The following is a 56,747-nucleotide window of genomic DNA, read 5'->3' as shown; positions in this document are numbered from 1 at the left end:
GGAATTGACCAATTATATCCATACAAAGGGACTCCTATGATAAGTTTTCTTCGCGGAACACTTTTTATCGCAAATTCTATTGTTCTCTGTACTTCAGTAATAGGTGCAACAGGCCCGGGATCGCTGCCTGCATGATGCCAATCATATGCCATAATGAACATATAGTTAACAACCGCCCCTATTCCCCCGTAATCATATCCTTTTAACCAAGGGATATCTTCGCTTGTCTTGGCTGGAACCGCTATGGTCAGCACGTACCCTGCAGGTTTTAAACGTTCACCCAGCTGACGTAAAAATCCTGTAAAAAGATCTCTATCCTCGGCCTTTACACGTTCAAAATCAATATTCACCCCGCCGTATCCTTTTCTAGATACTAAATAAAAAATATTATTAACAAGATTGTTTCTGGCCTGAGGATTATTTAAAACTTGATGGGCAAGATCAGAACTAAATCCTTCAGAAGTTAGATTAGTAATCGTAACTAACGGTGTAACTCGGTTTTTCCAAGTCGTTTCAATCGCTACTAAATCGTTTAAATCATTCATAATATCTCCATTGCTGCCAAAATGATATTCAAAGATAGAAATGGACGAGGAATAAGTTGCAAAATCAGTAATTAAATCGCGATCTAATTCTGGATTTCGAACGGCATAATACTCCAGTGTACCTGCAATATAGTCTGATATATTAGGAATTTTTATTTTCATTCCCACCTGCAAATAATTATAATGGACTGAAGGATTAGCTCTTTTTAATTGTTCTAAGGATACATAAGCTTTTTTAGCAATACTCCTCATCGTATCACCAGGTTGAACTGTGTATACATAAGAAGCTATAAGTAAGGCTTGACCTGGAACAATATTTGTTTCTTCTAACCCATTCACGCTCCTAAGCTGCGCAATGGAATAATCATATCTCCTGCTTATTGAAGACAACGTATCCCCAGGTTGAACTATATGAACAAACATGTTTTCTCCTCCTATGTACTCTTTATCGAATTATGTTTTATTTCGTGACAAGTTTAAAGAAGCCATTCAATAAATGTATATGAGTATTGTTTGTTTATATAACTGAGTTAAGTGAAGGAGAACCTCTTTACACACGCCCCTCCTCTATTGCTCCTCTAATACGGGTAGAAATGTTCCAGAGATTATACCAAAATCTATGTATCATAATTGTATGTTTTTGGTGTACTTGAAAAAGGCTGTTTTTTTGTCAGATAGGATTATGTTAAGAAATAAAAAGAGCAAGCTCTCTAGCGTGAGAGTTTGCTCCTTCCATTTAACGATTAAATGGAATCGCTCATGATTTCCTACACCTTTTTCTCATGTTTCTAAGCCTCTTGTGATTACTGCGGAGAAAAATTTTTGTCCTACTGCTAAGAGTTAATAGAGGAGAAGCACATACTGAAGGTATCAACTCAAGCCTGTGAAATATCTTAACCGTATCCTAGAGAAGGATCATCAGGGGATGATATTTTTAGAAGCTATCTCCTATTCAATCAAGGAGTCTTTTGTAAAGAGGAAGTCAGTTCTTTCTTAACCTTTTAACTTGTGCTCCTTTTACTTATTTCTTTTTTTCCATTTTATAACCTCGATGTTAACGCCATGGTCTTCTTGAGATGATATGGTGAATTCGTCCATTAATTTTTTTACACCTGATAAACCAACACCTAACCCTCCTGATGTTGTGTAGCCACTCTCCATCGCTTTTTGGACATTTTTAATGCCTGGTCCTTTATCTATGGCTATTATTTTGAGACCTATTTCAAGTTGATTCTCTATTATTTCCATTATAATTTTTCCCGTAGTGGCATATTTATATATATTTCTGGACAATTCTGAAATAGTCGTAATAATTCGGGCTTGATCAAGTGTGCTGAAGCCTAAGCAGTTAGAGAACATCCGCCCTTTCTGACGCGCTTCTACTATATCCACTTCAGTGTGTATCTCAACAGTTAAAGGTTCCTTTCCTTCATCCGATTGAAATAGCATAATTATCACTACTTTCTTTATTTTAATAGTAGTAAAAAAACAATAGGCCAAAAAGAAAGGTTATATGACCTTTCTTTTTGGCCTACATCTAGTTCAGTGCCTAGCTTATCAGTGCCGTTATGAAGTTGGGTTTAAAATCAGAAGAATCGTACTTTTATCTTTATGAAAGTCCCACGCGACTAGTACATCTGTTACCTTTGAATCTAAAATCACTTCTAATGATTGACTATGTTCATGAAGCAGCCTTTTTTCAAGATTTCTTTTAGCCAATGTAAGGTTTTCTTCAAACCCTAACTGCACTAATTCTTTCTCTACATTTACCATAATACCTTCCCTGATTATGAGGAGTGTTCTCTCATCTAATAAATAAGAAGAAACATCTTGAGGGAGTTTTTCTGCTTTTCGAGTCACTTCCTCGACTTCTTTATGCAGCAATTTCTGATTTTTATAGGAATGATTGATTATATTTTCTTTATCAGAATGGAGCATGATAAACATGCCAGACTGCAGCTCTAAATTCCAATCATAATAAAATTCCTCAATATCTACATGTATATTCAATTTTATATATCCTTTTATCTCTTCAATTAAAGTCTCCATTAACAAATCACGCGTTTTTTGAACATAGATAACTTGTCCCTTGTCTAACAAAGCCTTTTCTAAAGGTAATAAAAAGGCTTTAAAATAAACGGTTATAAAAGGAGGAGAAATGACGGTGAATACACCTCCAGGACCTCTTCCAAAGTTCTCACGAAGTAACCTTCCCATATAACTACTTAATTCTTTTTCCAGTTTCGTTTTATCCATAGATGGTGCACCTAGTTTCTAGTTTCATAAGGTATACTATTCGTGATGTTTTATGAAAACTCCTTCTTCATCATAAGATCATTTTCGGTAATAAGAATTCACTTTTTACAAAGTGTAAACGAGGCATACTAGTATATTTTTAATAGATTGGTTTCTGTTTACCTTTGTATTTTCTGTGTTTAAAGATTCTTCTTTTATTTGAAATGCCAATTTTATTTCCATAGATAATGGTACTTAAAAGTATTATATCCTTGCTAATTTCTTCTTTGTATAATTCATTGTCATACTTTTGGTAATCCTGCAACAATCGACGAAGCTCTTTTATAAACAATACAATCTCATGATTATCAGCCATACCGATCAAATCCTTTCTGTTGGCACATCCTATTTTCAGATGTTATTTTAGGGAATTATTCCGTTACAAAAGGACTTCCTCTTTTTAAACAACAAAAATAAGCCGAAAAAGAAAAGGTATGAGCTTTTCTTCCTCGGCTTATGTTTGGCACAATGTGTCCAATTCATTACTGCCTCATTAATTTTTTGGTTTTAGGATAAGCGTAATAATACTATTATCCTTTTCAAAATCCCAATCCACAAAAATATCAAGAATGTCTGCATTTAATATCTCATCATAGTCATCGTTTTGTCGTAAGATTCCTTTTTCCAAAGGGCGTTTAGAGATGCGTAAGGTGTCATCAAAACCCAACGAAATTAGCTGCTTTTCAATAGCCACCAGTATTCCTTCTCTTACGATGACCAATGTACGATCACTTAATTTATATGAAGAGATTTTCTCAGGCCCTTTTTGTGCAATTTCACTCATCTTTATAATTCGATCATGAATTGCTTGTTTTCCTGGGTAAGGGTCACCCTCAGTCAAATCGGCTTTCAAATCGTCCAGACAAACTCCCACAAAAATTCCGGAGTGGTGATCTAAATTCCAATCATAATATAAGTGCTGGATGTCAAGGTCTGTAATCCCTTTGATTTGCCCAGTGATTTGAGGTTCAAGAGTCTTTACTAAAAGCTCTCTTGTAGTCATAACCTGAAGTTCTTCATTCTGGTTTAACAGTACTTGTTCCATCGGCGATACAAAGCCACTGACATAAATAACAACATAAGGTTCATAAATCGTAACATGAACAGCCTCGGGGCCTTTTCCAAAGTTATCTCGTAACAATTTGCCCAAGTTATTCGCCAATTTTGTTTGCTGAGCCTTAATATCCATATTTCTTCATCCTTTATTAAGAAAGAAGCATCATATCCTCTTTCCATCATTTTATTGTACCATTACGAACGAATAATTTAAATATACAGAATAAATAAAAATAATTTGTTACTTCATGTTTAACCGAATTATAAACGTTCAAAACCTCTTCTTTCTATTGCTTGGGACGTATTTTAAGTGTCACCGAAAAATACGAATCCGTTGGATTCGTATTGCTGTTTTCATTGAACTACCCTCACTTAGCAAGCTTGAAGTAGGGAATTCCTAAAATCTATTATTGTTGAGGAAATATAGCTTTATCTTTTAATTGATGCATCGCAGGGACATACTAAAAATAAAAAGAGGTGCAGCATGAAAGAGAAAAAAGAACCACAACTCAGAAGTGGCGAGCTAGAAAATGCGGAACTAAAAGGCTGTTATGGAATGGATCCTGAAACTAGCCTTCAATCCGTTAATTTTGCTACGACAGAGAACCCATACTTAAATGAGCATTATCAGGAAGATTCTAAAGAAAATGAATAAAGAGTGAAGAAAATAACCGATCTTTGTGTCTTTTCTGTAGTTATACAATTTTATTAAGTTGTCAATAAAAGGGGTTACAGATAACATATTTCGATTTCGGCTTATTCTTACTTCTGCAACGATATTACCTGACACATAACCATTACAAAGAGCCACTTGTTTTACGCAAGTGGCTCTTTGCTATGTTGATTGAATACACTTGAACCACTAACAAATAATGAAAAAAAGCAATCTATAATCGATTTAGATTATTCTTTGACTAATTTAACAAGCATATGAGCAAGATGATGTTGTTCTTCCTCGTTTCCAACTTTCCATAACTCATGTAACAAGTATTGCTCTTCATTTTGTGGCTCTTCATGGGTTGCAAGATAGTCAGCTATTTTTTTAGCTGCTAGAGCTAATTGATTATCATTTAACCCTAGTTTCTCACCTTTTGTGACTTTATCTCCTAAGTAACTTTTAAATTCGTTAAAACTAGAAAGGATGTTGTCTTTCTTCTCTTGACTCATTTCATTTAGTTTATCCTCTACTTTATTTTCAACGGTTTCAGTATTATTGTTCATTTTTCATTCTCCTTCCAATTAAGTATCAATGTTCTTATATGGTAAATCCCCCATTTACAGGTATATAAACATTTCGCAGCCTACTCATATATTAAGTAGAATAATAGTAAACCTTGAATAAAACTCGAGTATTTGTAATAAAGTTTAGTAAAAAACCTTTTTGATAACAGGATGTATTTCTTAGGATGTTAACAACCTAGGTTAGTTCCACAAAACTTAATGGGTTATTTAGATGAGGAACGGAGTGAATACGAATGAGTTTAGCTACTTATATAGGTTCGAACGTAGAATTACCTATTAATAAAGAAATAGATGATTTAGTTACTATTGGGAGTTGCTTTTCAGATGAAAGAAATCGATTGAACATAAAGAAACACCAATTTACTACCCTCTATGTTTATGAAGTTGCAAGTGACTGGGGAATTGAAATTACAGAATATATGAATAAGAGCAGGCGCAAAGAATCAAAAGAGAAACTAATTGCACTATGCAAATTGATGGACCGCTATCTTAAGTCAGGAGACTTTTTTGAATTGTATAGTTGTTGGGTAGGAGAAGAAGCTGAAGAGCAAAAGAGGAAATTAACGTTAAACATCCATTACTTTGACATTGACGATATTGACATGCCGGAAAAAACATTAGTTAGAATTGAAAAGTGAGTTCGCCCTATTATTATGGTAAAATTACCCTTATATAGTATACATAAAAACAGAAAAACTCCCTTAAGGCCTTAAGGGAGTTTTTCTGTTTAGTTAAATATTAAGGGTGTAATTGCTTGCTACTTACATATCATTTAATATTTTTGTAGATATTTATTATAACCTATCAAATGATCTCGGGAAAGCAAAAAATGAAAGCGATTACTTTGGATTTAAAATAATAAAAAAAACTTTTATTATTTATCGTTTCCTGGCACAGCATTAGAAACCATAGAAGTGTCTCCAGTATAATACTTATGCGGATAAGGATCAGAAGGCTTAGCAGGCTTTGTTACAAACTCTTTCTCAAGATCAGCTAATTCCTCTGATACCTGTTCTAAATCATTTGATTGATTATCACTCATATAAAATTCCTCCTTTTAATTAAACAAAGCCCATTGCGCATTAAGGATACGTTTTTTAATAATGTGGATATAAATGCTGTTTTTATTCTATACTTTTCTGTGCCTTTTCTTCACTTAGTATATATTTCAAATTAATATTTATTACTTTTTTGAACTTGTGAATGATTTATTTGTACCTTTAAAATCCATTATGTTAACTAAGAAAGTATGCTATATTCACTTCAAAAAGCAGAGACCGATGGGCCCTGCTTGTTATTTGACTATCACTTTCCCTACCATTCCACTATTAAAATGGTACCTACATATCAGTTCATATGTACCGGGATTTTGTGGTTTCACGGTAATGGTTTTTTCTTTTCCAGGCTGGACTTCAGCGTCAATTCCGAGTTTTTCTACTGTGAAGGTATGCTCTTTCTGACCTTTATTTTTCAATATCAATGTTATCGTTTTTCCACTTGGGATAGTGATGGTTTCTGGATTAAAGTAATCATCGTTCAATTGAACCTCCATGGCTTTCTGTCTTACCACGTCCGATTCGGCCAAAACGCCGAGTGCCCCTGAAGTTATCACACCGATAACCATCGCAAACAAAATGACCCATCCCGTTAACCACTTTTTCATAGACATTTGCAATCACTCCTTTCCTAAGCCATATTCTTTTCCAATTTATAAAATAATATTAATATTTTTTGTGAATTAAGTATTATGTTTCCTTAGTCACAATTTCCGGAAAGTACAAATAGTTAGGAAAGTTGAGAGAATCGTGAGTGCTAAGAGAAGAAAATTGCAGACTTAATCAGGAATAAATAAGTTTTATGAAAGAAGCTTCTCGATTAGGTCTCTCAATTAAATTGCAGCACTTTATAAAATAGTATTGATACTAATAGAACAGTTTCAATCATATTCTTATAAGAGAAAACATTAAAAAGGAGTGTCAAGTTAGTTGATAAAAGCTAAGGTTAGTTTACGGCCTATTATTAGTAAGATAAATTTACCTACCGTTTTGAAAACAGCTATACTTCCCGGTGACTCACTTGAAAGCTTATTTATTGCAACCCAAGTAGGAGAGATCTTTTACATAAGAGACGGCGCTATACGGACTTTTTTAGATATTGGCTCACAAATCATAAAATTGGGTACGTCTGAACCAGGTGTTTCTCGTGGGGGATATGATGAACGAGGATTGCTGGGGCTAGCGTTTCATCCAGAATTTTATTATAACGGTCTGTTTTATCTTCATTACTCAGTAGCTGGAACACAAGGACCAGGTGCACTTTCTGAACACTTTAAGCCTAACCCATGTGATCCTAAAACTTCAAACCTAAAGTGGATAAATAGAGAAACTAAATATGATCATATTGATACAGTGGAAGAATGGATTTTCCAGGAAAATGGGCAACCTCAAAAAAGACGGACGTTACTTAACTTAAGAAGACCATTTTTTAATCATAATGGTGTCAACAGCTTAAGCTTTTCACCTGAAACTGGAAAACTTATCTTAACAATCGGAGATGGCGGATCAGGATATGACCCCTTTAATTTAAGTCAGGATGATATGGAGATTTTCGGAAAAATAATTGAAATTGATGTAAGTAAAAATACATTCATCCATAATCCACCCGCAGTCACACGTTTTAATGAACTTCCTTCACCTATTCAGGAAACCCTTACGCTCATTGCCAAAGGAGTTCGCAATATAACGGGCATTTCATTTCAAAGATTTTATAATCAGTACATCAAATATGTGGGAAATGTTGGACAGGATGTGGTAGAGTCGATTTTTTCATTCGTTCATTATAAACCAATACCTGTTCCTCAACTTATTCAGGCTTCTTTAATGAGAGCTAAACTCAGCCAAGAAGGGTTTATTAACCTTGGCTGGCGGGGATGGGAAGGAACTTTCCCTACTTCGTTTATAAGGAGGTGTTCTGAAAATCCGGCCTTGGATGAGAAAATAATTGCTTATTACGATGAAGCAGTAAAAACTTCAGCGAGACGTCTTCAGCCTTTAACTAGTTATTTTCATAAAGATCCCCGTCCCAATAAATTTGGAGGAACCTCCCTTACTGGAGTTCAGCCATATATGGGAAGTAAAATCCCTAGCTTAACAGGAAGCGTTATGTTTACCGATATTGCCCAGGTTAAAGAATCTCAATCTCCAGTTAGAGGAGTTTTAGCTTATACCAAGGCAAGTACAGATTGTAAGCTAAATGATTTTAGTGTTGTGGAAATTGATTATAATTTTGGTTCTCAATCAGCTTACTACGTTAGTTTGGGAACGAACCTGAATCAAACCAGGCTTTATTTAGGAGTTTATGGCTCTATGAAAGTGTCTGACTTTAATCAAGGTACTGTTTTTGAAATTGTTCCATGATTTACATTTATAAAATTCGACTGGACATTGTTTTTCTCCTAAAAATTGTAACTTAATTTTTTCAGCAGCTATTTTATAGGAATGAGCAAATGAACTTTCTAGAAAATAAGAAAGCCTTTAATCAATAAAGCCCATAAAAGATTCATTTTATGGGCTACAGTACATACCTTTAAAAAGATAAAGAAATTTATCTTAACGGATACGACCTATTTCTGTAAAAATAAATGCGACTTATTAGTGCTCCCTCTTAATTTCTTTATATATTACATGTAAGAGTTGATATATCGGGCAGTGGTCTAAATCGACCTTTACTCCCTTATAATGTAAAAACAGTTAACAGAGGTGAAATTCATGTACTTTTTAAAATCTCTTTCAAATGAAGTAAAATCTACGCGGCTTCTTTTTAATAGACTATCTAAAACTAAGCAGCTTGTATCAGGCGCTCTTTTCGCCAGCTTAGCAGCCCTTTTTCAATCAGCAGGAGGTTTCTTACCGGGAATAGGAGTTTTCATTAGTCCATTATCTACTGCACCCATTCTTTTTTGTTTTATACTTTCGCTCCCTCTAGGGTTTCTTACCTATATACTAACAAATCTGCTTCTTCTGATTATCCAGCCAAGTGAACTTATTATTTTTCCTTTTACAACAGGAATATTGGGAGTGGGCATAGGAACTGCTTTTTACTTTTTTAAAAAGAGATTGTACATTATTATAAGTGGGCCCACCCTATTAACTGTTGGGATTATTACTTTATTGTACGGTTTCAAATTCCCAGTACTAGGTCCTGTGATTTCCAATAATTTTTCTCTTTCTACTACTGGTTTAATTTTTGTATTTACTTTCCTTTATAGTTGGATTTGGGTTGAGCTCAGCTTAGCTTATTTAAAAAAATTAAAAACATTTATTTTCTTTTAAAATAATGGAGAAATCGCAATTAGCTTTTTAGAAGAACGTCAATTAGGACAATCTCATCTGAATTTTTTAAGGCTCTTTTCATTATATTTTCAAATTCAACTAAACTATTTGCATGTTCTCCTTTAATTCCAAAGCTGGTTGCCAGTTGAACAAAATCTGGGTTTGTAAAAGTTACTCCATAGCTCTTACCAAACTTTTTGTTCATCATTTCCTGCTCTATTTTTAATGTGGAGTCGTTTAAAACAATAATGATGAACGAAAGCCCTAAGCGCTTTGCCGTCTCTACTTCTGCAAAATTCATTAAAGCTCCTCCATCTCCAGTAATACAAATAACTGGATCATTAGGACAGGCTAGTTTAGCCCCAATTGAGCCTGGTAAAGCAATACCCATGGAAGCTAGACCATTTGATATAATGAACTTGTTAGCGTTTTTGGGTTGGTAAGTTCGAGCTATAGATACTTTATGAGCTCCCACATCTGAAATCACAATTGTTTCCTCTGAAGAGAGCTTGTCAATGCTATGCAAGATATTCTCGATTGTCAAAGGCAGTAACTTGGTATCTATCTCTTTCTTTTCAATATGATAGGATTGCTTAATTTGTTTCTGGAGATTGCCAGAGGGTATCCAGGGTTTAGAAGGTATATCCAGCTGATTGAATACTCGTAAAGTCTGCTTTATATCTCCAACCAATTCCACTTTTACAGGATAATATTCATCTATTTCTGCCGGCAAAGTATCTATGTGTAAAATTGGTGTTTTTTCCGTGTTCCATTTTTTGGGTAACTTCTCGACGAAATCAAACCCAATTACAATAAGTAGATCAGCTTCCTTTAAGCCTGCTAACACTTCATCTTTCTCATTAAATCCAAACGTAAAGAAATTTTGTGGATGATTTTTAGACAATACACCTTTGGCCATATAACTATGGGTAACCGGTGATTGAAGGCGTTCAATAAATAGTTGAAGCTCATCCACGGCTTCCTGTCTAACAACGCCGTTACCGATAATAACAAAAGGTCTCTTATACTGCTTAATAAGAGTATTGGCAGCCTGAATGGACTCCATGATAGGTATACTTACGGGTATAGATGTAGGTGAAATAGGTTTAATGGGAACGATTTGAGTTGCTAAGTCTTCTGGCAATTCTACTACTACAGGTCCTGGCTTTTCCATTTGTGCAACTTTAAATGCTTTTCGAATAATCTCAGGAAGCGTTTGTGCATCTTTTATTTGAACACGCCACTTCGTTGCTGGTTCTACCATTTTAATAATGTCCATATATTGATGTGACTCTTTATGTTGTCTCCCTAAAGCAGCCTGTCCCGTTAATGCTACAACAGGGGAATGGTCTAGCTTTGCACTAGATATACCTGTCAATAAATTAGTAGCTCCAGGTCCTAATGTTGATAAACATACTCCTACTTTGTTTGTTAACCTTCCGTATACATCTGCCATAAAAGCGGCTCCTTGCTCATGCCGCACATTCACGAATTGAATCTGTTTAGAGTTGGATAAAGAATCAATAAAATCCAATGTCTCTTTACCAGGTATTCCGAAAATATATTCAACTCCCTCATTTTCTAAACATTGAACAAGTGTGTCCGTCACTTTCATATTGTTCGACCTCTCTTTAGATAGTATTCTGACAAGCTTATGTGAAAGAAATAGCTCATTAATTCTTATCTCGTTTTTTCTATTTTTAACTAACCGAAATCGTAAATATATGGAATAAAATCATACTCACTAACTATTGTTTATAGTGTTACCATTAGGTCCTTATGTTAAATATATTTTTTAGATAATATATAAATAACTGGATGAGTCAACCTTTCATCCGTGTGAGCTGGTTGGCAGCGTGACAATAGTCTATAAAGAATTATTATTAGAAAGTAACATTTTAAGGAATGTAAAAAATCCCATATACAAATAATAAGCCGAATACTCGTATAAATTGGAAGGAGCGGCTTTTATGAAAAGATTATTATGGATGGGATTTATGTTGTTATTTTCGCTAAATATGCTGGTTGAACCAAGTAGTGCTCGTGCTGAAGCACAAGAACATCGTGTTAGTCAACCTCAGGTAACGTTTGAAAATGAATTCAGAAGACTTTGGATGGATCATGTATTGTGGACAAGCAATTATATTACAAGTGCAACAACAGCAGCATCAGAAGACCAAAAACAGGTGTTAGCAAGGTTATTAAAAAATCAGGAAGATATCGGGAATGCTGTGAAGCCGATATACGGGGAGAAAGCTGGGAACAAACTTACGGCTTTGCTTAAGGAACATATTGTGATTGCTGGCAAGATTGTAGATGCGGCTAAAACGGACAAGAAAGCCTTGGTGAATCAATTAAACAAAGAATGGTATCGAAATGCTGATGATATAGCAGCGTTCCTTAGCCAGGCTAACCCTTATTTAAAAAATGAAGATTTGAAAAAATTACTGTATATGCATCTAAAATTAGTGACAAATGATTTATCTGCAAGCTTAGAAAAAGATTGGGAAGCAAGAATCGTTGCAATTGATGAAGGAGTATCACATATTATCTTAATGGCAGATACTATATCTGCGGGAGTTGTGAAGCAGTTTCCAAAGAAATTTAATAAATAATTTTAACAATATCCAGTATTATTTGAAATTTCTTCATAAAACACTGTACCTGTAAGGGCTCTTTTGCTTGATGACTCTAAGAAACCTTATGCTCACTAAACAGGTACACGTAGATATTCTGCATAAAGCGTTATAACCAAACGTTTATTAAATTTAAACACTGGGTATTATCAAATCAAGACGATGTGTTTAGAGTACCGCCCGTGCATAGGGTGTGTCTTTCTCTATTCTATAAAAAATGGCGCCTCCAACGGCGTCATTTTTTATTTGTAAACAAGTTTACGGATGCTAGTGCGAAGGTTGTATTTATATGAAAATGACATATAGATTCCTATCTAACAGAATCTATTTTTACACCACTATTTTTTAAAAATTTTGAGTGAACTTCCCTTTCTTTTGGACAGACCGGTCCCCGTGTGCTCTCTCATCTAATTTAGTTCATATTTATGAATATATTTATGAATACAATGCCTATAACGATTGCATGGGCATTGGCTAAATTTCGACTTCTATCATTTCCATGTTTAAAAGATCACTTATAAATATTTTGAAGTTTTTGCATGAGAACCTCATTATGATGTAGATCGTCATACCCTAATCACCTTTTTAGTGAAGTGAATAATGATAAAGAAAGTTAGAAAGATCACATTAATTTAAGTTTAAGATGTCTCTATTGGGATAATATAATAAATAAGCTAGATCTAATGATAATCTGGTTTATTTTCTATATTCTAGGAGGCAACAAAAAATGGAACACGGTAAAGTGAAATGGTTTAATGCTGACAAAGGTTTTGGATTTATCGAGCGTGAAGGTGGAGAAGATGTATTTGTTCACTTCTCAGCTATTCAAGGTGAAGGCTTTAAATCCTTGGATGAAGGTCAAGAAGTGACTTTTGATATCGAACAGGGACAACGCGGACCACAAGCGACAAACGTAAATAAAGCATAAAAAAACATAAGAAAAAACAGACTCTATTTTCAGAGTCTGTTTTTTCTTAAAAAGATTTTTATATCAAAACTTATTCATCAATCATTATACTTCATGTTTTTTACATAATGACTTTTTAAAATTGTCAGTAATTCATTCGATATTCTTCTATTTACTATTTATCCATTACTGGATATTCTCTCACTCATAGCACTTATCCTTTTTTGCACCTCTGTAGATTACATTCAAAATAATCAGCGTATTAATAAATCTGCTGTTTTTGCATATATTAAATTTTCATAAAATTGATATCTTGGGCATAATACAGGATAGATACGTGGTAGAGGGGGGATTTTTTGAGACTGAAGGATGGAAACTTTTATACAGATAGTAGAACTAATAAGGTATATAGATTAAATGAAGATGACAAGGGAAGCTGGTACCTGAGTACGCGTGATGATGAAGATCATCATCAATTGTCAAAAACTTCGGGCCGTAACATGATGAAATTGTTAAAGAGTTTTTATAACAAAGTGAACGACAGTTGAAAATTAACCGCTCTGCAAAACAGCATAAAAAATATAAAGCTAGCTTAACACAGCTAGCTTTGTTTCTAATTTATAGAACTAGCTATCATGATGTTTTTTAGGGCTTAAGCAACGATACTAACAAAAAATTTTTAGCCTGGCCCTTGGCATGACCTATTATTTAATTTCGATTGCAGAAGCCTTGTTATCCCAATCCGACGCCATAATACCATTTCTATATTGTTTTTTGAAAAATCATCTATAATTGATATTGTTTTAATCTCATATTGAGATATATAATAAAAATAAGAAAAAAAGAAAACGCTTTCTAAATTTAAATACATTGTTACTTTTCAAACTATAAGGAGGATTTAAAATGAGCCAAGTGGAAAGAAATTCTAAAGTACAGAAATTAGTTGAGTATAAAAAATTCAATGAAGAAGAAGTTTTAAAAATGACAGATCCGCAGGTTGAATATTATCACTGGCTCTATTTTGATGATTCCGCTTATGATTATATGTAACTCTAAAATAAGAAAAAGCACAAAAACGTTTGGTTTCAACGGGTTTGTGCTTTTTTCTTTTTTTTAATTATAGGATTACTCGTTTTTAATACCATTTCCTGTGACAACAAAGTGAGGGCTGGCTTCCTTTCGATTGAAAAGTCTCCAGAACTCACTATACTCATCGTCTTCTGAAGTATCCGGAAATACCTCCACTAAATAACCTTGAGATAAAAAGATCTTTAGCCCTCCTACTTCATCCGAGTCAACTCTTTCAACAATCGTGTGTTCGTTTATACCTTCTATAAAAGATTCAATTCGTTCATCGAATCGATTATTTCCTTGGACATCCCATTCAAAGTCCTCATTTTCATCCTCCAATCCTGTTCTTGGAGAATAGAAATCCCGTGAGGCTACTACAATTTTATTACCTTTGGCAATACGCCAAGAACATTGAATATGTAAAGCGTATTCAGCTACCTCTTCCGTTTTACCCCTTCTGGTTACTAAAATCTTTTCTCCAAATCCTAGCCAAAACAAATTTGAGGCTCTCCCCGCGCATCTTAAATTTAAGCCCACTAATTTGTCTAATTTTGATATAGTTGCTTTTCTCATGCTTTTCTCCTTTTATTTGCAGCTAAAGCTTTCTTTGTAAGCAACTAAACAATTAGAATGTATTAATCTATTTTGTTTATGGCATTAAGGTTATAGCGACCTATTTCTTCTTTATTTTTAATGACTACTAAAACACCTTTTAAAGCATTTTCTTTAAGCATTTTTATTTTTTCTTTATTAGGAGCCACTGGCAGCCCTCCGGACTTAGTGGTGAATCCTAAGTCATAACTTACATTTATTTTTCCATTTCTATTCCTATCAAAATCCCCATATCCTGATCCTCTTCCTAATCCATCAAGACCTTTCTTGTCATCAAAAATATTAACCCCTACAGCGTCCTTAGAGGCCTTTATTAACTCTTTATCGGGTAAAATTTTAAAATCTAAATCGTCTTTATCAAAATTAATCAGGCTTTTATCACTATAATGCTTAATTCTCATATCGTAGTAAAGAGCAAGAGGCACAATTTCTTTCTCTTTTCCGTTTTTTTCTATTATTGTAGATCCTACCAAACCTTTGTCATTAACTACTTTTACTTTAACATTAGTAATTTTAAAAGGTTTTTTCTGATTATCTTGCTGATATTCTTTTGACACTTTTTTATTTTTTTCTACATCTGAGCTTCCTTGGTTTGAACAGGCTCCGCTCATTAACAACGAAACAGCCATAATAGTTACACCAATTAATTTTTTCATTATTCTATTCTCCCCTGTCTTAAACGACCCATGCCTTGTGGTTGTGGTAAATTTGTGAAGCTTAAATCCTTGTACAACGCAATTCTATCGCTTTCAATTGTTATTATGTTTTATTTATATTGGATAATTCTTTTTAGTATGTAATTGTACAGGCTTTAAATCATATAAATACTTTTAAAACAAATGAGTTAAGTTTATCAAAATAGAAATAGAGAAAAAATATGAACATGGAGATTTAGACTAACCTTCTGCTAAAGGATCCTTGTTATCAGGTATTTTCTTAGTCAGTTTATAAGAACGGAATTAGGAAACATATTGTATCAATAAGTGTTTTTAATTTATTTTGTAATTGTACCTATTATTTTTTCTTTACTAAATGTATTAAGTAATACATTTGTGCAATTAAAAACGAAAGAAATATAATGATGATGAATCCAAAGGTATTAATGGCCTCCTCTGCCGCATTATCACCAGTCATTAAAAGAGAAGCTAATACGAAATATAGTATAATCCCTATAAAAAGGTTCAAGAAGAAAATACTTATATATTTAGACAATAAAAAATCTCCTTTCTTTAAATAATTTCGTATAAAAAATTATTTCCGATAAGTTTTTTCTATTTATTTCCTATTAGTCTACCAAATACGTCTGTAAAAGTGTATGATTTTTAGAAGACAAATGTTATAAGAGGTATATAAAACATTTCTAGTTTATAAATAGATAGCTAATTAAAGTATGTTATCATGGATAAATAAGGAAGTAATGTTGAGCACTACTTTGAAGGAGATATTAATGAGACAGTTAAAAAGAAATTATTTTTGGGTTCTAACTATACTAATATTATCCAGTACAGTCTTCAATCTGATTTGGAGAGATAAAAGTTGGCCAGGGTATTACACTTTGTCCGTATTTTTAGTTTTGATTGTACTAAATATTATTTGGAATAGATATGGAAAGAATGAAAGTGCAAAAAAGTAATGCACCACACCACAGGTTTGCTGCATTACTTTTTATTTTTGCAACTTCTGGTTAAAAGTCTCAGCGACAAATTCAAATTCTACATCGTCTTTATGAATAAAAAATGTAGTACACCCGTCAATACCAATACGTTTATTAGACTGAGCACATACTACATCTACCTCAACCAGATTAAAATGAACAGCATGAGCATCCTCACTATCTAGACCCATTGTTAAACAATTAATACTATCGCCAAAAGACTTAAAAATAAGCCTTTTCCCTTCCAAGTTCTCTTTACTAACACCAAATTTCTCATTATTCAATATCCCTTGAAACGATGACGCTTTGGGGAGACACTGGATATGATGAATGCCTTCGTAGCACCTTAAAGTAAACAAAAAAGGGTGTGCTTCAGCTGCCATAATCTCAACACCATATTTAAACGAAAAAGTTTTATAAACCATTTCATAAAATAAAGGGATGACAATATCATCCCATGATTCATAAGCATGAGCATGTATGCGTATTAGATGGGGATATAAGCTGGTAATGGCACGCTGAAAATTTAATAAAACTTCCGTATCAGTAAGTTCAGATAAAGAATCATCGATTTCATGATTCTTTATCTTTCGTAGCCTATTATCAATCATCAACTTTCCCCTCCTACCTCTAGTTAGTTAATCCTCCGATAGTACATGTACGTCATGAAGCTATTCGTTATTATACTTGTCTAGGTCTTTCCATTTTGCAAACTTGTTTCTAAAATTCCTAGATATTTCTTCGTCCTTGCTCAAAAGTAAAATTAAAGATGAGTCCCAAAAAACTAATTCTATAATTGCTTTAGGGTGCTGAATTGTTGGTGTTTCAATCCAAAAACCCGGATTACCATCAGCATAAGGCTCTTCTTTAAGCATATCTAAATTTATAGTTTCTTTCTTATTAAAGGCAGAAAAAACTCCCCATATAAAATAGATGTCCTCTTTATTAGCAAGCTTCGTTAGATTTTCACCTGTAATCCAATATGTATTGCCGCTCGTTCCATTGTTGTAAATTCTGTAATCAGTAAAGTAATCAAGGTACTTATCTGGAAAAGATCCATCTAAATCAGTCAACAGCCAATTGTACTTTTCATGAAGGGTATTAAAAGAACTCAGTATTTCCTTTAAGTCATAAAAGCTCTCTAAGATCGTATTCATGCATTTTCCTCCATATTTTATTTTAACATTTCCCTTAGTAATTTTTCTGTATACAACATGCAAGAATAGTTAACATAACGCTTATTCAAACTCCTCAGGACACCAAACAGCTATGTCATCACCCGGAGTTGCAACTAAAAGCCAATCACTTCCTGCAAAAGGGTCTCCTAATTGCCAGCATTCATAGTTAGGATCATGACCGTTCACAAATAATACTCTTCCCGATTCTAGAGAAATGATAAGATGAGGCGATACGGCATCCAGCTGCACGTTTACTACTTTTTGTCTCCTGATATCCCAAATATGCTTAAAACATTGCTCTTCTGTATGGAAAGGCACTTCATCTTCTGATGATGGGTATGTATCGCGGGCTTCAGGATATACAGTCCAAGTTGTTTCGATATTCAATACAAAATCACTATCATCTTTTTTATTATAGTTAGTAAAATACAATAGAGTTACAGAGCTGTTAAGCCCAAATTTCACGCCATCTATTTGACTGCTAATAAGTAAGTGCTTCAGTACTCGTTCCGCAAATTTTTTGTCCTCTATCTTCACTGCAGCTGCTCCTTTACACGTGTCTTAGATGTATACCATATAAAAAGTTAAGCAGCGTAATCCTCTTTAGATATTAAAAAGCTCACTTTTACTGCTCAAATTAACACTTGGTATATTCATCCTAAACATAGGCTAAATAAAAAAGATCTTTACGAAAAACAGTCTGATTATTTCTGATTTTTCCTTTCTCTTACTTCGCTGATTGTCTTTATAAATTCACGCTCAGTTACGCCTAGATAGGAGTCAGAACGACGAACATATACAATCCTGAGGTCTCTGTAAGGCTCAGGTATTGAAAAGAGTTGTACTACCCCTTCTCTCTCATATCTCTCCGCTAATGACCGGCCTATAAGTGTCACACCAAGGCCCGAAATCACTGCTCCCATAATCGTTTCGAGTGTAGCGAATTCCATAATTTTCGGGGATACGATCTGTTCTTCTTTTAACCATTGCTGTAGCCTTTCTCTATATTGGCAGCCTTCATTAAATAAGATGAATGGTAAGTGTAGTAACTCTCTAGCAGACTGAAGCTGTTGAGTACCTTTTTCATTTGCACTGCATACAAGTACAATTTCTTCATCAAAAGCCGGAATTTGATCAAGCATTGACACATTTACTGGTTCTGCTACAAATGCCCCGTCTAGCTGAAACTTAAGAACTTTCTCTATTAATTGTGTACTTACTCCTGATTCTAGAGAAATATCTACATTTTTGTACTTATTATGATAGGAAGAAATAATTTCAGGAAACCCTACTACAGTTTCAACTAATCCAATACATAATGATCCGACAAGATTACGCTCATCTTGAAACGCTTTCTCTATTTCATCCATTAGCCTCATCATTTGTTCTCCATACGTTAGAAGTTTTCTACCTTCTACATTTAATGTCATTCCACGTCTGTGACGATGAAACAAGGGGTGTCCAATTTTCCGTTCAAGAGATCGAATACGTGCTGTTACATTTGGTTGGACATAACCTAGCTTATCAGCGGCAAGGCTTACACTGCCGTATTCTGCTACAGCCATAAATATGCGTATATCTTCTACTTCCATAAACATCCTCCGTTCGACTTACATTCATTCATTTAGGTATTAACAATAGTGATATCTACAATCATTTATCATTATTTTACAAGATATCAACCTCTAGATAAAATAATGACATCTGAGTGCGACTGCAACTATTTAGTAGCAATTACATAAAGTTCTTAAAATGAGGTGACTGAAAGGAGGAGATCTGATTGTTTTATTTACTATTGGTTCTTGCCATCATCTTGGAGGTAATCGCAGTATCTTTTCTTAATCTTACAAATGGATTCACAAACTTTGTTCCGACTGTTTTTGCCATACTATTTTATTGTTCTTCAATTGCTGCTTATATGCTCCTTAACGCCAAAGGTGAAGTAGGAGTAGCAAGTGCTTTGTATGCAGGAGGAGCAACCGTACTTGTTGTGGTCACAGGTATTATTTTTTTTGATGAAACTATTTCCTTATCTAAAATCTTAGGAGTTTCTCTTATTATAATTGGTGCAGTTTCTCTTAACATTAAAGGGCGCTCTAAAGAAAGAAGGACAGCGTAATGGGATACGTATTTTTAACGATTGGCTTAGTTTTAGGCATTGCAGGCCAAATGTGTGTAAAACTATCTAAAGGCTTTAGACAAACTGTTCCCACGATAGGCGCATTTCTACTCTTCATTGCTTGTATTTATTTTATTTCTCTAACGACACACTATTTTGAAATGGGAATCATCTTTGCTATATGGGCAGGGCTGACGATTGCTAGTACAACGCTGTTAGGTATTTATATATTTAAGGAATCAAAAAACAAAAGAAAAATTATCTCGGTTACTCTTATTATTACAGGTGTTATCATACTGAAAGTTTTCTAATAGAAATAAGATAAATAAGGCCCTTACTTAACTTATAAGTAAGGGCACCATAGAAGGAGTTAAAAACAAGGAGGTATTGGTCATCGACCGTCCATTGCTATAGTTGGTTATTGGTAAGTTGTAACAGTGTAATGGGTCATTGGATTATTGGTTTTATCACTTGCCATCACAATAGTACTTTGAGTACACTAAACATTCTCCTTCTATGCCTTGAAGGGAGTCTCACCTCTTCAAGGATTAAAAATATTTATCTCCATCAAACTCTAACTCTATTTGATAGTTTTTAGCGTTAATTAAATTCGATAATCTATTTGCTTTCTTTTCAACCTCTAGACCTCTTAGACGATATTCTTCAGGATCAAATGTAGCCACTTTAATAATGGATACCCCTTCTCCATAGTAAGGATATTCTTCTTTAGATGATGAACCAAACTCTTTGTATTTTCTTGCTTTAGCACGTAATTGAGTGGCATATTCAATTGCTTCTACAATTGTTAGTTTGTGTTCATTATAAGTAATATTATTTTGGATATTGGCTTGATACATTAATTTATCAAGTAGACGCAAATCCTTTCGAATGTCCTCTAAATCCTGTTCAACATGAGATAGTGATCGAGCTTGAGTAGGAATCTTCTCCCCTTTTTCAATCTCTACAAATGCAACTCGGTCCATCTCTTCTTCTAATTCATGTATTCGTTTTGATAATACACTTTTCAATTTCACAGCCTCTGCTAGAGAAATTTTAGACATAGATCAAAGCTCCTTTATTCATAAACTTACTTTTTACTATTTTATTGTTCTAATACCTTCTTATAATAAGGAAGTATTGTGCCACTTCCGCCATACACTGAGACAAAATTCCCGTAAACAGCAATGATTGCACCTATATAAAAAAGATACAAAAGGAACCACCCTGCCATGTCGTTTCCGGTATGATACGACATTCTTCTTCATCAGTGAGCTGTAAAACGAGACCTGTTATTGCCAAAAGGTAAGCTAAAATAAAGCTTGTAGAAAGAGTGATTATCGTCTTGCTCAAAATCACATAATCTTTTTCGCTTTCCATAAAGAGTACCTTTTTCTATATATTTTATATTAAACCATATTTCGTCATATAAAGGTGATTTACAAACAAAAAATTGTGATGGATACTATTTATTTTCGTTGCATTGTTATAGTAAATCGTTAATCACAGAAGTACATATCTTAAACTGATTTGTGTTAGACTGTTACAAGCTTAATACTTTGAAAAAGAAAGGTCTGAAAAAACATGACACAAACGAATACAGCATTTCGCGATGCACTTATCAAATCACTGCGAGGTGAAAGAGGTCATCTTCCAACAATTAATGCAATAACCGATATTAATATGGAACTTGCTTCACATAAACAAAAGGAATTACCTTACTCTATTTATCAATTAGTGAAGCATATGAGCTATTGGCAAGACTTTTTACTTGCTCTTGCTAAAGGAGAAAACCCTGAGAGACCGAAAAGTGTGAGTGAAAGCTGGCCCGAACATCCAGCTCCATCTGATGAGGAAGAATGGAAAAAGACGATCCAGCATTTTTGTGATGGAATTGACGAAGCCTGTCACTTAGCTGAGACATTAGCAATCGAAGAACCTCTGGATGCTTGGCCAAGTGAAACCCCAGGGGGATTACTGCGTAACATTGCTTCTCACAACAGCTATCATCTAGGTGAAATTGTTATAATGAGAAGGTTAAACGGAGCATGGCCACCGCCAACAGGAGGCTTTCCTGCTTAGATTGAGACATAATGCAGAAATAAAGCTCTAAAAAGCGTCCATTAAACACTTTTAGAGCTTTATTCTAGTTGTGTACTATTCCTTTATGAATAATGTGTGGGATGAAACAAGTCTTCCTCTGCATTTCTGACAATCGAAAAGTTTTCAACGTTGTAATGACCATGTAAAGTTTCCTTATAATGCTTTATGATTTGTTCAGCACTTAAACCATCACTGTCCGTTGTTGAATGTCCATCACCCACTAATGTCACATCCATTCCATTGATTGTAGCTGTTCTGACTGCACTATCTATACAGTATTGTGTCTAAATTTATGAGAAATTTAATGAGCAACTTAGCGGATTTTCTTGCCCCCTTGGTCTCTTGACTAGTTCCCCTTCACAGTTAGGACAAATATACATCGCACTTTCACTACATTTATCACAGAATGTACATTCATGAGTACAGATATAAGCGACAGAGCTATTATGGAGTTTCTTATTGCACTTTTCGCATGTATTTCTCATTTCTAAAGCCATTAAATCCCTCCTTTTGATATAATTAAATTGTATTGTATAAATTTCTATTTTCACATATCTATTTTATTGTATTATTGATTAATAGCTTTAATTTTGACGGAAAATTCATTATTTTAATTTATAATTTGAAGCGGGGTATGTTTTATGGATGAAATTGATCGAAATATATTACTACATCTACAAGAAAATGCTCGTTTGTCTTTTACACAGCTGGGAAAGCTGGTTGGTTTATCTACCCCTGCTGTTAATGAAAGAGTAAAAAAACTTGAAGAAAAAAACATAATAGATGGATATAGAGCAATAATTAACCCTGAAAATTTCAACAAACCTGTAACTGCTTTTATTTTATACAGCAATACAAAATGCAAGCAATTCGTAGAACATTGTAAAGAACACCCTGAGGTTATCGAATGTCATCGTTTGGCGGGTCAATACAACTATCTAGTAAAAGTTTTAACTAATTCCGTTCAATCTCTTGAAACATTTATTGATGAATCTATGGCTTTTGGAGAGCCATCTACATTGATTAAACTTTCCTCACCAGTTGTCTATAAAGCAATAAAATAGAAAGGGAGAAATATCCAATATGAAAAAGCGGATTTTGAGTTGGAGCATTCTTGTTGGGGTTATTATTATTGTAGCTATTGGCATACCAAGGATAACAGCCAATGAAGCAAGCCCTTTAGGTTCATCAGAAGAAAAAAAGAAAGTAGAAGAACTCGAAGAAAATTTCCGAAAGTGGTCACTTGAACCACTGGATAAGTTTATGGTGCAAAGTTACCAAGCAAAGCCGAATGGACATCAGTGGAATAGTGTGAAACAAAAATCAATTAAAAATTACCGTGTCACATATTACACGTTTTTTGGATTTCGTTACATGGAAGCAGAAGTTAGTTGAATCTAACATGGAAAGATAAGATTTGCGCAGAATATTATGCCACATGCCCGTTTTTTTCTTAATCATGATCTATTCGATGTTACATAGATATAAAAAAGGAACGTACAAAAAAAGGTAATGCAACATGCACTACCTTTTTTGTATTGTAATTGTTCTCTAAAACATCTGAAATTATTTTAAAATTATCAATATTATAAATTAAAAGGATTTTATTACCTTTTATGGTGTGCTCAAACCTAAACTATTTAAGGAGTGAACGAATTGGAAGTGAATAACCAAACTCAAATGAATACAAAATCGATTCACTAGTCATATGGAATAATACGCTGTCTGTAGAATAACGAATGGTGGAGTTTTATCAATTAGAGAGGAGCATGAAATTGCAATCAACTTTTCAAATAAGATTTAAAGACATACTACTCATTATTCTAACCTTATTACTTGTCATCTCCGTATTAGTAAATTGCGCTAGTTATTTTAATAGCAAGCAAATCGAAAGCATCAGCTCACAATGTTACGATAAAGGCGGAGAAGTCATACTCGAGATACATAACCTTTTTACCAATGATTATTCTTTTATGTGTAGATAGACATTATCTACTCCACTGTTTTCTGCATGAATACTGGGGCATCTTTATTTTGCACTCTATCTAACAAACGTTTCTCAACAAGAAATAAATAAGCGCAGCTGAAGCAAGCAGCTGTGCTTATTTATTTAAACCTTTAAATGTTGATAGTGACTTATAAACCACTCAATTCTCTCCCTATACCTTATCGAGGTGAAAATCTCTTAATTATGGTCTGTACATGTCCTAACTTTTTATAATAAATTTATTATAAAAAGCTATAGCTCTAATGTTTAGTTTCAAATTAACTCCAACGTTTTTTGAGACGCAATATGATGGTAAACTGCACCAATCATACCTGATTGATTTCCAAAACTAGTAGACCTGATAACAGCAGAGAATGCTGGATCAATTTCTAAGATTCTCTGTTTTAATTCGTTTATGAATGTTTTTCTTGAAGTAATCCCTCCCCCAATATAAAAAGTAGGAAGAGCAAACACATAATATAAGTTTAAGATGTTCATTGCCAATCCACTATATAAGTCACTAACCAGAAGCGATGCCACTTCTTCCCCTTGGTCGTAAGCTTCAAAGATTTGTTCACCTGAGACATTTTGAAAAGGTATGTTCATACACGTTGCATATTTTTCACGAATGACTGCCAGCGTAGCTGTTTTGTTAAATTTATGATTTTCTGCAATATCACTCGTAACGTGTTCACTGAACATATGTCCAAACTCACCAGATCGGTTACGTCTCCCTCTATAAAGAGCGTCGTTCAAATAAATTGCGCCTCCAATTCCTGTTCCAATAGTTAGACAAAGAAAGTCAGTCTCTTCTTTTGCACTTCCTTTCCATTTTTCTGCTAGAGCTACACAATTCGCATCGTTTTCTGCACTTATTGCCAAATCAGGAAATTGTTCTTTAAAATATGCAAAGATATTGAACCCATTAAAATCTTCAATAGCACCGCCCATTTCAATAAAACCTGTATTAGGATTAATAAAACCAGGTATGCTTAGAGCTAGCCCTACTACATCAGAATCAATTCGGCTTTCAATTTGAGTAAGAATAGTCTGCCCTTTCCTATTGGCTAGAGGTATTTTTACGGATTCAACAAGATCACCGGAAAGAGAAAATTTCCCCATTTTTAAATCGGTACCACCAATATCACAAGCTAATACAAATTTCATTGTATATCCTACTTTCTTCTTCAAAATATTGACTATAACTTCATTATAAGTGCATAAATAAAGAATTACCCCCTATAAAAGTATACCGGGGGTAATTCTTTATTTAGTTGTTTCAAGCAATATTACTTTCTGATTGTTTTTTTGCTTCGAGCTCTTCATTATAAGAAATACTATCTTGCATTCTGACAAAAGGAAGATAAATCATCACTGACATCGCAATGGTTACTATTTGCAATAAAGCCCCTCTCCAGCCGCCAATCAAGAAGCCAGAAACAACCGGCGGTGTGGTCCAAGGAACCTGAAGTGCATTGAAAGGCTCTACCCATCCCCAAATGATAGAGAAGTAGACCATAAATGATGCGATTGCAGGAACAACAATAAAAGGAACAAACATTATTGGGTTAAATACAATTGGCATACCAAAAATGATTGGCTCGTTTATATTGAATAATCCAGGAGCTAAAGATAATCGACCGAGCTGCTTTAAGTGCGATGACCGTGCCACTATAAGAGCTGCAATAATAAAACCAATGGTAATACCTGATCCTCCCAGTTTCGTAAATACATCCAAGAATTGAATGGTTACAACTTTAGCATTTTCACCTACAACAAGTTCTTTACCAGAATCCAATATAGCTTGGTTTTGTAAAGCATTAGCTGTTAGGAGTGGTCCCATTACTCCCATAATAATGGCAGCACCATGAATTCCACACCACCAAAGAAGTGACATTAAGACCATGATAAGAACTGCACCAGTAAGCGTGTCCGTCAAATTTTGTACGGGTACTTGCAGCAGTTTATAAACAATTTCAGTGAATGTCTTATTTGCAAAAGCTTGGCATAATCCAAAGACAATGGCAGCTACTGTAATAATGGCAAACCCAGGAATTAGTGCAGAGAACGAGTTCGCAACGCCTGGCGGAACACCTTCTGGCATTTTAATACGAATATCACGCTTAATAAACTGCGAATACACAAAGCCAACAAATAGACCAACTACAATCGAGGCTAGTACACCCTGCCCGCCGGTCCAAACTTTGGGAATAACACCTGTGACGGTTTCTCCGCTTTTTGTCAAGACAGAGGCCTGAGTGATAATAAGGAAGGCAACTACACCTAGAATACCAGCTGGCGTACCTTCAATTTTTTCGTTCCGGACGTACGAATAAGCGATTCCAAACACACCAATAAGAGCCAGAATATCAAATGTAGAACCGACAACCTGGGTAAGTGGAAGGTTCCACTGTTCTCCAAAGAATTTCACCATAGCCTCTTCCCAGCCTGGAATCGGGGCAGCGAGAATTAATAGAAAGAGAGAGCCGATAATTGTCATCGGCATTGTTAAAATAAACCCATCCTTAATTGCAAGTGTTGGTTTTGCATTTGCAAATCGAAGGAAGAACGGGGTGAACTTTTCAAATACACTTTCTAAGCGACCCATAGGGGTACCTCCTTAAAGTTCTTCTGCGCGTGTAGCGATAATATCCTTGTACCAAAAGAATGACTGCTTTCGTTTTCTTGCAAGATTATTTTTGTGATCGACATAAATGAATCCGTATTGTTTTTTATAACCATTTAACCAGCTAAGCAAATCAATGACAGACCATGCAAAGTATCCTGAGACGTTAATTCCTTCCATGACAGCTTTTTTGACAGCGCTTAAATGATTTTCAATATAGTCGATTCGAGGTTGATCATGAATCTCTTCACCAACGATAGGATCTTCATCTCCTAAACCGTTTTCCGTGATATACATTTTGATGTCCCCGTAGCGTTCTTTAAGCATACGCATCCCTTCTAGAAAAGCATCAGGAGCAATTTCCCATCCCCATTTGGTATATACTTTTTCTTCCATCATGACTGTTTTGTATACACCGTCAAATGAAGGGTTTCCAGGTTTACCTGTTGAGTTCTCACGTCCACCAGACAATACGAGGGCTGAATCGTTTTTCATTACGCGCTGTGGGCAGTAATAGTTTAATCCGATGAAATCATTCATAGGTGCCGTTCTATGAAGCAAATCCAGTTCTTCTTCTGTCATTTGCGGGAGTAGCCCTTTAGCTTCGAGCTCTTTTATTACATATTGTGGGTAAGCTCCTTTCAAAATTGGATCATAATACCAATGTGTCGAATATGCATTCGCATGTCTTTCTGCAAATTTGTTCTCTTCGTCCTCATCAATGCTAAACGCCGGGTTAAAAACATGAGTAATGCCAATTTCCCCCTCATAGCTTGACTGTTTGAAAAGTTCAACCGCACGGGCATGAGCCACAAACACATTATGTGTCGCCTGAAAGTATGCTTTCGCATCCCCTTCAATTCCTGGTGGGTGAGCACCGGTTAAATAGCCTAACGAACAAAAGATAACCGTTTCGTTAAAGGTAATCCAATTCCGTACTCGATCGCCGAATGCTCTAAAACAAACATCAGCAAACGTGACAAATGCATCGGCTGTTTTAGGATTTAGCCAGCCGCCTTCTTCTTCAAGCGTTTGAGGAAGGTCCCAGTGATACAATGTGACGAACGGAACAATTCCGTGTTTTAAACATTCATCAATGACATTATTATAGAATTCCAATCCTTTTTGATTTACTTCACCTGTACCGTTGGGAAGAATACGTGTCCAGGCAATGGAAAACCGATACGATTCCAATCCCATCTCTGCCATAAGTGCGATGTCTTCTTTATATCGGTGATAATGATCAATGGCCACATCACCGTTTGTTCCTTCAAATGTTTTACCGGGAATCTTTGAGAAGACGTCCCAGTTCGAAACCCCTTTACCGTCCTTGTTCCATGCCCCTTCTACTTGATAAGAAGCTGAAGCTGCGCCGAACAAGAAATCTTTTGGCATTTTCAAATCATTCACCCCGTTTATTTATTCGCTAATTTAATCGCGTGTTCAAGTACTTTTGCACCATTCATCATGCCGTAATCCACCGTGTTAATAACATCAATAGCGACACCTTTTGGTTCACAAACAGCTTTTCCTTTGTTTAACAAATACTTCACCTGAGGACCTAATAAAGCAACATCGATATTATCAACATACTTTTCCATCTCTGACTCAGGGTAAGCTGCAATCTCAGCTTCTACACCACGCTCACCAGCAAACGCTTTCATCTTCTCCACTAACATACTTGTAGACATACCTGCTGCACAGAATAATCCAATCTTCACCATATCAATTCATCCCTTTCAATAAGTTAATTTCTTTTTGCATGGTCATCATATGATCCAATAGCTCTTTTACTAAGATCGTGTTCATCAAATGGTCTTGGGCATGAACCATCAATACACCAACCCGTGCCGATTTCCCTTGGGCTTCTAGTGTGACAAATTTTGTTTGAATAGCATGTGCTTCGTTTAAAATTGAATTCGCTTTTGCTACTTCTGCTTCTGCCTCTTCTACTTTGTTTTCTCTGAGCAGATGTAAAGCAGCGTGATAGCTCGCTTTAGCATCACCTGAAAATGCAATTAATCCAAAGATATCTTCAGAGCTAATCTCAATCGATTCTTCAACCATATATGTACACCCTTTCATAAGTACAAATCTAATTTGTTGGTACAAATTTTATAAATTTATAATAACTCACTCAGATTCATATGTAAACTATTTTTTTTATTTTCAGACAAAAAAAAAGAGCCCTGAGCTCTCTTTGCACCTTAACTACCTTTCATATTTGATACTTTTAGCAATTTTACATGTTTGAAGTGATGCACTGACTGCGAGTAATCAAAAATTGCACCGTTTATTAAATAAACAGTATTATCTACCACCAAAGCCGGATCATTCTCTTTTAATCCCAATAAATCAGCTTGCTCACACATAAGATAATCGGCACGAATAACACGATCTGCAAAACCAATTGCTAGTTGCTGGTCATTGCGTAAATATGTATAAATCGATTTTTTTACAATATTTTCATCAAGGTATTTAACAAGATTTTTGTTAAAATACGAAGTTTCAATTGAAAATGGATCACTATCAACATATCTTAGCCTTTTTACATAATAAATAGGTGTTCCAATCTTACATCCCATATTTTGGGCTAGTTCCTCATCCGCATTAATTAATTTAAAATCTAGGAGCTTGTTTTCTACAAGGCGGTCACTAAAATCATTGGTAACTCCTTGTAGCTTTTCAAGATTAACGTATCCATTGTTGTGATGATTACGAATAAATGCACCGCTGCCCTGAACTTGATATACATATCCTTTATTTACGAGAATTTCAATTGCTTTTCGTACTGTATTACGGCTCACCTGATACTTTGCTGCATATTCATCTTCAGTCAAAAGTTTATTTGTTTTTTGATAAACATGCTCAGTAATATCAGATTCAATTTGGCCAGCTACTTGCAGATATTTTGGCATCATTCTGTTTTACACCTCTCTATACAAACTAAAAAACTAGGGATTATTATAGCATAAAATACGGAAAGAAGTGCTTTTATGAATATACTTGAAAGAAAAAAACTTTATACCCTTGTTCAATATGAGGATAGCTATTACTTATACCATTCCTGAAGTACTGGAATTGACATATTGTAAAACATCTAATTTTTTTAAAAACACTGCACTTACGAATCAAAAATGAAGTTCGACGTCTTTGTCTAATTGCTTTTTTCATACAAGCTAAAGTTAACTTTAATAAAAATTGAGACCTAAACTTATTACAAAGAGCACACAATATATATTCCTTTGAGAAATCCAGGGTGTATGTCTTTATCTCTAAACTTTTTTAATAGTTTAAAAGCGGGTAATACATTTCATAAAAAGGTATGATTTTATTAACTTTTTACGCATTACGCTCACGGCTGTTGCTTTCTCTTTCATCGGTGTTATATTCAGGGTAATTTACGTTCAAATAATTGGAGAGAAAGATGTCCAAATCGAAAGTCTTATCGGTCTCTTTATTGGTTTTTTTATTGGGATTTTCTTAATTTCCTGCTTTACTGATTATCGTAAAGAGAACAAAAATAATAAATAAAATGACCAAGTTCGTTTGCATAACCGTTTCAATTAAAAAGTGCGTTAGCCCTGCTTGGGTTAACGCACATGATCATTCGCTTGAATCAACAAAACTCACGCTTTTATAAGATCTAAACATCCTTTTAAATGCCAAAATAAGGGCTGTTCGGATAGAAAAATCAAGGTTAATTAGTAAATTCGGGGTGCATCGTACATTCACACTCAATTGCCTTTTAGACCGATGATTTTTCTGATGACTTATTGCCCGGTGCAAACCAACCTAATAGCGCGATACCAACTAATACTCCATAGAAAATCAGGGTCCAAGCGGTGCTATGAGGGAAATGAGAATCTAAGACGCCGATATCTTTATGCGCAAAAGTAATAACCGCAAGTTTAACACCGACCCAGGCAACAATTGCATATGCTGTCGTTTCTAAGGCAGGTCGCTTTTCAAGGAGTTTTACAAACCAGGTTGCTGCAAACTTGATTAAGATAAGACCTGCAATCCCTCCAAGAACTACAACTGCAAACTGCCCTCCGTCCATACCACCGATTTCTCCAAACTGTGAATCCGGAAGCCCAAGAGCTATAGCGACCGCAGCTAAAATAGAATCAATGGCAAAAGCAAGGTCAGCTAACGCAATTTTCCCCACTGTCGGCCAGAACCCCTTTCCAGCAGACTCCTTCTCATCATCATCATGAATATTCTCATTATGTTTCCCAAATCGCGCCTGAATGACATGCTTCAAACCTAGATACAGAAGATAAACGGCGCCTATGGCCTGTATCCACCAGACGTTAGCGATAAATGAAATGGCAAAAAGAGCTCCAAATCGAAAAATAAATGCCATAAGAATTCCGTAATTAATCGCTCTTTTTTTCTGATCCTCGGGTAAATGTTTAGCTATAACTGCTAGTACAAGAGCATTATCAGCTGATAATAATCCTTCTAACCCGATTAGAATCAATAATGCCCATACGTATTCGAGCCAAATAGATTCCATCCATTTTTCTCCCTTCCAAAATGTAATCTGTTATGCTAAAGGTTTTGTTTACAATAGAATAACCATATATCTTAAAGGCAACCCTAAAAGATAGGATTTTCATTATTTTAACACTAACCTTCTATAAAATACTGCTTTAAATACAAATAAAAACCAAATTATTAAATTTTTACGTTTTTTATCATATAACTTCGCTTTTTTACATGATTAATGAAAACTTTGAGCCAAAATCTCTATAAGTTGGATGGTTAATAGGTAATGGCTATTATTTCAGACTTGTTTTACAAAGTGCTTGCGACCAATGAAAAGAACGGCTGAAAAATATTGATGAATATTTTTCAGCCGTTCTTTATTTCTTCTTTGTACCATGCAATAAAAAAGGTTAATTAGGACTAATCCCTACCCAAAACAGGTCCACTAGAGCCTGAGCCGTTTTTTCAGGGCCTCCTAATTCTGTAATTAATTCTTTTTTGTTCCGAATCATTGTGACCGTTGAAAATGTATGCGCAAGCAATCTGGGACTTGCTACGACGATTTCTCCGTTGTTTGCGGCCTGTTTGAATACGTTCTCTAATGCCTCATGTATCGCTTTCTCTGCTTCACGAATTTCACGAATATGATCTTCTGTAAGCGACGAAGTCGCTTCTTGTAATAATGTTTCAAAATCAATATGCGGCCGCTTTAAATGATCCAATGTTACCTCATATAATCTGTGTTTTAACCCATTGGAATTTTGCAATAATTTCTCCGTCTGTTTTGTAATACGTTGGAACATGCTTGATACGGAAACTGTAAACAAAGTTGCCTTATTTTTAAAGTAGTAGTAAACGCTGGCCTTGGTCACATCGCTCGCTTCAGCCACTTGCTCCATTGAAACTTTTTCGTACCCGTATGCCATAAATAAATGAGCAGCTGTTTTCAAAATTTGCTCTCTCGTTATATTATTTTCAGTTGTTATTTTAGGTCTGCCAGGCTTTTTTTTTGGTGTCTGATTCGTATTCATAAGGGCCCTCCTTCTAGTTCAAGAAATTGGCACATTTAAACTAGTTGATTAATTAACCTTCTGGTATATATAATTATTGAAGGTTCTATATATATTGTAATAGAAACAAACAGATTTGGAAATGAGGGAGAATTAATGAAAGAATCACCTTTAGCAACATTCAGTCGAATATATGACTGGGAAAGTGAGTCGATGGATTGTAATTGCCGTATGGATTTTGGCAACTGTAGTCCTCACGATTGCTTGGCCTGCTGTGAATAAGACGGAAGTAAACAATGCACCAAACTTAAGTGAGAATTCACCTTCCGTAGAAGCTGAAAATCTTATAAAGAAAGAATTCCCTAATTCATCAGGGGTTCCTGCCTTACTTACATGGCACAAAGAATCAGGTTTGAATAATGATGATCTAAAATCTATTCAGCAAATGGCGGCGGATTTAGAAAAGAAACCATTAGAAGCACAAACGTCTACTCCGCCTTTGCATAAATTACCGTTAGCAGCTCTGCAAAAGATGGTTTCGAAAGACGGAACAACTCTTGTACAGCCTATTTTCTTTGAAGAAAACGTTGAAACGGATGTACTAGAAAAAAACCTAGATACGATTAAAAAACAAGTAAAAGAGAATGTTTCATACGATTCTTTTGCGACGGATATCGATGAAAAAGATAAGCTAAGCACGCGCGTTACAGGACCTGTAGGAATTCAAGTAGATGCAACCAGCCTATTTGAAGGAGCAGACGTTTCCTTACTAATCGCGACAGTTTTATTAGTCTTAATTTTACTTCTTGTAATTTATCGTTCCCCAATTTTAGCGATTATTCCTTTGATCGGTGTAGGTTTTGCCTATGGGGTGCTGAGTCCAATTCTCGGTATTTTAGCAGATAAAGGATGGATTACGGTCGATTCGCAGTCCATATCCATTATGACGGTCTTGTTATTTGGAGCCGGAACAGATTATTGTTTATTTTTAATTTCTCATTATCGCGATGAGCTTCGCAAAGTAAAAGATAAGAGACAAGCACTTATTAACGCTTTTAAAGGTGCTTCAGGTGCTATAGCCATGAGTGGCTTTACAGTTGTCATCTCTCTTCTAGCTTTAATCGTAGCAAAATACGGTGCTTACCACCGTTTTGCCATCCCGTTTAGCTTATCTATTCTGGTTATGGGATTAGCGAGTTTGACTCTTATTCCTGCCCTGCTTGCAGTTATGGGAAGAGGTTCTTTTTATCCTTTTGTCCCTCGCACTCCTGAAATGGAAGAGGAATTGGCGAAAAAGAAAGGAAAGCCGGTGCGTAACCGAAAAGAAAAAAATCGTTTCGGAAATTGGATTGGTAATGTGGTTACGACTAAGCCATGGACAATCATTGTTGCTTGTCTAGTCTTTTTTGGAGCTTTATCCATTTATTCTAGTCAAATTAAGTACACGTATGATTTATTGTCTTCTTTCCCTGAAGATATGCCTTCTCGTGAAGGGTTTACGATTATCTCTGATGCATATTCTCCAGGTGAACTAGCACCAGCACAAGTAGTAATTGATACGGAAGGAAAATCGGTAGATCTAGAAAAAGAGTTAAAGAAAAACGATCTTATTAGTACCGTTTCTGCACCTCAAAGCGGTAAAAGTAATAAAGATTTAAAAGTATATGATGTCAAGTTTAATGTAAATCCGTATAGTATAACAGCTATGGAAGCTATTCCAGACTTGAGAGATGCAGCCGAAAAGGCACTGTCACAGTCCGGAGTTTCCTCAGTAAAATCCAAAGTATGGATTGGCGGTCAAACAGCGACGCAATATGACACGATGACTGTTAGTGATAAAGACAACAGTATTATTGTCCCGTTAATTATTATTTTTATATCGCTGCTGCTAGTGGCTTACTTACGTTCTATTGTAGCTATGCTTTACTTAGTGGGAACGGTTATCTTGTCTTACAGTGCAGCCTTAGGATTAGGCTGGCTCATCATCCACAATATCATGGGGGCAGATGCTATTCAGGGAGCGATTCCTTTATACGCATTTGTATTCTTAGTGGCGCTTGGTGAGGATTATAATATTTTTATGATCTCAAGCATCTGGCAGAAAAAGAAATACATGCCGTTAAAACAAGCGATTAAAGAAGGCGTAAGTGAAACAAGCGGTGTTATCACATCAGCTGGAATCATTTTAGCTGCTACTTTCGCCGTTTTAGCAACACTGCCAATTCAAGTTCTTGTTCAGTTCGGAATTATTACAGCTTTAGGCGTTCTGTTAGATACATTTATTGTGCGACCATTCCTTGTACCTGCGATCACTACGGTTTTAGGAAGATTTGCTTTTTGGCCAGGTAAAGCTGAAGTAGTATCAGAAAAAGAGAAGTAAGTATTTGAACAAAGATGTTTTGTATTTGATTTACTATGCATCTTCTATGAGTATAAAACCAAGAAAAAAGCAAAGAGAATATCAATATTCTCTTTGCTTTTTTAATTTACTTCCATCTGTGCTCTTCTTTATCTGTTAGCTTTACGATAAACGGAAATAAACTAATAAGAGATATAGCAACAATCCCGCTTAAATAACCTAGCCCTATTAAAGGACCAGCACCTTTAAAGGAGATAAATTGTCTGGTATGGCATTTAGGACACTTCTTTCCTTTCTTAGAAAACCCAAGTAACCATACGTTTTTAGCGCTCCATTTGTAATTGCAATTATTGCAACAAGCCATATATACTCTACCTTTCTTGTCTTATGCCTTTATTCGTTTTTATGTAATTTTTGAACGGAATTATAATTATAATGTTAGTTCATATTAGTCTGATGATAATTAAAAGCCATATTTATAATTTCTCCAAGCAACAGTCCTAAAGCTGCTACTGGTATAAACACTTTAAACATACTAATAGAAACATCTAAGCCTAAAATCAGTAAAAGAAAATAACCAAATAAGAATCCTGTACAGATAAATGAATATTTTTTTATCATTTTTCTCAAAAAAACACCTCTTTTGCTTGAACACTCCATTCACTTCTTTATGTATAAAAGGCTCATCTATTCTTTCCAAAACGTTCATTTTGTTTTTTAAATTGAACAACTTTATAAATAAGCAAACCTAAAGAAACCAATAAAATTAACCAAAAGATTTGAAAAACTGCGTCCGCCCAATTAAAACTTGATATAACCATATTATCGCCTCCTATAACTTATACGAATAAGTTTCATAAAAGTTCCATATTTGTATTATTTATTGTGTTTTCTGAGTGATATTCTCAGCTGTTCTCCAGCACCTATTTGTAGCCAGCTACAATCGGCCTTAATTTTAAATGTATTAAAAGAGGGTACTACACTTTATAAAAAGGCGTGATTTTATTAACTTTTTACGTATTGCCATAACAGCTGTTCTTCTCTCTTTCGTTGGTGTGATCTTCAGAATAATTTACGGCCGATTAACTGGAGAAAAAGGTGTACAAATAGAAAGTCTCATCGGTCTTTTCATTGGTTTTTTTATTGGGATTTTTTTAATTTACTATTTTAATGATTATCGTAAAAGAAAAATACCTAATTAATTCGTTAGTTTGCAAACGAAGTGCTCGCTGTAAATTTTAATAATCTAGAATGGCTTTCCGCACAACGTTCATAAAAACAGCTATTTAGGTTAAATTATTACTTAAGAAACATATGCTACTGGAGGTTGTAACTTGTTAATAGGTGAGATTGTTCAAAAGCTAAATAATGGTGCTACTTATGAGGAGATTGCTTCTTCCATCAAAAGTAATGAAGATATATTGAGGAATGATTTAAAGAAATTCGGATTTCACTATGATAATAACGAAAGAAAGCTGGTATTTACAGGATACGAATCTGAGTATTAGAATACACTTCGTATTTGTTACTCTGATATCTCCAAGCTTTCTAAATAATACTTTTACTTTTCGGTAATATAAATACTGTTGAACACGAACTTTCATCATAAAAGCGCGGACTGAATTCAATCCACGCTTTTAACACTCTTCATTTTAATTCTCTTTTTAATACTTTCCCAAGCTGATTTTTAGGAAGTTGATCAATAAAATAAACTTCTGGAACTTTGTAACTTGCTAGACGATCACTACAATAGTTTAGAATATCTTCTTTTGTTAAGGAAGAATGAGGATCCTTTACTACATAAGCTCTAGGTTTTTCTCCATAAACAGGATCTTCTACTCCTACTACAGCAGCTTCTATAACCGTACCTATTTGCTCAATGATTTCTTCGACCTGATCGGGATAGATATTATCGCCGCCATATACGATAACATCTTTATAGCGTCCCATAATATATAAAAAGCCGTCTTGATCTATCTTTCCAGCGTCCCCCATATAGAACCAGCCATCTCTAAGAACTTTGTCAGTCGCCTCTTGATTATGCCAATAGCCTTTAAAACAATAGGGGCTTTTTATAATAATCTCTCCAACTTCTCCCGTTTTCATTTCTTGTCCTGAATCAGGATCCATAATTTTTACTTCTACACCAGAAAGAGGCTTGCCTGCGGATTCAATTTTTTCATCTCCCATATTTGGTGTCCATACACTGACTGTCCATGCTTCTGTACTTCCATACCCTTGTATCATGCTGATGTCTAATTTTTCATATTCCTGAATAAGATAAGCAGGAACTTTTGCCCCTCCGGCAATAGCAACCTTTAGTGAAGATTTCTTTGACCCTGCATTTTTCACTACTTCGAGCATTTGCATATACGTAGAGGGAAACGCTAACATCATAGTGATCTTATGAGTTTCAATCGTTTCCCAAATGATTTCCGGTGTAGGATCTGACAACAGAAATAACCCCATTCCGTTGGAAACAGATTTCAAAATATTATTAATAGAACTCATATGATAAAAAGGATGCGAGGCAAGAAATCGACCATCTTCTTCATAATCGATTCGTTGACTCGATGGTTGTATATAAGAATACACATGACCATGTTCAATCATACAGCCTTTTGCGTTACCAGTAGTTCCAGAAGTAAAAAGAAGCATCGCTATGTCGTCTTGGAAGACCTGTATATTTGGATTTGATGTGGAGTACGTAGAAAAAATTTCATTATATTCTTCAACTGTCTCCACACTATTTTTTCTTCCTACTTGTAAAGTAACAACGCCGTTTACTATTTCAGAGTCAAAAGGGATAACTTCATGAAATTTTTGGTCGTAGAAAATAACTTTAGGTTGTGCACTATTTAAAATATCAATAATTTCATACTTCGTAAGCTGCCAGCTAATAGGAACCGCTACGGCTCCAATTCTTAATGCGGCTAGCAGAATGGTAGGAAACGGATGATTGTTTTGACAGAGAATTGCAATTCGATCCCCTTTTTTAACATTATGGCTTAACAGGTAATGAGCAAGTTGATTGACACGTTCATTATATTCTTTAAATGTATGGAAAGATGTACTCCAAATTAAAGCCTCTTTTTCAGCAGATTGTGCAGCCCTTTGCTCTAATAGTTCTCCAAGTGTATACATGATAGCTCTCTCCTTTAATGATAATGACCAGTTTGGATCATATTTAAATGGTGCTTCATTCTAATTATTTTTAATTCTATAAACTACATTACCCAAACTTAACGTTAACGCAAACGTCAAATATAAGTGTTTAAAAAATTCATATCTTTTTAGCATGTAAAAGATACATATTGGTTATTTAGAGGAGACTATTCAATATACTTTGAAGCTTATGTTGAGGAGTTCATAGCGCTTTATCTTGTACGATTCTTTTCTTTTTTCAACTTTAGCCCCCTTTTGTATCAGCTATTAAGTATGTTCCCTTTGTATGCGTGAAGTTAATTGCTAGTTGCACTCTCCATGTGAATAACAAAAGTCTTAAGAGTTATATTAATAAAAACGCTAAGATAATATAGAGCTTCTCTTCTTGCTATAGGATCTATTAATGACCATGGAGGAAAATATGAATAAAGTCTTTTTTATTTTTATGATTATTGGTGTACCTCTTTCAATTATTGGCAGCATTTTTAATTGGAATTATATTTTCATGTTCTTTATTTATTGTGTGACATTAATTAGTTTGGCTAATTACATCAGACGTTCTACTGAAAGCCTTAGCGTTGTAGTAGGTCCAACAGCAGGGGGATTACTGAATGCTACATTTGGCAACGCTGCAGAAATTATTATTTCGTTTTTTGCATTAAGTAAAGGACTAAATACAATCGTCATTTCCTCCATTACTGGAGCAGTTCTTGTTAATCTTCTTTTTGCTAGTGGAATATCCATGATCGTTGGAGGTATTCGATTTAAAAAGCAAAAATTTAGTGTGTTTAAAACACGACATAATACCTCCCTCTTAATGTTTGCTATTATCGTAACTTTTGTATTGCCATTTATCTTTGCAAAACGCTTGGATGATAAAGATATGCAGGTTCTATCCACTTCTTTTGCTATTGTGATGTTGACCATTTACCTGCTTGCTCTTCTTTTTAAACTTGTCACACATAAAGGGATTTTTACTGGAAACGCAGAAGAAAATGGAGAGGAACCAGAATGGGGAAAAAAGAAAGCAATCGTTGTGCTTGGACTGGCCACAATTGTACTAGCTTATATTAGTGAAAAACTTGTTGGCACCATTGAGCCAGTAGGTGATGCCTTAGGCTGGAGTCACGTTTTTATTGGAATTATTGTTGTGGCCATAGTGGGAAGTGCTGCAGAGTACGTGTCAGCAATTGCCATGGCCTATAATAACAGAATGGACGTAATGGTGGAGATCTCCATCGGTTCAACCGTCCAAACGGCCATGTTTGTTGCTCCTATACTTGTTCTGTTCTCATACTTGTATGATTTCTTGCCTCTTGTATTTAATACAGCAGAAATGATTGCGATGATCCTTGCCGCTCTCATGACGGTGACCGTTGTGAACGACGGTGATTCCAACTGGTTCGAAGGTGTTTTACTTGTTGGTACCTACATTGCGATAGGCTTTAGTTTTTACCTTTTATAGAATTTTTTCAAGAAAAAGATGAAAATTTCAGCTTACATAAAGACAAAGCTTAATCATCTTTTTAAATCTTGACGAATAATATATACACAAAAATTTGCTTTTCTTTTGCATGGTTTTCAACTTTAAACACAATTAAAGTATTGCTGTATTGATAATATATAATCGTATATGAACAAGAAAAACGAGCTCTTATCTGCTAAGAGCTCGTTTTTTATATTTATTTTATCTACCTTACATATAACCGTTTCAAATAAACAAAAGACACCAGTAAACCTAAAATGTATGTACATATTTTGAAGCGAATGACATATTAATAGCTCAAGAGACAGTGTTTACTAATAAAAGTTAGAGGAGATGAGAGTGAGAATGGATAATTTTAATTCACAATCATCCACTGATCATCCAAACCCGCAAGTATGGAATTTTGTTTCGGCTCCTAATTTACATCCCATGAAGGTTACCATTAATACTAATAAGCCTGGAACAGCTCCCGGCCTATTATTTGTTGCACCCTATACGGTATATGGAGCAGCGATGATTGGACAGACCGGCGCACTAATTATGGATCAGACGGGTAATCCAGTGTGGTTTAGACCGCTTGCTAGTAGGTATATCCAAAATACAGACTTTCGAGTACAAATATACTGCGGGAACCCTGTTCTTACGATGTGGCAAGGGACAATTTCAGGAACTCAAACTTCAGACCCTAACCTTCCAGTAGGTGAACCTGAGCCTGGTGCTTATTTTCAAATTATCAATCAGCATTATGAGGTCATTAAAAAGTTATTTGCTAAAAAAGGGTTTACCTCTGATTTGCACGAGTTTACAATTACCAAACGGAATACGGCTTTGTTTACAGCCGTAAAACAAATACCCGCAGATTTATCTAAGTATGGAGGGCCATTACATGGGTATTTTAGTAATTACTCTATTCAAGAAGTAGACATTGAGACGGGAGAGCTTCTTTTCTTTTGGGATGTACTTAAACATATTAATCCATCTGATTCGATGGTACCTGCTTCATCCGCAACAAGCTCTAATAATATATGGGATTGTTACCACGTAAATTCAGTCGAAGAAGGTCCAAACAATACACTTTTAGTGAGCATGCGTAGTATGTGGGCTATTTATAATATTGACAAAGAAACGGGAAAGGTGATTTGGCAACTTGGTGGAAAGCAAAGTGATTTTAGGCTTGGACCGAACGCCAAATTTTCTTGGCAGCATGATGCACGCTACAGGTCCGAAAACAGGATAAGCTTGTTTGACAATGCCTGCTGTGCTTCTCCTGATTCTCCACCTCAAGGGCAAGCGCGTGGTTTAATTCTTCACTTAGATTATAAACACAAGGTTGCAAATGTAGATCGAACATATTATCATGCTCCCGCTTTATATGTTCCAAGTCAAGGAAATGCGCAAAAGCTTTCCAATGGAAATCAACTCATTGGGTGGGGACAAGAACCGTACCTTTCGGAATTTAGGAACGCTGGCAATACGCGGAGAAACCCTTCATTTAATTTGTTATATGATATGCAGTATCCAAATCAGAATCTTTCGTATCGAGCCTTTAAAAATAAGTGGATAGGTCTACCACTTTATCCACCTAGCATAACTGTAGACTTATTGCACGACGGTGAAGCTACAGTTTACGCATCATGGAATGGTTCAACAGAAACAGTCGCTTGGCAGGTACTGGCGGGACCAACACCTTTTAAATTAGCAGTAGTGGTATTTAGTACCCCTCGTACTGGATTTGAAACAGATATTCATGCTGAGGCAGGGGGTCCCTATTTTCAAGTGAAAGCATTAGATTCATGCGGGAACGTCATTGGTACATCACCAACTACTTACGTGAAAATAAGACGAAATAGACGGAAGTAAGCATTAATAATCCTCTATTAGATTTTTAAAAATGTTCGTATAGTGCCCCTACTCTGAAGAACTGAGGGAATACTTGATATAGATGAGTATGGGGTACTTTTTCTCTCGAATTACTTAACTTTTAAAACAATATCTTCTGATTTGTCATTCCATTTAACAGTTAAAATCAAATGTTTAGATTTCATTACACCTTCACTAGCGTCAACCTTTACTTTCTCTTTAAAATTCCCTTCTTCATTTAACCTTGCGTCTCTCACTGCAATTCCATTTTGATTATTTGAAGGGTCTAAATTAATTCCAAAATCCCCTATGTTTTCTACCTTACCACCTAGATAATTTAAGTTAATTTGAGCTGTTTCTTTACTATTTTCAACGGGATATAACGTAATAGTAGCTGACCAGCTTTGAGTTTCACCTGAAAACTCTAAAGGATCCTCAGCTTTACTTTGACATCCAACTAATGAAACAAAAAAGAAAAGACTAAATAAAGCAATACAAAACTTTCTCATCCTCGTCCTCCATGTAAACAGCATAATGTCATTTTTACTAACTTATATTGTATTAAACTATATATTTTTAGTTAACGTAGCGTAGAATATTATCTAGTAAAGAACATATGTAAGATCTTTTTTAAAAACTGTTCGTAGATTTTGAAAGATGCGCTAAATGCGGAACGTTTCTTTTCACTTTCCATTATAATTTTATCCCCTTTTATCCTCAGGCATATTCTATACAAAACAAATTGCCGTTAGTTTAAACAATGAAAGGTCTCCCAGAAATAATTCTGAGAGACTAGTAAAAAAATTAACCTGTGAAAAAACTTACAACACCTATCAGCACAAAAAATATGAGAATTGCAGATAGAATGAGTACAACTGTAAAGATAGGTTTATACTTTGCTCTATTTTCTTGATTACTTATCTTATTATGTAAATCATCTAATTTTCTTTCAATTTCATCTAGACGTTTTTCAGTGTTAATATCCATCACCTCCTACCTTTTATACGAATTACTTCTCTAAAATTTTCCTAATTACTGTATTTTAAAGAATATATATGTAAAAACCATTATGGATTGTATTTATAGTTAGTTATCAGAATCGTTTTTATCAGTAGTGCAGATATCAAAACTATAAAAGCTCATTTAAGCTATAAAAATACTTAAATACAGTTATAATAGATAATACATAGATGATAAGGTGAGATGTATAAATGACTGATTTTTTATCTGATTTTTTATCAAGCTTAGGTCCTATTGTTGATACTCCTTGGCCTTTAAATACTCGAAAAATTAACAAACATATTTTGTTGCTAAAACAGCAGCACTGGTTCAAAAACGTTTATGATAACAAGGAATACTATGCACTACTTTTTGGGAATAGACGAGTGCGATCTTATCTACACAGTAGCTTCCGTGTCTTTAGAATGATTCGTAACGAGAAGGTGCAAAAGAAGTTCATTATGCTATTGAATAAAGAATTAAAAAAATAGTTCTTTTCAGAACAATCAAAAGTGAAATGGACTCACTTGTTTGATAACAAACGAAATAATAAACGAAACAGCAATTGTTGCCGCTAGCTGCTTTGGAGTTTTGTAAAAGACTACGCATAAAACAGCATACATAATGAATTCTTCAATATAGTTTAAATGTATATAAAATATTCCAACCGCTAAAGAAAGACTTAACAATAACCCCATAGGCAACGCTGGTAATATCCAAGCTAGACGTAAATTATTTTTAGCGATCCATACAATAGCTGCTAGAAACGGAGACGCTAGTGCGATACTTCCCCACAGTAAAAAATAACTGGTTGGAAAAAATCCAAATAAAAAAGCTGAATATATATAATAGCCTGTTAGCATTCCTATAAAGAACACGAATGTATTAAGAGCCGCACTAATTTGGGTTTTACTATACGCGGCTATAAGAGTAGCAATCAGTACCCAAATACCTGTCCTCGAACACAAATATCCAAAATATGGTATGATGTTCATCCACCAACTTCCATCAACACCTGCAACAGTATCTAAATATTTGGCTGCTATCCCCAAAGCTGTACCGAAGACTAAATATATAATAGAAAATGCAAGTTTGTTTGTAGACTTAACTATTCCAATAGTAAACTCCCCCTAACCAAAGCAAACCTATTAAATTGTTTTAACTCTTTCGTCCAAAAGCTTTTGTATCAATATTTTTGTCATCTAGAAAATTCTCTATTTTTTTCTGTTCCCTTCCATTTACACCTTCATTTTTATTCATAATTGACTCAATTTCTGTTTCAGAAAAATCTCCTTCGCTCATACGCTCAACCATGTCATCGATTGCTTGATCCAGTTCATCCAAAATTTGATTGGAACCCGTAATAAAGCGGCTAATTCTCTCTGACTCTTTTTTATATCCTTCTGGTAGAGTATTGTGCGAGATATAGGTGGAAAAGTTACGATCATTTTCTCTGACCAGATCGTTTAGTTGTTCGAGTTTTTTCGCTTCAGCTTTAGTTAGCTGTTGATCAGAATCCATAATTTCTTCAAATTGGTCACTGATATTGGATAAATCTTCGCTAGTATCTAAGTATGTCTTTATACTTTTTTTCATTTCCTTTTCATCAATTACAGCATTATTTTTCGATGAACTAAATATGGAAGTTGGTAATACAATTTTTCCACTAGCTTCTTTTGTACTTTCCTGATAAGAACAAGCGCCTAATAAAAAAATAATTATTAAGCTAAAACAAAGTTTTTTCAATTCAAACGCTCCCTTTAACAATGTATTTGTTCCATTAATTTACATAGAAAATTTTAACATTAAAATCCTCTTAGGACTATACATCTAGAGGCGTATATTGGAAAAGTCCCCTCACCTAATTGAATATAGCAAAAAATGTTAAGAACAAAGATTTGTTTGCTGTTATAGTGAACGTAAGGTAGGTGAATGTAAATGAATTATGTAACTTGTATACAGAGAACGCTAGATTACATTGAGGAGAATTTGGAGACACAAATTACTTTAGAAAAGTTAGCAGAAATTGCTTGTTTTTCTCCTTTTCATTATCACCGTGTCTTCCAAGCCATGGTTGGAGAATCAGTGATGGATTATGTGAGAAAACGAAGACTTACACGCGCAGCAGAACGCTTATTTTTCACAGATGAAAAAGTGATTGATATCGCCCTTGATGTTGGTTTCCACTATCAAGAGTCCTTTAACAGAGCGTTCAAAAAATTTTATGATGTTTCACCGAAACAATACCGTAACGCAAGAAGAATATCTGGACCGCTACGGGGAAAAGCCTACCTAACTACCACACTTTTGTCAGGAGGAAATAAAATGGAACCAAAACTAGTCACTAAACCTGCTTTTTATGTCATTGGATATGAGCTAAAAACGAAGAACGAGGGTGGCCAGAATAATAAAGACATTCCTGAATTTTGGCAACAGTACATGCAAAATAGATTGGGATCTAAAATTCCCAATCCCATAAACGAAAACACGGAGCTTGGTATTTGCACTGATTTTAATCCTGAAACGGGTGCGTTTGTTTATGTAATTGGCATGGAGGTAGAGAAAGACACTCCAGCGCCTGAAGAAACAGTTTATAGAAGCTTCCCTGAGCTAGAATATGCGGTATTTACTACGCCAAAATCAAATGAAGAATCCTTTACTTCTTCCATTCAGTCCACATGGAATTATGTTTTCACAGAATGGTTTCCAGAATCAGGTTATGAGCACTACGGATCAATGGAGTTTGAACTGTATGATAAGAGATGCTATGGTTCAGAAAACAAAGAGATCGACATCTACATTCCTGTGAAAAAACAGACCGTTAAGGCATAAAAGAGAAAAGCATTGCAAGTAGAAATTCACTTATAATGTTGAACATATTCCTATACAAAAGCCCAATCTCTAAGCAATTAAATTTAAGAGCGGGCTTTTATTCTTTTGCATTGGGAATTTTAGAATCAGCCAATTTGAATATTCCCTTCATTTTTAGTTATCATAATGTACGATATCGGTAATAAAAACATCAGATATACAGAGAAATACGATGTGCTTTTCTCTCCAATTACTTAATTCTTAAAACAATATCTTCTGATCTGTCACTGGATATTCTGTCACTGGATATAAGGTAATACTAGCTAACCCGCTTTGATCTTCTTCTAAAAACTCTAAAGAATCCTCGGCTTTATTTTGACATTCAACTAATGCGACAAAAAAGAAAACAAAATTAGATACATTTACTATCATTTTATTTTATGTATTTTCCTCACGTGCATATTTTTTACATTTTATAGGAATGATAACGTTACTCGTTGTATAACCAATATTCACTCATATAAAAGGTGGTAAAACGTGCGACAAAGATATCTTCTGAAAAGCTCTAATAAAGAAAAGACAACAGATTGTTCAGCAACTCCCTTATATGATGATGTAAATAAAAATATAGAGAGACTATTGAACGAATTAGGAAATAGCTCCGATGTATTGGTTCGAATGGTTGAGTCTCCGTATCAAAACACGTTAAAAGCAGCCGTTATTCACCTTGACGGATTAGCAGATGAAAACATTATAAATGAGAATATCATGACTCCTCTTATTCAGTGGCTTAAGGAAAGTAATCAAGTAGTAACCGCCAAAGAGATAGAAGCACAAATACCCCAGATGTTAACTGTATCTCAATTGACTATAAAAGAGAATTGGCATGAATTTATGTCAGCCGTTTTAACTGGTGATACAGTCATACTACTGAATGGAAGTTCTAGAATTTTCATTGGCAATACAAAAAAACTTCAGTCCCGCGCAGTAACAGAACCAACCAGCCAAACTGTTGTTAGAGGACCTAAAGATAGTTTTACAGAGAATTTAAGGACTAATACCTCCTTGATAAGAGCTAGAATTCAGGATTCTAATTTACGCTTAGACAGCATGAAAATTGGAAGCGTAACCCAAACAGATATAGGGATCATGTATATTCAAGGGAATGCAGATGAACGTATTGTAGAGGAAGTCAAAGAACGTTTAAAAGAGATTAAGGTAGATGGGGTCCTCGAGTCGAACTATATTGAGGAATTTATCCGGGATGATAGGACGACTATTTTTCCACTTCTATTAAATACGGAACGACCTGATGCCGTTGTAGGAAATTTATTAGAAGGTCGAATTGCTATTATTGTACAAGGAACACCTTTTGTATTAATCGCACCTGCTATTTTTTCTCAATTTTTTCAGTCTCCCGAAGATTATTATCAAAATTATTATATTGCTTCCTTTTTAAGGATACTAAGATTTGGTTCTTTTTTTCTGTCTATGTATGCGTCTGCTATCTATTTAGCATTGATTACGCATCATCAGGGACTTATTCCAAACACATTAATGGTCAGCTTAATGGCGCAAAGAGAAAGAGTTCCTTTTCCAGCAATTGTAGAAATGGTAGTGATGGAGTTAGCTTTTGAGATGCTGCGAGAAGCAGGAATCCGAATGCCTAGAGCAATCGGACCAGCAGTCTCAATCGTAGGAGCGCTGATTTTAGGACAAGCAGCTGTAGAAGCAGGTTTTGTATCGGCGGCTGTTGTGATCATTGTTGCTATTTCTGCCATCAGCAATTTTACACTGCCATCTACTAGCATTGTCAATGCGGCCCGTGGTTTTCGGTTTATCTTGATTCTAATTTCAGCATTTATTGGCTTATATGGAATTTTGCTTATGACCTTATGTATATGGCTTCATATAAGTAGTCTAAGATCTTTCGGTATCCCCTACTTTTCACCTTTTGCTCCCTTTGATTTTAAAAAGCAAAAGGATACTTTAGTTCGATTCTCTTTACCATCTCTGTTGAAAAAACATCAAAATAAATAGACGTCGTATAAAGATGAATGAGGATAGAAAATGAAAACTTATCTTTCGCTTTTATGGATCGCTGCCATTTGTTTATGCGTTTCAGGATGTTCGAATTACCGAGAATTAAACCAAATAGGAGTTATTATAGGATTGGGAATTGATAAGAATGAAAATTTGGAACAACCTTATAAAGTAACCTATCAGGTCATTAACCCAAGTGGTTTGTCACAAGGCAGTTCGTCGGGAGGACAAGGTCTTCCTGTCATTAACTATACAGTAACGGCCAAAACGTTAGTGGAAGCATTAAAAAAAGCCTCTGTCGTCATCCCAAGAGAACATATTACTTCTCATCTTTCGCTTATCGTTGTAGGTGAAAAGTTAGCAAGAAATGACCTTAGCTCATTATTTGATGCCTTGGATCGAGGCAAGCAAGCTCGTACAAGTATTCCAGTTTTTATTGCACGTGATGGAACTGCTGAGAAATTGCTTGGTGTGATTGAACCTTTCGAGGTTACTCCAGTCAAAAGTATCCTAAGTACAACCCAGAACAATCAAAAAATGTACGGAATAGTTAGTAATGTACAAGCATATGAAGTTATTTCTATGCTTTTGAGTGAGGGAAAAGACCTATCTCTTCCTGGAATCACCATTAACAAACCCTCTCAGAAGTCAGAAGAAGCAGGCAATTTAGAGAATACCAGCCCAAGCGCTATGCAGGTAAAAGGATTAGCTATGTTTAGAAAAGGGAAATTAGTTCGATGGCTGGATGGGGATGAGGCTCGATCTGTTCAACTTGCTACGTCTAAAGTGAAGAGCACGGCCCTTGTTTTCCCTTGTAATATAAATGCGAATATCACAGTTACGACGACCGGAATAAAAAGTCAAATAAAGACAAAAATCCGCCATGGACAACCTTTTATTCATACAGATTTGAATGTGATGGGAGAAATTACGGAAACATCATGCCAGAAAGATTTAAGCAACCCTAAGGTATTAAAAGAGTTGGAAAAAGAAGTCCAAAATGAACTGCAAAAGGAAATTACAAAGACTATTACCATCGCACAAAAAGAAAAGGCAGATATATTTGGCTTTGGTGATAGCTTATCTCGAACCAACCCTAGTTATTGGCGTCAGCATAAACAGAATTGGGAGAATCTATTTTCAAGTGCGAAGGTATCGATGAATGTGAACGTCAGTATTGTAAATACCGGAATGCGTACAAATCCTTATGAGGTAAATTAGATGAGGAGCTGAAAAAGCGTTGACTAAAATAAAAATCGATGGGTTTCAATTATTTTGTATGATGTTTATCTTTATATTAGGCAGTACGTTACTTTTAGATATAGGAAAGGCTGCTAGGCAAGATGCATGGATAGTCCCCCTTTTGGCTACTTTTTTTGGGTGTGTACTGTATTTAGTCTATATCTCCTTATATAAGAGATACCCTAATATGCCTTTGACTGGCTATCTCATTAAAATCTGGGGTAAATACGTAGGCGGTGCTATTAGCTTTTGCTATATTATATATTTTGTTTATATTGCTTCTAGAGTACTACGTGATTTTGAAGAATTACTAATTAGTTCTTCTTACTATGTTACATCGATTATTACGCTGGGTATATGTATGACCTTTGTGTTAATTTATAGTATTCACTTAGGAATAGAAGCATTCGCACGAGTTACATGCTTATGTTTTGTTGTTATTTTACTGACTCTTTTTATATTAAATGTTTTGTATGTAGTAGGAGGCTATATCAAGGTGGAAAACCTTCAACCCGTATTAGCAAATGGATGGGAAAACATAGGGAAAGAGTTACTCCCTCTTGGTATTACTGTGCCTTTCGGGGAATTGATTACCTTTACTATGATTCTTCCTTATTTGAATAAAAAAAGTCAGGCTGCAGCAATTGGGTTATCCGCCATTATAACGGGAGGAATTGTCTTAACCATTAATTCGATTATTCTTTTGTGTGTACTCGGACCAGAGACTGTTTTAAGATCCTCTTTCCCAGCTCTTACAGCTGTGAGTTACATTAACATAGCTAGTTTTATTCAAAGGCTGGATACCTTTATTCTTATTCTCATGGTCATTTTAGGTTTTGTTAAAATAACCATCTATTTCTTTTGTGCAGTGATTGGCGCGGCTGATTTGTTTCGAATGAAATCTTCTGTTACAAACATTTATTTAATTGGCGGTGTTATTTTTTTCTCCTCACTGATGATTGCTCCTAGTTACCAAGCTCATATAAATGAAGGACTCAAAATTGTTCCTTATTTATTGCACCTCCCTTTTCATATAGCAATTCCCATCTTATTGCTGATTACAGCATATATAAAACAAAAAATAAAGCCTGCCCTTTCATGACAAGGGAGGCTATTGTTTTTTTAAAACAGGAAAAATGCTAACAGTAAGGAATATTAAAGCAAATAAAATAACCAAAAAATAATCTTCCCCACGAGCAATTACAAAATATTGTTTTAGGTTATAAAACGATTGAAACATATAGTTTCCCTGGAAAATGTCGATGAATACAATAAGAACATAAGCTCCCAGCAAAATGCATAAGGATGGAATTATTTTAGCCATTATATCAGCCTCACCTTTTTCTTTTAAATTGCGGTAAATAATATAAAAATATACAAGGCGTCCATGAGATTTAATACTATTTATTAAATGATGAAAAATAATTGATTTTCTGCAAAGCAATCTGTTATAAAAATTTGACGCAACAAGAATTGTGGACATTGATATTTAAAGAGCTTTGTTCAGCCTAACTCACACTTCTATTTTTATAAATTCTCAAGAAATAGTACAATCCAAGTAGAAGTAATTCTACATTTGTATAAATATAAAAGATAGATCCATACCAAAAGTTCTTTTGAGCCAGTGAATCAAAAAAAGAATGCAAAAAGTGGTATAGCGAACAAAGACTCCAGAAAATATTTTCTTCTCTAGAATAAATCTCATACCTGTCTTTAGTATTTCTGCAAGGTTTCTTACATTTATCCACAGTCAACATGAGACCTCTTTCCATAGCACATTTAAAAAAGCTAGCCTTTCATATAATAAGAAAAAGAGTTGCCGTAGCAACCCTGTTCCATCAAGGAGGATCTGTTTTATTCTTTGTTATTTACAGAATAAACCTCAATAGGTTTATTCCACTTAAAGATCTCTTTCTCAAAATGTAGCCCAACCCTTGTGGCCACTCTTTTTGATGCTTCATTATTTTTATCTATTGTAGAAATTAATCGATTGTAACCTAGTTGATTAAATCCATAATCTTTACAGGCAGCCGCTGCCTCTGTCGCTAAACCTTTCCCCCAATGTTTACGTACAAACAGATACCCAATCTCGATTTCTAATTCGCCTTCAATTTCCTGGGGAATCAATCCACATTGACCTACGAACTCATTAGTTTCTCTTAGCTCCGCAATCCATAGACCAATACCATGCTCTTTATAATTTTTGCTTGTCCACCTAATCCAACTACGTGTTTCTTCTAGATCCTTTGTTGAAGGATAATATCGCATAGCCTCTGAATCAGAGAAAATTTGCAATAGATTATCTGAGTCCTCTTCTGTCATCAACCTTAAAAGCATTCTTTCTGTTTCAAGTACTTTCATTTTTTCATCTCTTTCCTTTTATCTGCCTTTATATTTTTAACTTTTCTATATCGTTTGCAAAATCTCCTTTGAAACACAGGAGCCTCCTCCAACAGCGATCTTTTTAGTTACCGCAATTTATAAAAACAGAATGAATCTCTTTCATCTTATAACGTGACCTAGATTCAGTGAGTATAAAATACATAAGGGATGTTTAAGGTGTTTGATGTATATAGCCTGAGAGGTTCTCTTTTAGACATAAAAAAGAATCCTCCATAAAAAGAGGATTCAACAGGGTAAGTAAGAAAAAGAAATATACATGCATGTTCCTGGGGGGTCTACGCTTGTATAATCAACTTATACCCGCTATTCACTGATTAAAACAGCTAAAAACATTTTATGAAAAAATTGATAGTTAACCTATTAAATTAGCCCTATAGATTCTCGAACTACTCCCCCACGGATGATAACCATCGCCTATATATGAAAATTCATACTTTTCATAGTATCCAACGTGGTCGGTGCATAAATAAAGATTATCAAATCCGGCATTTTTCGTATCTTCTTTCAGCTTTAAAAGAAGTTGCTCACCTAAGGATTTACCTCGATAACTTTCTTCAATGTAAAGAGAACACACCCAGGGCCATAAATCCATTCGACTTATAAAATCGTTGGTGATAAGCCCTGCGCAGCCGATAATTCCTCCTTCATCTTCTAACAAGTACCAGACTGGAAGACAACTATTTGTGTTTAAGCTATGTATAATACAGTCTTCATAAAGCCTTAAATTCTCTTTACTCGCCCACTTACGCTGAATATATTCAATAGCTTTGTCTTTGTACTCTACCTGTTCTCTAATATTAATAATTCGCATGACCAGTGCTCCTCTATTAAAATTAAATCCATTCTTTCCTATGTTCACGAATAAATTTAATATCATTTTGATAATGTTCAAGATGCCCTTCGTCTATCATTTTTTGAAACGCAATGTCACCTTCTCTAGCTTTTCTTATAATGGTTTTACATAATCCTTCCACCCGCAGTAATACCATTTCCAAGTAATCTTCTTCTGCTTCTTCACCATAAGAATCAAAAAATAATTTCACTCTTTGTTTTATATGTTGGGCATGCTGTGATGAATTATAATAAATTTTCTCACCTGTTTCAGAAAGATAAAATCTACTTAAAGGGACGCACGTGTAAAGAGTATAAGCTATGTCCCAAAGCCTTGGCCCAGGTGCAGCAACATCAAAATCAATAATTCCTATTGGTCTCTCATCATTAAAAATAATGTTGTATATAGCAAAATCATTATGACATAGTACCTCAAATGGTTTAGGCGTGTTATCTATTGATTTCCAGCTATCATCAAATGAAAAATCACTCGCTGAATCATGATAAAGACGAAGCATTTTCCCTATTTCTATCAAAACATCATCGGACCACATATATTGCTTTAAAGGATAATTACCAGCTTCACCTTCAATAAATGACAAGACCTCTCTCCCTTTTTCGTCAATACCTAAAAATTTTGGTGCATAACTAAACCCTTTGTTTTCTAAATGCTTTAATAGTCTATGAATTTTATGACTACCTGATTTTAATTCTCGTCGTACAGTATTTCCCGAACGATAAACGTTAGAGACATTCCCTCCTGTTAGTACTTCTTCTTCCTCAAAGCCTGACATATACATATTCCCCCTGAATATACCCGATTTGTCGTCAATAAGTGAAAGTGATAAAGCATTCACCATAATGAGATACCTTATTTTACTATTGATTTAGAAAAGCCCGTACTTTTCCCTTCATAGCCCATTAATGTTACTTTACATTATAAAAAAAGAATCTTCATTTGAAGATCCTTTCAGCTACTTGTTCCATATAAAAATCCGCTAAAAGATTGAAAGACCGCTACTATGTTAAATCACCAAAAGCCACCGTCTGAGTGGATAATTTGTCCGGTAATCCATTCCGCTTCTTCACTTGCTAAAAAGATAATTAATTTGGCGGCATCTCGAGGCTCACCGAGTCGACCCATTGGGAACTTCGGCAGTAAATCTTCCTTTAACTCACTGCTCATCCAGCCAGTGTTAGTTGGTCCAGGATCTACAGCATTAACAGTAATTTTAAGAGGTGCTAATTCAATAGCAACTGATTTAGTAAATGTAGAAACGGCACCTTTGGTGGCAACATAAGCCAAATTTCCAGGCTCAGGTGACTTATCTTGACCTGATACCATATTAATAATTCGACCGCCATGTTTGCCTTCGATTAGACGTGCAAACTCAACAGTTAAAAGACATGTCCCTCTAACATTCACGTCATAATGAGCGTCGAGAACATCAGCATCTATAGAACGAAAATCCACGTCCACAGAATGTGTTGCATTATTTACAAGGATTGATGGAGAACCCAGTTTGGTTTGAACTGTATCAAGCAGCTTTATTGGTGCATCGGGCTGTGATAAATCCAATGCCATCGATTCACATCGTACTCCCAGACTGCGAATCTCCTCCATAAGATGCTTCGACCAATTAGCATCATCTTCATTAAAATAAGTCATCGAATGATCATACTTTGACCAATGGGTAAAAAAGATATCTGCCCCTTCTCTAGCTAACTCCCGACATATTTCAGTACCAATACCCTGCGCTCGACTAGCACCAGTAACAATCGCAACTTTATTTATTAACCGCTTCATAAAGCATCTCCTCATGGGAACGATGAATTCATATGCTTACCAGTAGCACACGAATTCAGCAATCCTGTATATGTATATTAATCTATCAAGTTGTAATGAATGAAAAAGGTAATCAAAGTTTAAATGGTATTACATTGTCTATATTCCGCACTCATAAACAGAAAATGAGACGCCTTCTCCGTAGCCATCTTTTACTTCATGAACAGTAAGGTTGTTAAATCCATTAGAGTAAAGGATACTTTCAAATTCTTCTGAACTATAAAGTCGAAGAGGAAAATCCATGATCTCCACCTTTTGTGTCTGATTTCCTTGAAGTAGTTCATATTTTATCTTAGTATTCAAAGAGCTCGTTCTTCTATCGTAGAAGCTTTTTTTGTAAACGACGATGATTTCTTTATTAAAAGATACTCTATTTGTTTCAGTCCAATCTACTAGTTCTTCAATTTTACTTTTTTTCTTTATAATCGTTAAAAGTATTTTTCCGCCGTCTTTTAAAACTGCTTTCATATTTTGAAGACTCTTAGTGACAATATCATCAGCTAACAGCGAAAAAGAGCCAAAAGGTATTATAATAAGATCATACTTTTTACTATTTTGAAAATTCTCGATATCTTGGTACCATACATTTGGTTTAATGCTTATTCTTTCAGCCTTTTCTACACATGCTTCAAGCATTTCTTTAGAAATATCGAACCCTTCAATATCAATTCCGTTTTGCATAAATGGAATAAGCATTCTACCGCTCCCGCACATCGGTTCTAATACTTTCATATTTTGGTCTTTTACAAAGGAAAGATAAAACTCCAGCTCTTCTCTCTTTGCAACGGATTTATCAACTTCGTATAACCTTGTGCAAAGCTCTCCATAGTAATCATTCATTCTCGTTTTCACCTCACATGATTAGTCTTCCATACGTGCATTCAACTTTCCTGCTCTATTCTAGTCAATATAGAACTTATTACAGATAGTAAACTCTCGGTCTCTAACAGTTTATGCTCGTCCTCTTCCCTTAGTTTTGGTTATATTTCACTCTTTGGTAAAGAGATAGGCAAAATAATCGATTCCCTAAATAAAATTCAAAAAGGAAATAACCTCATTTTAGAGAACTGAATAAAGAGCTGCTTTTCATTTCTCTAACACTTAAGAGGAGGTACACAAATGAATGAACAAATACTAAAAATAGATAACGTAGAGATTTGCACAGAAAGCTTTGGAAACCCCGAAAATCCTGCTGTACTTTTAATAATGGGAGCAATGTCCTCGTTAGATTGGTGGGATGAAGACTTCTGTCTTCGTCTTGCTGATAGGGAGAGATTTGTTATTCGTTACGACCATCGTGATTTAGGCCGCTCTACCACTTATCCACCCGGAACTTCTAACTATACAATAACGGATATGGCTGACGATGCAATTGGCGTTTTAGATGCTTACTCTATCGAAAAAGCTCATATTGTTGGAATGTCTTTGGGCGGGATGATAGGACAGATTCTTGCTCTTAGATATCCCGAACGCATAGACTCTCTTACTTTAATTGCATCAAGCGTTTTTGGAACGGAGGCGGAAAAATTGCCTCCAATGGATCAGCGCATACTTGATTATCATACAAAAAGCACTTCCATAGACTGGTCAAAACATGAGGAAACCGTTCCCTATCTTGCAGGTGGATGGAAAACGTTAAGTGGAACAAAACCTTATGAAGAGGAAAGGATGTATAAGCTAGCAAAAAGAGAAGCTGCCCGGGCCAAACAGCTGCCGAGTAGATTTAACCATGCTTTGCTTCAAGGAGGAGGCCAATATTATGACAGGTCGAGTGAAATTAGTATACCTACACTGATCATTCATGGAACAGAAGATCCGGCACTCCCATACGAACATGGACTTGCTCTTGCAAAAGCTATTGCTCATGCTAAATTAATAGCTCTTGAGGGTACAGGACATGAAGTCCATAGTGAAGACTGGGAACTAATTATCAAATCAATTGTAAGGATTAGCTCTTAAAAGCAAAACACGAGAAATGAAGACTTCAAAGCGCTTTTTCAAGAAAGCTTTGGGGTCTTTTCATGTTTCAAAGTTCCTTCCTTCTACTGACAGTAGACAAAACATCCCCTACAGCAAAGGTTATTCTGTACAAAAGTACCTACATCTTTTCAAAACATCATATTTACGATACACTGATAATTCGTGAAAAATCCACATAAGGGTATTATAGTAATAAAATGGAGGTTTTTATGAAATATTTTAAGGTGCTTTTTTGTTTAATCTTATTACTCCTTGTAGGCATAGCCGGCTGTTCTTCAAAAGAAGAAGTCACAAGTATTAACACTGTTGATGTACAAAAGCTTAAAGAGCATAGCGGAACTTATGTCGGAGATAATTCTAAAGTTTTAGCTATCGTAAGAGCATTGCCTGGAGGAGAAACGTTTAAAGAAATCGATTTACATAATAAAACACCAAAAATAATTTATGGTACTAAAGAGGGCTCTTTATCTGAAGATGAAACGTTAAAATATTGGTTTGACGGTAAGAATACGCTAGAGAAAAACTTTCTTTATAATGCTATTTATTTAACGATACTAATACCTAATGCTGAAGGGTACAGTTTTAAAATAGATGATCAGAAATTCTCAGTATCTAGAGAAGAAATGAAACAATTCATTTCTAAAAACATTCAAACTTTACCAGATAGCAATGAGTTATTTGATAAAGAAAAAGCACAGCAATTTATAAATAATAAAGAAAAGATTAATAAAGCAGTTAAATCGGCAGCTATTCGACAACAATTCTTTAAGAAAGTTCCTATCGTAAAAGAATAAGAGGTTGAGACATAACGAAATGAATCCAATCTAAAGATGAACAACTAGTATACATGAGCTGAACTGCTTGTGACACCGCAGTTGATTTCCGTGCAAGACTTCGCTTTCCGCGGGCGGCCGCTGAGCCTCCTCGTTGCGTACGCTCCTGCGGGGTCTCACCTGTTCCGCTTTTCCCGCAGGAGTCTTCGTCTTGCCCTCCAATCAACTGCTAGAAAGACCTACACACATCAAACCTACGTTTACCCTAACAAAAAAAACGAACCACGAATCAAACATCTTGATCAATGGTTCGTTTCTCACTTCGTCTAAAATAATTTTGTCTCCGCCTCTCTATTTGCCTTTGTGCCTAGCTTTCGCCTTTAGTTTCTTCATCAAATACTTTTGTTCCTTTAGTTCTTCACGGTATTGCTTAGCTTTCTTTTTTCTACTTTTTTTCTTTTCTTCGTACTCTTGCTTCATAGCCTCTTGAGCTTTAGTTGAAATACCAATTTTATTTATTTCTTTTGCTACTTGGCGCTGTAAACGTTTTGGATTTACTTTTTTATTAGATTTTCTTTTTACATCAAGACCTGCATGAACCGATTGATTGATCACCTCTAGCAATCTGTCATAAATAAAGTCTAATATTTCTGTATCTTTTGGTTCTGTTCCAAATACATAACGAAATGCTTTTAACTTACCGCCTTCTACAACTTCAATAATTCCTACCCAAAACTGACCATCATGGTAAATCGTTAGTGACATAACGATTCCCTCCTCTAAACATACTATGAAAGGATGGACATCCCGAGGAGGGGAAGGTTACTGACATTAATACATATCAATGCATCCGGACTACCAACCGAATTGTGTTTTTACATCCCACATACAAATTTTAACATGAAAATATTTATTATAACTACCATCTTCTATTTTTCACCAAAATTCATTGCAAAAAATACAAAGCTCGCCATAATAAATATTGGGATTACTGCAAAAGAGATTAAACTAAAATATTTCATCAACCCCTCTTCTAGTTTTCCAAAAGCTATTATTCCACATGAGAATCCTATCAAATAAACAGTA

62 protein-coding genes and 1 pseudogene (1 of these 63 running past the window's edge) are annotated in these 56,747 nt (G+C 35.0%); 23 read left to right on the top strand and 40 right to left on the bottom strand.

The window, feature by feature from the left end; translation table 11 throughout:
* From ACO1DI_RS14320 to ACO1DI_RS14300, 5 genes are all read right to left on the bottom strand, one after another.
* Positions 1-968, bottom strand: partial view of a glycosyl hydrolase family 18 protein gene (locus ACO1DI_RS14320; RefSeq protein ID WP_423145406.1) — the 5' portion only. The gene continues 295 nt to the left of window position 1, outside the view; the window shows 968 of its 1,263 coding nt (coding positions 1-968); its start codon is at positions 966-968; the stop codon falls past the left edge of the window.
* A gap of 594 nt (positions 969-1,562) precedes the next feature.
* Positions 1,563-1,994 (bottom strand): ATP-binding protein, encoded by a 432-nt coding sequence (locus ACO1DI_RS14315; protein ID WP_116740993.1) that lies wholly within the window; start codon positions 1,992-1,994, stop codon positions 1,563-1,565.
* Between the two features lie 117 nt (positions 1,995-2,111).
* Positions 2,112-2,801, bottom strand: a complete 690-nt coding sequence (locus tag ACO1DI_RS14310) for a Na-translocating system protein MpsC family protein (protein WP_115653558.1) — start codon at positions 2,799-2,801, stop codon at positions 2,112-2,114.
* Positions 2,802-2,940: 139 nt separating this feature from the next.
* The gene (locus tag ACO1DI_RS14305) at positions 2,941-3,156 is read right to left on the bottom strand and encodes a hypothetical protein (RefSeq protein ID WP_115653557.1); all 216 of its coding nucleotides are present in this window, start codon (positions 3,154-3,156) and stop codon (positions 2,941-2,943) included.
* 177 nt (positions 3,157-3,333) lie between these two features.
* Positions 3,334-4,029: a Na-translocating system protein MpsC family protein gene (locus tag ACO1DI_RS14300; RefSeq protein WP_014460656.1), complete on the bottom strand. Its 696-nt coding sequence runs from the start codon at positions 4,027-4,029 to the stop codon at positions 3,334-3,336.
* Between the two features lie 351 nt (positions 4,030-4,380).
* Here ACO1DI_RS14300 and ACO1DI_RS14295 point away from each other — a divergent pair, with 351 nt between their 5' ends.
* On the top strand, positions 4,381-4,551 hold the full coding sequence (locus tag ACO1DI_RS14295; protein ID WP_221779650.1) for a hypothetical protein: 171 nt from the start codon (positions 4,381-4,383) through the stop codon (positions 4,549-4,551).
* A 248-nt stretch (positions 4,552-4,799) separates the two neighbouring features.
* Here the strand turns inward: ACO1DI_RS14295 and ACO1DI_RS14290 are convergent, their stop codons facing one another.
* On the bottom strand, positions 4,800-5,117 hold the full coding sequence (locus tag ACO1DI_RS14290; protein ID WP_014460657.1) for a DUF3243 domain-containing protein: 318 nt from the start codon (positions 5,115-5,117) through the stop codon (positions 4,800-4,802).
* A 254-nt stretch (positions 5,118-5,371) separates the two neighbouring features.
* On the opposite strand from ACO1DI_RS14290, the gene ACO1DI_RS14285 reads away from it, so the two are divergent.
* On the top strand, positions 5,372-5,776 hold the full coding sequence (locus tag ACO1DI_RS14285) for a hypothetical protein (protein ID WP_115653556.1): 405 nt from the start codon (positions 5,372-5,374) through the stop codon (positions 5,774-5,776).
* Between the two features lie 236 nt (positions 5,777-6,012).
* Here the strand turns inward: ACO1DI_RS14285 and ACO1DI_RS14280 are convergent, their stop codons facing one another.
* Entirely contained in the window at positions 6,013-6,180 is a 168-nt protein-coding gene (locus ACO1DI_RS14280) for a hypothetical protein (protein WP_014460659.1), read from the bottom strand.
* 252 nt (positions 6,181-6,432) lie between these two features.
* Positions 6,433-6,807: a cupredoxin domain-containing protein gene (locus tag ACO1DI_RS14275; protein WP_042992197.1), complete on the bottom strand. Its 375-nt coding sequence runs from the start codon at positions 6,805-6,807 to the stop codon at positions 6,433-6,435.
* 316 nt (positions 6,808-7,123) lie between these two features.
* Between ACO1DI_RS14275 and ACO1DI_RS14270 the strand changes: the two genes are divergently transcribed.
* The gene (locus ACO1DI_RS14270; RefSeq protein WP_115653555.1) at positions 7,124-8,554 is read left to right on the top strand and encodes a PQQ-dependent sugar dehydrogenase; all 1,431 of its coding nucleotides are present in this window, start codon (positions 7,124-7,126) and stop codon (positions 8,552-8,554) included.
* Positions 8,555-8,905: 351 nt separating this feature from the next.
* Positions 8,906-9,469 carry a hypothetical protein gene (locus ACO1DI_RS14265; RefSeq protein WP_423145405.1) on the top strand — a complete coding sequence of 188 codons (564 nt, stop codon included), beginning with the start codon at positions 8,906-8,908 and terminating at the stop codon, positions 9,467-9,469.
* Positions 9,470-9,488: 19 nt separating this feature from the next.
* On the opposite strand, the gene ACO1DI_RS14260 is transcribed toward ACO1DI_RS14265, so the two are convergent.
* Complete coding sequence (locus ACO1DI_RS14260; protein WP_423145404.1) at positions 9,489-11,084, bottom strand: acetolactate synthase large subunit; 1,596 nt, start codon at positions 11,082-11,084, stop codon at positions 9,489-9,491.
* 355 nt (positions 11,085-11,439) lie between these two features.
* Here ACO1DI_RS14260 and ACO1DI_RS14255 point away from each other — a divergent pair, with 355 nt between their 5' ends.
* The 3 genes from ACO1DI_RS14255 (at position 11,440) to ACO1DI_RS14245 (ending at position 14,062) form a co-directional block, all read left to right on the top strand.
* The gene (locus ACO1DI_RS14255) at positions 11,440-12,084 is read left to right on the top strand and encodes a glycosyltransferase (RefSeq protein ID WP_423145403.1); all 645 of its coding nucleotides are present in this window, start codon (positions 11,440-11,442) and stop codon (positions 12,082-12,084) included.
* Between the two features lie 748 nt (positions 12,085-12,832).
* Positions 12,833-13,033 carry a cold-shock protein gene (locus ACO1DI_RS14250; protein ID WP_013056409.1) on the top strand — a complete coding sequence of 67 codons (201 nt, stop codon included), beginning with the start codon at positions 12,833-12,835 and terminating at the stop codon, positions 13,031-13,033.
* Between the two features lie 882 nt (positions 13,034-13,915).
* On the top strand, positions 13,916-14,062 hold the full coding sequence (locus ACO1DI_RS14245) for a BH0509 family protein (RefSeq protein WP_014460666.1): 147 nt from the start codon (positions 13,916-13,918) through the stop codon (positions 14,060-14,062).
* 75 nt (positions 14,063-14,137) lie between these two features.
* Here ACO1DI_RS14245 and ACO1DI_RS14240 read toward each other — a convergent pair whose 3' ends face one another.
* The 6 genes from ACO1DI_RS14240 to ACO1DI_RS14215 form a co-directional block, all read right to left on the bottom strand.
* The gene (locus ACO1DI_RS14240) at positions 14,138-14,656 is read right to left on the bottom strand and encodes a hypothetical protein (protein WP_243549074.1); all 519 of its coding nucleotides are present in this window, start codon (positions 14,654-14,656) and stop codon (positions 14,138-14,140) included.
* 62 nt (positions 14,657-14,718) lie between these two features.
* Complete coding sequence (locus ACO1DI_RS14235; RefSeq protein WP_406866777.1) at positions 14,719-15,351, bottom strand: hypothetical protein; 633 nt, start codon at positions 15,349-15,351, stop codon at positions 14,719-14,721.
* A 1,009-nt stretch (positions 15,352-16,360) separates the two neighbouring features.
* Positions 16,361-16,960 (bottom strand): hypothetical protein, encoded by a 600-nt coding sequence (locus tag ACO1DI_RS14230; RefSeq protein WP_014460671.1) that lies wholly within the window; start codon positions 16,958-16,960, stop codon positions 16,361-16,363.
* 60 nt (positions 16,961-17,020) lie between these two features.
* A complete protein-coding gene (locus ACO1DI_RS14225) occupies positions 17,021-17,506 on the bottom strand; it encodes a hypothetical protein (RefSeq protein ID WP_014460672.1) in 486 nt (161 codons plus the stop codon).
* Between the two features lie 81 nt (positions 17,507-17,587).
* The gene (locus ACO1DI_RS14220; protein ID WP_014460673.1) at positions 17,588-18,064 is read right to left on the bottom strand and encodes a hypothetical protein; all 477 of its coding nucleotides are present in this window, start codon (positions 18,062-18,064) and stop codon (positions 17,588-17,590) included.
* A gap of 167 nt (positions 18,065-18,231) precedes the next feature.
* Entirely contained in the window at positions 18,232-19,119 is an 888-nt protein-coding gene (locus tag ACO1DI_RS14215; RefSeq protein ID WP_423145402.1) for a LysR family transcriptional regulator, read from the bottom strand.
* Positions 19,120-19,307: 188 nt separating this feature from the next.
* Here ACO1DI_RS14215 and ACO1DI_RS14210 point away from each other — a divergent pair, with 188 nt between their 5' ends.
* Complete coding sequence (locus ACO1DI_RS14210; RefSeq protein WP_014460675.1) at positions 19,308-19,646, top strand: DMT family transporter; 339 nt, start codon at positions 19,308-19,310, stop codon at positions 19,644-19,646.
* Positions 19,646-19,957 carry a DMT family transporter gene (locus ACO1DI_RS14205; protein WP_115653546.1) on the top strand — a complete coding sequence of 104 codons (312 nt, stop codon included), beginning with the start codon at positions 19,646-19,648 and terminating at the stop codon, positions 19,955-19,957. The genes ACO1DI_RS14210 and ACO1DI_RS14205 overlap by 1 nt, the downstream gene beginning before the upstream one ends.
* A 237-nt stretch (positions 19,958-20,194) precedes the next feature.
* Here the strand turns inward: ACO1DI_RS14205 and ACO1DI_RS14200 are convergent, their stop codons facing one another.
* Positions 20,195-20,707 (bottom strand): hypothetical protein, encoded by a 513-nt coding sequence (locus ACO1DI_RS14200; protein ID WP_423145401.1) that lies wholly within the window; start codon positions 20,705-20,707, stop codon positions 20,195-20,197.
* Positions 20,708-21,227: 520 nt separating this feature from the next.
* On the opposite strand from ACO1DI_RS14200, the gene ACO1DI_RS14195 reads away from it, so the two are divergent.
* Complete coding sequence (locus ACO1DI_RS14195; RefSeq protein ID WP_014460679.1) at positions 21,228-21,725, top strand: DinB family protein; 498 nt, start codon at positions 21,228-21,230, stop codon at positions 21,723-21,725.
* Between the two features lie 83 nt (positions 21,726-21,808).
* On the opposite strand, the pseudogene ACO1DI_RS14190 reads toward ACO1DI_RS14195, so the two are convergent.
* Together ACO1DI_RS14190 and ACO1DI_RS14185 are read right to left on the bottom strand one after the other, a co-directional pair.
* Positions 21,809-22,030 (bottom strand): annotated as a pseudogene (locus ACO1DI_RS14190) (cysteine hydrolase); the annotation flags it as partial.
* Positions 22,031-22,036: 6 nt separating this feature from the next.
* Positions 22,037-22,243, bottom strand: coding sequence for a DUF1272 domain-containing protein (locus tag ACO1DI_RS14185; protein ID WP_014460681.1), 207 nt, complete (start codon positions 22,241-22,243; stop codon positions 22,037-22,039).
* Between the two features lie 144 nt (positions 22,244-22,387).
* Here ACO1DI_RS14185 and ACO1DI_RS14180 point away from each other — a divergent pair, with 144 nt between their 5' ends.
* The gene (locus tag ACO1DI_RS14180; protein WP_423145400.1) at positions 22,388-22,810 is read left to right on the top strand and encodes an Lrp/AsnC family transcriptional regulator; all 423 of its coding nucleotides are present in this window, start codon (positions 22,388-22,390) and stop codon (positions 22,808-22,810) included.
* Positions 22,811-22,829: 19 nt separating this feature from the next.
* On the top strand, positions 22,830-23,141 hold the full coding sequence (locus ACO1DI_RS14175; protein ID WP_014460683.1) for a hypothetical protein: 312 nt from the start codon (positions 22,830-22,832) through the stop codon (positions 23,139-23,141).
* 865 nt (positions 23,142-24,006) lie between these two features.
* On the opposite strand, the gene ACO1DI_RS14170 is transcribed toward ACO1DI_RS14175, so the two are convergent.
* From ACO1DI_RS14170 to ACO1DI_RS14135, 8 genes are all read right to left on the bottom strand, one after another.
* Positions 24,007-24,900 (bottom strand): ROK family protein, encoded by an 894-nt coding sequence (locus ACO1DI_RS14170; RefSeq protein WP_423145399.1) that lies wholly within the window; start codon positions 24,898-24,900, stop codon positions 24,007-24,009.
* Between the two features lie 112 nt (positions 24,901-25,012).
* Positions 25,013-26,341 (bottom strand): PTS sugar transporter subunit IIC, encoded by a 1,329-nt coding sequence (locus ACO1DI_RS14165; RefSeq protein ID WP_140450609.1) that lies wholly within the window; start codon positions 26,339-26,341, stop codon positions 25,013-25,015.
* 12 nt (positions 26,342-26,353) lie between these two features.
* On the bottom strand, positions 26,354-27,760 hold the full coding sequence (locus tag ACO1DI_RS14160; RefSeq protein WP_014460686.1) for a GH1 family beta-glucosidase: 1,407 nt from the start codon (positions 27,758-27,760) through the stop codon (positions 26,354-26,356).
* A 14-nt stretch (positions 27,761-27,774) separates the two neighbouring features.
* Positions 27,775-28,083, bottom strand: coding sequence for a PTS sugar transporter subunit IIB (locus ACO1DI_RS14155; RefSeq protein WP_014460687.1), 309 nt, complete (start codon positions 28,081-28,083; stop codon positions 27,775-27,777).
* 1 nt (position 28,084) lies between these two features.
* Complete coding sequence (locus ACO1DI_RS14150; protein ID WP_014460688.1) at positions 28,085-28,426, bottom strand: PTS lactose/cellobiose transporter subunit IIA; 342 nt, start codon at positions 28,424-28,426, stop codon at positions 28,085-28,087.
* A 140-nt stretch (positions 28,427-28,566) separates the two neighbouring features.
* Positions 28,567-29,280 carry a GntR family transcriptional regulator gene (locus ACO1DI_RS14145; RefSeq protein WP_014460689.1) on the bottom strand — a complete coding sequence of 238 codons (714 nt, stop codon included), beginning with the start codon at positions 29,278-29,280 and terminating at the stop codon, positions 28,567-28,569.
* 827 nt (positions 29,281-30,107) lie between these two features.
* Entirely contained in the window at positions 30,108-30,881 is a 774-nt protein-coding gene (locus ACO1DI_RS14140) for a TerC family protein (RefSeq protein ID WP_014460690.1), read from the bottom strand.
* A gap of 382 nt (positions 30,882-31,263) precedes the next feature.
* Positions 31,264-31,884, bottom strand: coding sequence for a TetR/AcrR family transcriptional regulator (locus tag ACO1DI_RS14135; RefSeq protein WP_014460691.1), 621 nt, complete (start codon positions 31,882-31,884; stop codon positions 31,264-31,266).
* A gap of 172 nt (positions 31,885-32,056) precedes the next feature.
* On the opposite strand from ACO1DI_RS14135, the gene ACO1DI_RS14130 reads away from it, so the two are divergent.
* On the top strand, positions 32,057-34,243 hold the full coding sequence (locus ACO1DI_RS14130; RefSeq protein ID WP_423145398.1) for an MMPL family transporter: 2,187 nt from the start codon (positions 32,057-32,059) through the stop codon (positions 34,241-34,243).
* A gap of 417 nt (positions 34,244-34,660) precedes the next feature.
* Here the strand turns inward: ACO1DI_RS14130 and ACO1DI_RS14125 are convergent, their stop codons facing one another.
* Complete coding sequence (locus ACO1DI_RS14125) at positions 34,661-34,852, bottom strand: hypothetical protein (protein ID WP_014460695.1); 192 nt, start codon at positions 34,850-34,852, stop codon at positions 34,661-34,663.
* Between the two features lie 53 nt (positions 34,853-34,905).
* Positions 34,906-35,043, bottom strand: coding sequence for a hypothetical protein (locus ACO1DI_RS14120; RefSeq protein WP_014460696.1), 138 nt, complete (start codon positions 35,041-35,043; stop codon positions 34,906-34,908).
* A gap of 513 nt (positions 35,044-35,556) precedes the next feature.
* On the opposite strand from ACO1DI_RS14120, the gene ACO1DI_RS14115 reads away from it, so the two are divergent.
* Positions 35,557-35,730 carry a hypothetical protein gene (locus ACO1DI_RS14115; RefSeq protein WP_014460698.1) on the top strand — a complete coding sequence of 58 codons (174 nt, stop codon included), beginning with the start codon at positions 35,557-35,559 and terminating at the stop codon, positions 35,728-35,730.
* A gap of 139 nt (positions 35,731-35,869) precedes the next feature.
* Here ACO1DI_RS14115 and ACO1DI_RS14110 read toward each other — a convergent pair whose 3' ends face one another.
* Positions 35,870-37,366 (bottom strand): class I adenylate-forming enzyme family protein, encoded by a 1,497-nt coding sequence (locus ACO1DI_RS14110; RefSeq protein WP_014460699.1) that lies wholly within the window; start codon positions 37,364-37,366, stop codon positions 35,870-35,872.
* Positions 37,367-37,808: 442 nt separating this feature from the next.
* Between ACO1DI_RS14110 and cax the strand changes: the two genes are divergently transcribed.
* Both cax and ACO1DI_RS14100 read left to right on the top strand, forming a co-directional pair.
* Complete coding sequence (cax, locus tag ACO1DI_RS14105; protein ID WP_014460700.1) at positions 37,809-38,852, top strand: calcium/proton exchanger; 1,044 nt, start codon at positions 37,809-37,811, stop codon at positions 38,850-38,852.
* Positions 38,853-39,218: 366 nt separating this feature from the next.
* Entirely contained in the window at positions 39,219-40,733 is a 1,515-nt protein-coding gene (locus ACO1DI_RS14100) for an arylsulfotransferase family protein (RefSeq protein WP_014460701.1), read from the top strand.
* Positions 40,734-40,843: 110 nt separating this feature from the next.
* Here the strand turns inward: ACO1DI_RS14100 and ACO1DI_RS14095 are convergent, their stop codons facing one another.
* A complete protein-coding gene (locus ACO1DI_RS14095) occupies positions 40,844-41,242 on the bottom strand; it encodes a hypothetical protein (RefSeq protein WP_209368774.1) in 399 nt (132 codons plus the stop codon).
* 295 nt (positions 41,243-41,537) lie between these two features.
* Positions 41,538-41,720 (bottom strand): hypothetical protein, encoded by a 183-nt coding sequence (locus ACO1DI_RS14090; RefSeq protein WP_014460704.1) that lies wholly within the window; start codon positions 41,718-41,720, stop codon positions 41,538-41,540.
* A gap of 224 nt (positions 41,721-41,944) precedes the next feature.
* Between ACO1DI_RS14090 and ACO1DI_RS14085 the strand changes: the two genes are divergently transcribed.
* Positions 41,945-42,223 (top strand): hypothetical protein, encoded by a 279-nt coding sequence (locus ACO1DI_RS14085; RefSeq protein ID WP_423145397.1) that lies wholly within the window; start codon positions 41,945-41,947, stop codon positions 42,221-42,223.
* 15 nt (positions 42,224-42,238) lie between these two features.
* Here the strand turns inward: ACO1DI_RS14085 and ACO1DI_RS14080 are convergent, their stop codons facing one another.
* Positions 42,239-42,784 carry a hypothetical protein gene (locus tag ACO1DI_RS14080; protein WP_423145396.1) on the bottom strand — a complete coding sequence of 182 codons (546 nt, stop codon included), beginning with the start codon at positions 42,782-42,784 and terminating at the stop codon, positions 42,239-42,241.
* Positions 42,785-42,890: 106 nt separating this feature from the next.
* A complete protein-coding gene (locus ACO1DI_RS14075) occupies positions 42,891-43,478 on the bottom strand; it encodes an NDxxF motif lipoprotein (protein WP_115653526.1) in 588 nt (195 codons plus the stop codon).
* Positions 43,479-43,670: 192 nt separating this feature from the next.
* Here ACO1DI_RS14075 and ACO1DI_RS14070 point away from each other — a divergent pair, with 192 nt between their 5' ends.
* From ACO1DI_RS14070 to ACO1DI_RS14055, 4 genes are all read left to right on the top strand, one after another.
* Entirely contained in the window at positions 43,671-44,564 is an 894-nt protein-coding gene (locus ACO1DI_RS14070) for an AraC family transcriptional regulator (RefSeq protein ID WP_221779626.1), read from the top strand.
* Between the two features lie 516 nt (positions 44,565-45,080).
* Entirely contained in the window at positions 45,081-46,583 is a 1,503-nt protein-coding gene (locus tag ACO1DI_RS14065) for a spore germination protein (protein ID WP_098999979.1), read from the top strand.
* A gap of 30 nt (positions 46,584-46,613) precedes the next feature.
* A complete protein-coding gene (locus ACO1DI_RS14060) occupies positions 46,614-47,807 on the top strand; it encodes a Ger(x)C family spore germination protein (protein WP_243557084.1) in 1,194 nt (397 codons plus the stop codon).
* Between the two features lie 19 nt (positions 47,808-47,826).
* Positions 47,827-48,930 (top strand): GerAB/ArcD/ProY family transporter, encoded by a 1,104-nt coding sequence (locus ACO1DI_RS14055; protein WP_028413868.1) that lies wholly within the window; start codon positions 47,827-47,829, stop codon positions 48,928-48,930.
* 752 nt (positions 48,931-49,682) lie between these two features.
* Here the strand turns inward: ACO1DI_RS14055 and ACO1DI_RS14050 are convergent.
* The 5 genes from ACO1DI_RS14050 to ACO1DI_RS14030 form a co-directional block, all read right to left on the bottom strand.
* Complete coding sequence (locus ACO1DI_RS14050) at positions 49,683-50,189, bottom strand: GNAT family N-acetyltransferase (protein WP_014460715.1); 507 nt, start codon at positions 50,187-50,189, stop codon at positions 49,683-49,685.
* Between the two features lie 394 nt (positions 50,190-50,583).
* On the bottom strand, positions 50,584-51,042 hold the full coding sequence (locus ACO1DI_RS14045) for a GNAT family N-acetyltransferase (RefSeq protein WP_028413870.1): 459 nt from the start codon (positions 51,040-51,042) through the stop codon (positions 50,584-50,586).
* A 22-nt stretch (positions 51,043-51,064) separates the two neighbouring features.
* The gene (locus ACO1DI_RS14040; RefSeq protein ID WP_243549066.1) at positions 51,065-51,856 is read right to left on the bottom strand and encodes a phosphotransferase enzyme family protein; all 792 of its coding nucleotides are present in this window, start codon (positions 51,854-51,856) and stop codon (positions 51,065-51,067) included.
* 236 nt (positions 51,857-52,092) lie between these two features.
* Positions 52,093-52,869, bottom strand: a complete 777-nt coding sequence (locus ACO1DI_RS14035) for an SDR family oxidoreductase (RefSeq protein ID WP_014460718.1) — start codon at positions 52,867-52,869, stop codon at positions 52,093-52,095.
* A 138-nt stretch (positions 52,870-53,007) separates the two neighbouring features.
* A complete protein-coding gene (locus ACO1DI_RS14030) occupies positions 53,008-53,748 on the bottom strand; it encodes a class I SAM-dependent methyltransferase (protein WP_423145395.1) in 741 nt (246 codons plus the stop codon).
* 279 nt (positions 53,749-54,027) lie between these two features.
* Here ACO1DI_RS14030 and ACO1DI_RS14025 point away from each other — a divergent pair, with 279 nt between their 5' ends.
* Together ACO1DI_RS14025 and ACO1DI_RS14020 are read left to right on the top strand one after the other, a co-directional pair.
* Positions 54,028-54,867 carry an alpha/beta fold hydrolase gene (locus ACO1DI_RS14025; protein ID WP_209368769.1) on the top strand — a complete coding sequence of 280 codons (840 nt, stop codon included), beginning with the start codon at positions 54,028-54,030 and terminating at the stop codon, positions 54,865-54,867.
* 230 nt (positions 54,868-55,097) lie between these two features.
* Positions 55,098-55,682, top strand: coding sequence for a DUF4825 domain-containing protein (locus ACO1DI_RS14020; protein WP_423145393.1), 585 nt, complete (start codon positions 55,098-55,100; stop codon positions 55,680-55,682).
* Here the strand turns inward: ACO1DI_RS14020 and ACO1DI_RS14015 are convergent.
* Together ACO1DI_RS14015 and ACO1DI_RS14010 are read right to left on the bottom strand one after the other, a co-directional pair.
* On the bottom strand, positions 55,666-55,887 hold the full coding sequence (locus tag ACO1DI_RS14015) for a hypothetical protein (RefSeq protein WP_116737027.1): 222 nt from the start codon (positions 55,885-55,887) through the stop codon (positions 55,666-55,668). The genes ACO1DI_RS14020 and ACO1DI_RS14015 overlap by 17 nt on opposite strands.
* A gap of 125 nt (positions 55,888-56,012) precedes the next feature.
* Positions 56,013-56,426: a YjdF family protein gene (locus tag ACO1DI_RS14010; RefSeq protein ID WP_140450591.1), complete on the bottom strand. Its 414-nt coding sequence runs from the start codon at positions 56,424-56,426 to the stop codon at positions 56,013-56,015.
* Between the last annotated feature and the right edge of the window lie 321 nt (positions 56,427-56,747).

Origin of the sequence: Priestia sp. 40 (assembly GCF_049368575.1) — a bacterium.
Lineage (GTDB): Bacteria > Bacillota > Bacilli > Bacillales > Bacillaceae_H > Priestia > Priestia zanthoxyli.
Note: the sequence above shows the minus strand (reverse complement) of the source record. Positions and strands in the feature narration are given on the sequence as shown.

Coding starts and splice junctions, on each gene's coding strand:
- ACO1DI_RS14315 (WP_116740993.1), bottom strand. CDS start 1,994: ATGCTATTTCAATCGGATGAAGGAAAGGAACCTTTAACTGTTGAGATA.
- ACO1DI_RS14310 (WP_115653558.1), bottom strand. CDS start 2,801: ATGGATAAAACGAAACTGGAAAAAGAATTAAGTAGTTATATGGGAAGG.
- ACO1DI_RS14305 (WP_115653557.1), bottom strand. CDS start 3,156: ATGGCTGATAATCATGAGATTGTATTGTTTATAAAAGAGCTTCGTCGA.
- ACO1DI_RS14300 (WP_014460656.1), bottom strand. CDS start 4,029: ATGGATATTAAGGCTCAGCAAACAAAATTGGCGAATAACTTGGGCAAA.
- ACO1DI_RS14295 (WP_221779650.1), top strand. CDS start 4,381: ATGAAAGAGAAAAAAGAACCACAACTCAGAAGTGGCGAGCTAGAAAAT.
- ACO1DI_RS14290 (WP_014460657.1), bottom strand. CDS start 5,117: ATGAACAATAATACTGAAACCGTTGAAAATAAAGTAGAGGATAAACTA.
- ACO1DI_RS14285 (WP_115653556.1), top strand. CDS start 5,372: ATGAGTTTAGCTACTTATATAGGTTCGAACGTAGAATTACCTATTAAT.
- ACO1DI_RS14280 (WP_014460659.1), bottom strand. CDS start 6,180: ATGAGTGATAATCAATCAAATGATTTAGAACAGGTATCAGAGGAATTA.
- ACO1DI_RS14275 (WP_042992197.1), bottom strand. CDS start 6,807: ATGTCTATGAAAAAGTGGTTAACGGGATGGGTCATTTTGTTTGCGATG.
- ACO1DI_RS14265 (WP_423145405.1), top strand. CDS start 8,906: ATGTACTTTTTAAAATCTCTTTCAAATGAAGTAAAATCTACGCGGCTT.
- ACO1DI_RS14260 (WP_423145404.1), bottom strand. CDS start 11,084: ATGAAAGTGACGGACACACTTGTTCAATGTTTAGAAAATGAGGGAGTT.
- ACO1DI_RS14255 (WP_423145403.1), top strand. CDS start 11,440: ATGAAAAGATTATTATGGATGGGATTTATGTTGTTATTTTCGCTAAAT.
- ACO1DI_RS14250 (WP_013056409.1), top strand. CDS start 12,833: ATGGAACACGGTAAAGTGAAATGGTTTAATGCTGACAAAGGTTTTGGA.
- ACO1DI_RS14245 (WP_014460666.1), top strand. CDS start 13,916: ATGAGCCAAGTGGAAAGAAATTCTAAAGTACAGAAATTAGTTGAGTAT.
- ACO1DI_RS14240 (WP_243549074.1), bottom strand. CDS start 14,656: ATGAGAAAAGCAACTATATCAAAATTAGACAAATTAGTGGGCTTAAAT.
- ACO1DI_RS14235 (WP_406866777.1), bottom strand. CDS start 15,351: ATGAAAAAATTAATTGGTGTAACTATTATGGCTGTTTCGTTGTTAATG.
- ACO1DI_RS14230 (WP_014460671.1), bottom strand. CDS start 16,960: ATGATTGATAATAGGCTACGAAAGATAAAGAATCATGAAATCGATGAT.
- ACO1DI_RS14225 (WP_014460672.1), bottom strand. CDS start 17,506: ATGAATACGATCTTAGAGAGCTTTTATGACTTAAAGGAAATACTGAGT.
- ACO1DI_RS14215 (WP_423145402.1), bottom strand. CDS start 19,119: ATGGAAGTAGAAGATATACGCATATTTATGGCTGTAGCAGAATACGGC.
- ACO1DI_RS14205 (WP_115653546.1), top strand. CDS start 19,646: ATGGGATACGTATTTTTAACGATTGGCTTAGTTTTAGGCATTGCAGGC.
- ACO1DI_RS14200 (WP_423145401.1), bottom strand. CDS start 20,707: ATGTCTAAAATTTCTCTAGCAGAGGCTGTGAAATTGAAAAGTGTATTA.
- ACO1DI_RS14195 (WP_014460679.1), top strand. CDS start 21,228: ATGACACAAACGAATACAGCATTTCGCGATGCACTTATCAAATCACTG.
- ACO1DI_RS14185 (WP_014460681.1), bottom strand. CDS start 22,243: ATGGCTTTAGAAATGAGAAATACATGCGAAAAGTGCAATAAGAAACTC.
- ACO1DI_RS14180 (WP_423145400.1), top strand. CDS start 22,388: ATGGATGAAATTGATCGAAATATATTACTACATCTACAAGAAAATGCT.
- ACO1DI_RS14175 (WP_014460683.1), top strand. CDS start 22,830: ATGAAAAAGCGGATTTTGAGTTGGAGCATTCTTGTTGGGGTTATTATT.
- ACO1DI_RS14170 (WP_423145399.1), bottom strand. CDS start 24,900: ATGAAATTTGTATTAGCTTGTGATATTGGTGGTACCGATTTAAAAATG.
- ACO1DI_RS14165 (WP_140450609.1), bottom strand. CDS start 26,341: ATGGGTCGCTTAGAAAGTGTATTTGAAAAGTTCACCCCGTTCTTCCTT.
- ACO1DI_RS14155 (WP_014460687.1), bottom strand. CDS start 28,083: ATGGTGAAGATTGGATTATTCTGTGCAGCAGGTATGTCTACAAGTATG.
- ACO1DI_RS14150 (WP_014460688.1), bottom strand. CDS start 28,426: ATGGTTGAAGAATCGATTGAGATTAGCTCTGAAGATATCTTTGGATTA.
- ACO1DI_RS14145 (WP_014460689.1), bottom strand. CDS start 29,280: ATGATGCCAAAATATCTGCAAGTAGCTGGCCAAATTGAATCTGATATT.
- ACO1DI_RS14140 (WP_014460690.1), bottom strand. CDS start 30,881: ATGGAATCTATTTGGCTCGAATACGTATGGGCATTATTGATTCTAATC.
- ACO1DI_RS14135 (WP_014460691.1), bottom strand. CDS start 31,884: ATGAATACGAATCAGACACCAAAAAAAAAGCCTGGCAGACCTAAAATA.
- ACO1DI_RS14130 (WP_423145398.1), top strand. CDS start 32,057: ATGACTGGGAAAGTGAGTCGATGGATTGTAATTGCCGTATGGATTTTG.
- ACO1DI_RS14120 (WP_014460696.1), bottom strand. CDS start 35,043: ATGGTTATATCAAGTTTTAATTGGGCGGACGCAGTTTTTCAAATCTTT.
- ACO1DI_RS14110 (WP_014460699.1), bottom strand. CDS start 37,366: ATGTATACACTTGGAGAACTATTAGAGCAAAGGGCTGCACAATCTGCT.
- cax (WP_014460700.1), top strand. CDS start 37,809: ATGAATAAAGTCTTTTTTATTTTTATGATTATTGGTGTACCTCTTTCA.
- ACO1DI_RS14100 (WP_014460701.1), top strand. CDS start 39,219: ATGGATAATTTTAATTCACAATCATCCACTGATCATCCAAACCCGCAA.
- ACO1DI_RS14095 (WP_209368774.1), bottom strand. CDS start 41,242: ATGAGAAAGTTTTGTATTGCTTTATTTAGTCTTTTCTTTTTTGTTTCA.
- ACO1DI_RS14090 (WP_014460704.1), bottom strand. CDS start 41,720: ATGGATATTAACACTGAAAAACGTCTAGATGAAATTGAAAGAAAATTA.
- ACO1DI_RS14085 (WP_423145397.1), top strand. CDS start 41,945: ATGACTGATTTTTTATCTGATTTTTTATCAAGCTTAGGTCCTATTGTT.
- ACO1DI_RS14070 (WP_221779626.1), top strand. CDS start 43,671: ATGAATTATGTAACTTGTATACAGAGAACGCTAGATTACATTGAGGAG.
- ACO1DI_RS14060 (WP_243557084.1), top strand. CDS start 46,614: ATGAAAACTTATCTTTCGCTTTTATGGATCGCTGCCATTTGTTTATGC.
- ACO1DI_RS14050 (WP_014460715.1), bottom strand. CDS start 50,189: ATGAAAGTACTTGAAACAGAAAGAATGCTTTTAAGGTTGATGACAGAA.
- ACO1DI_RS14045 (WP_028413870.1), bottom strand. CDS start 51,042: ATGCGAATTATTAATATTAGAGAACAGGTAGAGTACAAAGACAAAGCT.
- ACO1DI_RS14040 (WP_243549066.1), bottom strand. CDS start 51,856: ATGTCAGGCTTTGAGGAAGAAGAAGTACTAACAGGAGGGAATGTCTCT.
- ACO1DI_RS14035 (WP_014460718.1), bottom strand. CDS start 52,869: ATGAAGCGGTTAATAAATAAAGTTGCGATTGTTACTGGTGCTAGTCGA.
- ACO1DI_RS14030 (WP_423145395.1), bottom strand. CDS start 53,748: ATGAATGATTACTATGGAGAGCTTTGCACAAGGTTATACGAAGTTGAT.
- ACO1DI_RS14025 (WP_209368769.1), top strand. CDS start 54,028: ATGAATGAACAAATACTAAAAATAGATAACGTAGAGATTTGCACAGAA.
- ACO1DI_RS14020 (WP_423145393.1), top strand. CDS start 55,098: ATGAAATATTTTAAGGTGCTTTTTTGTTTAATCTTATTACTCCTTGTA.
- ACO1DI_RS14010 (WP_140450591.1), bottom strand. CDS start 56,426: ATGTCACTAACGATTTACCATGATGGTCAGTTTTGGGTAGGAATTATT.